Source organism: Micromonospora sp. DT178, assembly GCF_049841695.1.
Taxonomy (GTDB): Bacteria; Actinomycetota; Actinomycetes; order Mycobacteriales; family Micromonosporaceae; genus Micromonospora.
In genome coordinates this window covers 565,829-623,499 of sequence record NZ_JBNCKV010000001.1, presented here as the reverse complement: position 1 = coordinate 623,499, position 57,671 = coordinate 565,829, and the positions used below count along the sequence as shown (strand labels likewise).

At 72.3% G+C, this 57,671-nt stretch carries 48 protein-coding genes (2 of these 48 running past the window's edge); 12 read left to right on the top strand and 36 right to left on the bottom strand.

The window, feature by feature from the left end; genetic code table 11:
• Both ACLQ22_RS02900 and ACLQ22_RS02895 read right to left on the bottom strand, forming a co-directional pair.
• Positions 1–283: the beginning of an FAD-binding oxidoreductase gene (locus tag ACLQ22_RS02900; protein ID WP_425690922.1), read on the bottom strand. The gene continues 794 nt to the left of window position 1, outside the view; only the first 283 of its 1,077 coding nucleotides appear in the window; it begins with the start codon at positions 281–283; the stop codon falls past the left edge of the window.
• Entirely contained in the window at positions 280–573 is a 294-nt protein-coding gene (locus tag ACLQ22_RS02895; protein WP_425690921.1) for a hypothetical protein, read from the bottom strand. The genes ACLQ22_RS02900 and ACLQ22_RS02895 overlap by 4 nt, the downstream gene beginning before the upstream one ends.
• A 497-nt stretch (positions 574–1,070) precedes the next feature.
• Here ACLQ22_RS02895 and ACLQ22_RS02890 point away from each other — a divergent pair, with 497 nt between their 5' ends.
• The gene (locus ACLQ22_RS02890; protein WP_425690920.1) at positions 1,071–2,564 is read left to right on the top strand and encodes a hypothetical protein; all 1,494 of its coding nucleotides are present in this window, start codon (positions 1,071–1,073) and stop codon (positions 2,562–2,564) included.
• Positions 2,561–3,091: a GNAT family N-acetyltransferase gene (locus ACLQ22_RS02885; RefSeq protein WP_425690919.1), complete on the top strand. Its 531-nt coding sequence runs from the start codon at positions 2,561–2,563 to the stop codon at positions 3,089–3,091. The genes ACLQ22_RS02890 and ACLQ22_RS02885 overlap by 4 nt, the downstream gene beginning before the upstream one ends.
• 379 nt (positions 3,092–3,470) lie before the next feature.
• Here ACLQ22_RS02885 and ACLQ22_RS02880 read toward each other — a convergent pair whose 3' ends face one another.
• The 3 genes from ACLQ22_RS02880 to ACLQ22_RS02870 form a co-directional block, all read right to left on the bottom strand.
• Positions 3,471–3,995 (bottom strand): hypothetical protein, encoded by a 525-nt coding sequence (locus tag ACLQ22_RS02880; RefSeq protein WP_425690918.1) that lies wholly within the window; start codon positions 3,993–3,995, stop codon positions 3,471–3,473.
• 241 nt (positions 3,996–4,236) lie between these two features.
• Entirely contained in the window at positions 4,237–6,525 is a 2,289-nt protein-coding gene (locus tag ACLQ22_RS02875; RefSeq protein WP_425690917.1) for a hypothetical protein, read from the bottom strand.
• Between the two features lie 9 nt (positions 6,526–6,534).
• Positions 6,535–6,951 (bottom strand): hypothetical protein, encoded by a 417-nt coding sequence (locus tag ACLQ22_RS02870; RefSeq protein ID WP_425690916.1) that lies wholly within the window; start codon positions 6,949–6,951, stop codon positions 6,535–6,537.
• A gap of 348 nt (positions 6,952–7,299) precedes the next feature.
• Between ACLQ22_RS02870 and ACLQ22_RS02865 the strand changes: the two genes are divergently transcribed.
• Positions 7,300–10,374, top strand: coding sequence for a DUF3427 domain-containing protein (locus tag ACLQ22_RS02865; protein WP_425690915.1), 3,075 nt, complete (start codon positions 7,300–7,302; stop codon positions 10,372–10,374).
• Entirely contained in the window at positions 10,371–11,267 is an 897-nt protein-coding gene (locus tag ACLQ22_RS02860) for a phosphorothioated DNA-binding restriction endonuclease (RefSeq protein WP_425690914.1), read from the top strand. The genes ACLQ22_RS02865 and ACLQ22_RS02860 overlap by 4 nt, the downstream gene beginning before the upstream one ends.
• A 40-nt stretch (positions 11,268–11,307) precedes the next feature.
• Here ACLQ22_RS02860 and ACLQ22_RS02855 read toward each other — a convergent pair whose 3' ends face one another.
• The 3 genes from ACLQ22_RS02855 to ACLQ22_RS02845 all read right to left on the bottom strand — a co-directional run bounded on the left by ACLQ22_RS02855 (position 11,308) and on the right by ACLQ22_RS02845 (position 17,571).
• The gene (locus ACLQ22_RS02855; RefSeq protein WP_425690913.1) at positions 11,308–11,607 is read right to left on the bottom strand and encodes a helix-turn-helix domain-containing protein; all 300 of its coding nucleotides are present in this window, start codon (positions 11,605–11,607) and stop codon (positions 11,308–11,310) included.
• 2 nt (positions 11,608–11,609) lie between these two features.
• Entirely contained in the window at positions 11,610–11,957 is a 348-nt protein-coding gene (locus ACLQ22_RS02850; RefSeq protein ID WP_425690912.1) for a type II toxin-antitoxin system RelE/ParE family toxin, read from the bottom strand.
• A 70-nt stretch (positions 11,958–12,027) separates the two neighbouring features.
• Positions 12,028–17,571 carry an AAA domain-containing protein gene (locus tag ACLQ22_RS02845; protein ID WP_425690911.1) on the bottom strand — a complete coding sequence of 1,848 codons (5,544 nt, stop codon included), beginning with the start codon at positions 17,569–17,571 and terminating at the stop codon, positions 12,028–12,030.
• 444 nt (positions 17,572–18,015) lie between these two features.
• Between ACLQ22_RS02845 and ACLQ22_RS02840 the strand changes: the two genes are divergently transcribed.
• A complete protein-coding gene (locus ACLQ22_RS02840) occupies positions 18,016–18,468 on the top strand; it encodes a macro domain-containing protein (protein WP_425690910.1) in 453 nt (150 codons plus the stop codon).
• 23 nt (positions 18,469–18,491) lie between these two features.
• On the opposite strand, the gene ACLQ22_RS02835 is transcribed toward ACLQ22_RS02840, so the two are convergent.
• Positions 18,492–19,697, bottom strand: a complete 1,206-nt coding sequence (locus tag ACLQ22_RS02835; protein WP_425690909.1) for a phosphotransferase family protein — start codon at positions 19,695–19,697, stop codon at positions 18,492–18,494.
• Positions 19,698–19,737: 40 nt separating this feature from the next.
• Complete coding sequence (locus ACLQ22_RS02830) at positions 19,738–20,967, bottom strand: multidrug effflux MFS transporter (protein ID WP_425690908.1); 1,230 nt, start codon at positions 20,965–20,967, stop codon at positions 19,738–19,740.
• 79 nt (positions 20,968–21,046) lie between these two features.
• Between ACLQ22_RS02830 and ACLQ22_RS02825 the strand changes: the two genes are divergently transcribed.
• Both ACLQ22_RS02825 and ACLQ22_RS02820 read left to right on the top strand, forming a co-directional pair.
• The gene (locus tag ACLQ22_RS02825) at positions 21,047–21,490 is read left to right on the top strand and encodes a MarR family winged helix-turn-helix transcriptional regulator (RefSeq protein ID WP_425690907.1); all 444 of its coding nucleotides are present in this window, start codon (positions 21,047–21,049) and stop codon (positions 21,488–21,490) included.
• 82 nt (positions 21,491–21,572) lie between these two features.
• Positions 21,573–22,010, top strand: coding sequence for a VOC family protein (locus ACLQ22_RS02820; RefSeq protein ID WP_425690906.1), 438 nt, complete (start codon positions 21,573–21,575; stop codon positions 22,008–22,010).
• A gap of 4 nt (positions 22,011–22,014) precedes the next feature.
• Here the strand turns inward: ACLQ22_RS02820 and ACLQ22_RS02815 are convergent, their stop codons facing one another.
• Positions 22,015–22,503: a WapI family immunity protein gene (locus tag ACLQ22_RS02815; RefSeq protein ID WP_425690905.1), complete on the bottom strand. Its 489-nt coding sequence runs from the start codon at positions 22,501–22,503 to the stop codon at positions 22,015–22,017.
• Between the two features lie 92 nt (positions 22,504–22,595).
• Positions 22,596–23,033 (bottom strand): membrane protein insertion efficiency factor YidD, encoded by a 438-nt coding sequence (gene yidD / locus ACLQ22_RS02810; RefSeq protein WP_425690904.1) that lies wholly within the window; start codon positions 23,031–23,033, stop codon positions 22,596–22,598.
• 116 nt (positions 23,034–23,149) lie between these two features.
• Between yidD and ACLQ22_RS02805 the strand changes: the two genes are divergently transcribed.
• The gene (locus tag ACLQ22_RS02805) at positions 23,150–23,707 is read left to right on the top strand and encodes a hypothetical protein (RefSeq protein WP_425690903.1); all 558 of its coding nucleotides are present in this window, start codon (positions 23,150–23,152) and stop codon (positions 23,705–23,707) included.
• 123 nt (positions 23,708–23,830) lie between these two features.
• Here the strand turns inward: ACLQ22_RS02805 and ACLQ22_RS02800 are convergent, their stop codons facing one another.
• Entirely contained in the window at positions 23,831–24,973 is a 1,143-nt protein-coding gene (locus ACLQ22_RS02800) for a hypothetical protein (RefSeq protein WP_425690902.1), read from the bottom strand.
• A gap of 461 nt (positions 24,974–25,434) precedes the next feature.
• Positions 25,435–27,813 carry an acylase gene (locus ACLQ22_RS02795; protein WP_425690901.1) on the bottom strand — a complete coding sequence of 793 codons (2,379 nt, stop codon included), beginning with the start codon at positions 27,811–27,813 and terminating at the stop codon, positions 25,435–25,437.
• Between the two features lie 172 nt (positions 27,814–27,985).
• Between ACLQ22_RS02795 and ACLQ22_RS02790 the strand changes: the two genes are divergently transcribed.
• Positions 27,986–29,539: a gluconokinase gene (locus tag ACLQ22_RS02790; RefSeq protein ID WP_425690900.1), complete on the top strand. Its 1,554-nt coding sequence runs from the start codon at positions 27,986–27,988 to the stop codon at positions 29,537–29,539.
• Positions 29,540–29,625: 86 nt separating this feature from the next.
• Here the strand turns inward: ACLQ22_RS02790 and ACLQ22_RS02785 are convergent, their stop codons facing one another.
• From ACLQ22_RS02785 to ACLQ22_RS02735, 11 genes are all read right to left on the bottom strand, one after another.
• Positions 29,626–29,910, bottom strand: coding sequence for a putative quinol monooxygenase (locus ACLQ22_RS02785; protein WP_425690899.1), 285 nt, complete (start codon positions 29,908–29,910; stop codon positions 29,626–29,628).
• 25 nt (positions 29,911–29,935) lie between these two features.
• Positions 29,936–30,694 carry a MerR family transcriptional regulator gene (locus ACLQ22_RS02780; RefSeq protein WP_425690898.1) on the bottom strand — a complete coding sequence of 253 codons (759 nt, stop codon included), beginning with the start codon at positions 30,692–30,694 and terminating at the stop codon, positions 29,936–29,938.
• A 219-nt stretch (positions 30,695–30,913) separates the two neighbouring features.
• Positions 30,914–33,100, bottom strand: a complete 2,187-nt coding sequence (locus ACLQ22_RS02775; RefSeq protein ID WP_425690897.1) for a trypsin-like serine protease — start codon at positions 33,098–33,100, stop codon at positions 30,914–30,916.
• Between the two features lie 147 nt (positions 33,101–33,247).
• Positions 33,248–34,762: a hypothetical protein gene (locus tag ACLQ22_RS02770; RefSeq protein ID WP_425690896.1), complete on the bottom strand. Its 1,515-nt coding sequence runs from the start codon at positions 34,760–34,762 to the stop codon at positions 33,248–33,250.
• Between the two features lie 121 nt (positions 34,763–34,883).
• Positions 34,884–35,993, bottom strand: coding sequence for a hypothetical protein (locus ACLQ22_RS02765; protein WP_425690895.1), 1,110 nt, complete (start codon positions 35,991–35,993; stop codon positions 34,884–34,886).
• A 91-nt stretch (positions 35,994–36,084) separates the two neighbouring features.
• Positions 36,085–36,504, bottom strand: coding sequence for a hypothetical protein (locus ACLQ22_RS02760; RefSeq protein WP_425690894.1), 420 nt, complete (start codon positions 36,502–36,504; stop codon positions 36,085–36,087).
• Positions 36,505–36,804: 300 nt separating this feature from the next.
• Positions 36,805–37,059, bottom strand: coding sequence for a zinc-ribbon domain-containing protein (locus tag ACLQ22_RS02755; protein WP_425690893.1), 255 nt, complete (start codon positions 37,057–37,059; stop codon positions 36,805–36,807).
• A gap of 70 nt (positions 37,060–37,129) precedes the next feature.
• Entirely contained in the window at positions 37,130–38,008 is an 879-nt protein-coding gene (locus tag ACLQ22_RS02750) for an SRPBCC family protein (RefSeq protein WP_425690892.1), read from the bottom strand.
• Positions 38,001–38,558: a helix-turn-helix domain-containing protein gene (locus tag ACLQ22_RS02745; RefSeq protein WP_425690891.1), complete on the bottom strand. Its 558-nt coding sequence runs from the start codon at positions 38,556–38,558 to the stop codon at positions 38,001–38,003. The genes ACLQ22_RS02750 and ACLQ22_RS02745 overlap by 8 nt, the downstream gene beginning before the upstream one ends.
• Positions 38,559–38,645: 87 nt before the next feature.
• Positions 38,646–39,989: a class I SAM-dependent methyltransferase gene (locus ACLQ22_RS02740; protein ID WP_425690890.1), complete on the bottom strand. Its 1,344-nt coding sequence runs from the start codon at positions 39,987–39,989 to the stop codon at positions 38,646–38,648.
• Positions 39,986–41,386: an FAD-binding oxidoreductase gene (locus tag ACLQ22_RS02735; protein WP_425690889.1), complete on the bottom strand. Its 1,401-nt coding sequence runs from the start codon at positions 41,384–41,386 to the stop codon at positions 39,986–39,988. The genes ACLQ22_RS02740 and ACLQ22_RS02735 overlap by 4 nt, the downstream gene beginning before the upstream one ends.
• Positions 41,387–41,495: 109 nt before the next feature.
• On the opposite strand from ACLQ22_RS02735, the gene ACLQ22_RS02730 reads away from it, so the two are divergent.
• Positions 41,496–41,780 (top strand): DUF427 domain-containing protein, encoded by a 285-nt coding sequence (locus tag ACLQ22_RS02730; protein WP_425690888.1) that lies wholly within the window; start codon positions 41,496–41,498, stop codon positions 41,778–41,780.
• A 19-nt stretch (positions 41,781–41,799) separates the two neighbouring features.
• Here ACLQ22_RS02730 and ACLQ22_RS02725 read toward each other — a convergent pair whose 3' ends face one another.
• The 8 genes from ACLQ22_RS02725 to ACLQ22_RS02690 all read right to left on the bottom strand — a co-directional run bounded on the left by ACLQ22_RS02725 (position 41,800) and on the right by ACLQ22_RS02690 (position 50,923).
• Positions 41,800–42,264 carry a hypothetical protein gene (locus ACLQ22_RS02725; protein ID WP_425690887.1) on the bottom strand — a complete coding sequence of 155 codons (465 nt, stop codon included), beginning with the start codon at positions 42,262–42,264 and terminating at the stop codon, positions 41,800–41,802.
• A gap of 511 nt (positions 42,265–42,775) precedes the next feature.
• Positions 42,776–44,737 (bottom strand): VWA domain-containing protein, encoded by a 1,962-nt coding sequence (locus ACLQ22_RS02720; RefSeq protein WP_425690886.1) that lies wholly within the window; start codon positions 44,735–44,737, stop codon positions 42,776–42,778.
• Positions 44,738–44,739: 2 nt separating this feature from the next.
• The gene (locus ACLQ22_RS02715; protein WP_425690885.1) at positions 44,740–46,194 is read right to left on the bottom strand and encodes a magnesium chelatase; all 1,455 of its coding nucleotides are present in this window, start codon (positions 46,192–46,194) and stop codon (positions 44,740–44,742) included.
• Between the two features lie 71 nt (positions 46,195–46,265).
• Positions 46,266–47,342, bottom strand: a complete 1,077-nt coding sequence (locus ACLQ22_RS02710) for a hypothetical protein (RefSeq protein WP_425690884.1) — start codon at positions 47,340–47,342, stop codon at positions 46,266–46,268.
• 77 nt (positions 47,343–47,419) lie between these two features.
• Positions 47,420–48,088 (bottom strand): response regulator transcription factor, encoded by a 669-nt coding sequence (locus tag ACLQ22_RS02705; RefSeq protein WP_425690883.1) that lies wholly within the window; start codon positions 48,086–48,088, stop codon positions 47,420–47,422.
• Complete coding sequence (locus tag ACLQ22_RS02700; protein WP_425690882.1) at positions 48,085–49,329, bottom strand: sensor histidine kinase; 1,245 nt, start codon at positions 49,327–49,329, stop codon at positions 48,085–48,087. Before ACLQ22_RS02700 ends, ACLQ22_RS02705 begins: the two co-directional genes overlap by 4 nt.
• 123 nt (positions 49,330–49,452) lie before the next feature.
• The gene (locus tag ACLQ22_RS02695; RefSeq protein ID WP_425690881.1) at positions 49,453–49,950 is read right to left on the bottom strand and encodes a hemerythrin domain-containing protein; all 498 of its coding nucleotides are present in this window, start codon (positions 49,948–49,950) and stop codon (positions 49,453–49,455) included.
• Positions 49,951–49,954: 4 nt separating this feature from the next.
• The gene (locus tag ACLQ22_RS02690) at positions 49,955–50,923 is read right to left on the bottom strand and encodes an aldo/keto reductase (RefSeq protein ID WP_425690880.1); all 969 of its coding nucleotides are present in this window, start codon (positions 50,921–50,923) and stop codon (positions 49,955–49,957) included.
• Between the two features lie 83 nt (positions 50,924–51,006).
• On the opposite strand from ACLQ22_RS02690, the gene mgrA reads away from it, so the two are divergent.
• The gene (gene mgrA / locus ACLQ22_RS02685) at positions 51,007–51,996 is read left to right on the top strand and encodes an L-glyceraldehyde 3-phosphate reductase (RefSeq protein ID WP_366640668.1); all 990 of its coding nucleotides are present in this window, start codon (positions 51,007–51,009) and stop codon (positions 51,994–51,996) included.
• A 16-nt stretch (positions 51,997–52,012) separates the two neighbouring features.
• Here the strand turns inward: mgrA and ACLQ22_RS02680 are convergent, their stop codons facing one another.
• Positions 52,013–52,540, bottom strand: coding sequence for a GNAT family N-acetyltransferase (locus ACLQ22_RS02680; RefSeq protein WP_425691068.1), 528 nt, complete (start codon positions 52,538–52,540; stop codon positions 52,013–52,015).
• A 134-nt stretch (positions 52,541–52,674) separates the two neighbouring features.
• The gene (locus ACLQ22_RS02675) at positions 52,675–53,616 is read right to left on the bottom strand and encodes a phytanoyl-CoA dioxygenase family protein (protein ID WP_425690879.1); all 942 of its coding nucleotides are present in this window, start codon (positions 53,614–53,616) and stop codon (positions 52,675–52,677) included.
• Positions 53,617–54,153: 537 nt separating this feature from the next.
• Here ACLQ22_RS02675 and ACLQ22_RS02670 point away from each other — a divergent pair.
• Positions 54,154–57,396: a S8 family serine peptidase gene (locus ACLQ22_RS02670; protein ID WP_425690878.1), complete on the top strand. Its 3,243-nt coding sequence runs from the start codon at positions 54,154–54,156 to the stop codon at positions 57,394–57,396.
• Between the two features lie 49 nt (positions 57,397–57,445).
• Here the strand turns inward: ACLQ22_RS02670 and ACLQ22_RS02665 are convergent, their stop codons facing one another.
• Positions 57,446–57,671, bottom strand: partial view of an ATP-binding protein gene (locus ACLQ22_RS02665; RefSeq protein WP_425690877.1) — the end only. The gene runs 2,132 nt beyond the window's last position; 226 of the gene's 2,358 nt are visible here — the last part of the coding sequence; its start codon lies beyond the right edge, outside the window — the gene reads right to left on this strand; the stop codon is at positions 57,446–57,448.

Here is a 57,671-nt window from a genome sequence, read left to right as displayed (position 1 = left end):
GGGCGTGCCGGGCGACGGTGGCGAGCAGCGCGTCGCCGATCGTGGCGGCGTGCGGCAGCAGGCCATGCTGGCGGTACGCGCGGCCGAGCACCGCCAGCAGCGCCGCCCGCCCGGCGGGATCGTCGCCGCCGACCGTGAGGCGGCCGAGCCCGGCGAAGAGCAGCGGCGCGTCCCGCTCGGGGAGCAGGCCGGGGCGACGATCCTCCAGCGTGCACCAGAAGTCGTTAGCGCCCCTGTCGAGGCCCTTGTCGACGGCCGCCTCCCAGGCAGCGACGATGCTCACGCGCCCACCTCCCCGGCGAAGGCCCGGCGGGCGCGGGCGATCCGGTCGTCGGGCACGTCGAGCGCCCAGAGCACCCCCGCCAGGTAGTCGACGATGCGCCGGTGCTGCTCCTCCGACAGGCCGAACCCGCGCCACGGGTCCGTCGCCGGCTGGCCCTCGACGGCTGCGGCGAGGCCCGCCGCCAGGTGCGCGCCGAGCCGCTCCAGGTCGACCCCGATGAGGTACGGCGACAGCTCCGCGTCCGCCACCACGAGCCGCAGCCACTGCCCGACCACCTCCTGCGCGGTCACGCCCAGCCGCCCAGCTCGGCTCGGACTTCGGCTTCCTCTGCGGCGTTGGTCAGGACCGGGAAGGCATCCATCAGGATGGTCACGTTCTTTGCCCCTCGCGTTACGGCTGGTGGAGTGGCGCCGGGGCGGGCGGGAGCGGAGCTGTGTCGTTCGGGGACCGACGCAGTTCCGGAGCCAGCACCCGCCCCGGGCCATACGTTGACCTTCGGCTCGGGTCAGGGCTCCCGGTATGCCGCGATGATCGTGATGTCGATGCACGCTCCGCATCCGGTCGACCACTCTCCGCCCGAGGGTTCGGGTCGCTTGTCTCCTGCGCGTTCGGCCCTGTCGAGCTGCCCCGTCCATGAGGGCATGTTCTTTGCCCGGCGAGCGACGAGCGGCGTGGATGACCGCGCGAATATGCGCGCTGCGTATACCGGACCTCCACGGAGTGGCTTCAATGGATAGGCTCGACCAGGCGAGACGGACGGAGCCACCTGCGCATGGCGAGGTTGCCGGTGACACACGCGAACTGCCCCCGGTGCGGCGGACGACTGGCCCGCGACAACGACAGCGGGCGCTGCGCGCCCTGCCAGGCCGCCGAGCGCGACAGGCTGAGCGCGCCGCCGGTGGTGCCGGCGAGCTTCTGGGAGCACGAGCCGGTCCTGCGGGCGCTGGCGGAGCGCCACCTCGGGCGCGTCATCCGGGCGTACCGGTGCCATCCGTACCACGGGCGGGCCTCCTTACCGCAGACCGTGGTGGCGGGATGGCTGGGGATCACCCAGGCACAGCTCAGCCGGGTGGAAAACGGGCCGCCGCTGGTACACCTCGATCGCTTGACGCACTGGGCGCAGTTGCTCCGGGTCCCGCCCCACTTCCTGTGGTTCAGTCTCCCCGCCCGGTTGACCAAGGTGGCGGAGCGCGACCCCGTATCCGTGAAAGAAGCCGGACCGACAGACCCGCCGGCACAGCCTGATGCCTACATCGCGGCATCACCCCAAGGAGGTGGCACTACGGACCGCCGACAGTTCCATGCCCTCGCCGCGCTCGCGGGCATCGCCGCGACCGGCTCCCTCGACTTGCTCGCCGCACCCCACAACGCGGCCCGAAGCATCAGCATGGAGCAAGTCCGCGCCGTCGGATCGCTGGTGGACGAAATTCGCCGCACTGACGCGGCGGTCGGTGCCAACCAGCTCTGCGGCCTCGCTGTCCGGGTGCACGCCCAGTTGTCGGAGTGGGCGGCGAAGGCCACCTACAACCGGGACGTCGGCGAAGCCCTCCAGGCCACCCTCGCCGACCTGGCCATAGAAACAGCCTGGCTCACCATCGACGCGAATCGCCGCCCGGAAGCGAGGGCATACCTCAACGAGGCTATCGCCAGGGCCCGCTTCGCCGACGACCCGCGCATGGAGGTACGCGCATTCGCCTACATCGCGCTACTGACCTGTCGGGACCGTCCCGGTGAAGCGCTGCACGCCGCCGAAGCGGCACTCCGGTCCTCCGCTGGCTGGGGCACCCCGCGGCTGGCAACGCTGCTGCACCTGCGAGCTGCCAGCACGTACGCCACCCTGAACGACATGAGCGGCTTCCACCGTTCGATGTGCAGGGCTCAACGCGAGTTCGAACGCGGTACCAGCGAGGACGACATGTCATTCCTTCACTTCGTCACCGCGCAGGAGGTGAAGGGCATCGAGGGACTCGCCTACGTCGCACTGGGCAGGCCCGAGCGCGCCGCCGACGCCTTCCGAACCATCACGGAGAAACCCTCCCCCGTACTCCTGCGCAACCAGATCTACTACTCGGTTCAGCTCGCCGACGCCGCCTACCGGCAGGGCAACCTCGACGAGGCGGCCTACACGGCGATGGATCTGCTGCCCGAGGTCGGTCAGGTGAGTTCGGGACGGGTGAGTCTTCACCTCGCGCAGCTCCGGGCCAGCCTGGGGCAGCCTCAGCGGGCGACCGCCGCGACGCGGAAGTTCGTTGAGGCGTACGACCAGGCGGTGCACGCATGATCGAGGGCTTGGAGCTGCGACACCACACCGCCGAGCAGGCCGCCGGACTCATCGAGCAGCTCGTCGGGCTCTACCTGATGGTGTACGCGGACGGCGGCGAGTTCCACAGCGAGGACCGGTACCGCCGCCAGCTTGCCGGCCACGTGCAGCGCGACGGCTGGGACATCGTCACCGCCACGATCGATGGCGAGTTGGTGGGATACATCTACGGCTTCCCGCTGCCCGCCGAGACCAGGTGGTGGGGCGGCATCCACGAGCCCATCCCGGCCGGCTTCACCGACGAGGATGGCAAGCGAACCTTCGCCATCAGCGAATTGATGGTGGCCCCCGGCTGGCGCCGCCGAGGGATCGCCAAGTCGCTGCACGACGAGTTGCTCGCGGGACGGGCCGAGGAACGGGCCACTCTCCTGGCTGAGCCGGGCAACGCCCCCGCTCAGGCCGCGTATCGAAGCTGGGGCTGGCGAAAGATCACAACCCTTCGTCCTGGCTGGGAGCAGGCGTCCACATATGACGTCATGGTGAAGTAGATTTCGCCGAACCGTCGGCCTTCCGTTTGGTGCGACGAGGAGGCCGAAGAAACACGCGAACTACCTTCCGGTGGCGGGGGGCGGCCCGCGCCGATGAACAGTGGACGCTGCGCGCCGCGCCAGGCGCCGATCGGGACATGCTGAGCACACCGCCAGCGGCGCCGGCAACCTTCTGGGAGCACGAGCCTGTCCGGCGGGCGTTGGCGGAGCGGCACCTCGGAGGTTTCCAATCAGATCCTCAAGCCGATTTGAACGTCAGGCTAGAAAAACGATTTACAGATACCGGTCGCCACCAAAACCTAGTCACCATCGATCTGAGCTAAAACTCCGCTACAACGAGGCCCAGGAATACCGCATGCCGCCGCCGACTACCCATCGATCATCCTTCAAGCCGCGAATCATCCGCACTCCCATCGCCTGCCGCTGGCACGAGCATCAGAAGGTTGTTCAGCATCCCTGCCATAACTGACCTCTGACCAGGATCCTCAAGTCGATTCACGAACTCGACCAGTGCAGTCCCCGCTTCGTCTAGCCCGCCGGCCGGGTCTGCTGCCGCGACAGCAGAAGGATCCACTTCGACAGCTTTCTGTCCAGCGACGAAATTCTTGAATGCATCCTCTTCGAGTTCCTGTAAATGACCTGGCCGCTCAGTTATCCACCACAGCGCCGCTAGCCCTGGACGCTGCAGAATCGATTGCACACCTTCAAGGTAGGCATCGAGACTTGCGGCCTTGGCTTTACTCATCCTAGTCTCAGCCCAGTAGGACTCGGTAAGGCAAAGGCTGCCTCTATCAACATCCAACCACAAGTTTCGAAGCGAGAAGGATTGCGATAGCTGGCGCGAATGCAGCCCCGCTTGGACCGCCACACGTACAGCCATAGATGCGGTCTCAACTTCGGTCACTGGATACTCCTTCGCAGCCGAATTGATATCACGCATAAGTCGCAATAGGACGACATCAGCGGAACGACTATCATGCGACGCGCCCGACCGAAGCCAAAATTTAAGATGGGCCGTAAAGTAGGCACCGGGCACTACGCTCATGAGCCGGAACGTTCTTCTCTCATACACCCAGCCGCGGCCATTCGGACGCCCTCGCCATAACCACAAGGGATACCGGAAGGCAGGATACAAATAAGCCGACTTATCCATCTCCAGGCTGCTCCAATTGCTGCAAAACCGATCGACCATCAATCGCGCCAGAATGCTTACTAGTTGAAAGATCAGTGAAGATCGACTTCAAAATTGAGGATCGGATCCCCCCTGGCCTCCCGCCAACACTCAAGACCTTGTGCGTGACAGTCATTCGTAGCTGATCGGCCAGCAATGGCGTCAGCACACGAGCAACAACATCTGCACTTACAATTTCGTCATCTACGGCATTAAGCCAGACATTCACCAAGACAGAGGCGTCTTCAGCAGCATCCCGAGCAAGGACTACAAGAACTTCCGCCAAATCTCTTTCCAGGGTTGCGCTTGACTGTATGCAATCAAAGAATTTGTTAATCGTAAAAAACTTTACTTTCGTCGACGCAAGGGCTTGAATCGCCGCGATACCTGCCGCCTTGTACTCAGTTCTCGCTGCACTGCCGAGTCTTCCCCTGGGAAGCTTTCCTGTCAACCAGCCAAAAACAGATTCGACAACGCCGATCCTGAGTTCATCTTGCTCAAAGAGCCTGACCAGAGAGATCAGAGCGGGATCACGAAGCCTAGAGTCACTCCTAGAAAGAATCTTCGAAAGGCGGGTCATCGCCTGCTGTGTTCTTTCTGCCCCGAACCTGCCTCCACAAGAGGCAGCAGTCAAGCGCATCAAGCTAGGGTCATCGCTCGAAGCCCATTCGAGCAGACAGGAACGCACCTTGCCACCCACCACTGGATGCAGAACGGTCTCATCAATCATGCCGAGGGCCAGATCAAAGTACTTCCCATCGTTCGATTTGGCCAACTTCGCGACATAGGGCAGGAATCCGTGATTCCCATGGCGAATTGCTATTCCCGTCCCAACCGACGCAATTCTCTGCGGCGTGGCGATGACGTCTCGCTCGAGGATAATACCGAATAGCCAATCAATCAGCGACTGCCTTATTCCTGCATATTCATCCCAAACGTGATCGATCACCGCTTCCGCATAATGCGGCTTCCCTACTTCGATGTCGTAACCTGCTGGCGTCTGGATCGCCTCAATATTAAACATTTGTTGTGTTAATCCATCACCTGCCAGCTGGCAATCATCATGAGCAACATAACCGAGGTTACTCAACAACAAATCACTAGCACGTCGTATGAACATGGCTTCCGAAGGGCCCAGAACTGCGGCGGCAATCAGGCAGGTCCGCCTTTCCACCTGAGGGCTATCTTTAAACCATTTCAACAACGAGTTGTTCCATGAATCGAGAGCAGCTAGCGCAGTATCAAAATCTCTGCTCTCAACAATAATTCCCGCAATTCGGGCGGCCTCGCGAGGTAGAGTGAACTCTGTCAGGCGTGACGATATCCGCGGTTCAGCGAGCCATGCAATCCGCGGCTCCGTCGCCCGTGCCGATACTATGCGTTTTGCCACCTCGACAGCGCTGGGACGCCCTAAAGAAAACGAGAAATCGCGCGTTTCCTCTGCATATCCACTAAGCCACGACTCGTCCCTCATTAGGATGACCAGTGCGGCGCGTCGGCTGTACAGTCGTTGCGCAAGCGCTAGTAGACCGGAGGCGAATTCGCTACCTGTGGCCTTATCTTCACCAGGAACATCGGCAGGACTTTCGGACATATCCAGGACGTAACAGTGCATTCCCACAGCAGGAATCTGGTGCACCTCGGGGATGTCCCAGTCGGGGATCACCCGTTGATACTTGTACTCCCTACCTCCCTCTGGGCTCCTCTCGTCGGCATAGCCCCTTAGGAGCTTAATAGCAGAAGTAAACCGCCCCGACCCCTCAGGGCCAACGAGAACAACAAGTCCGCAGGAGACCAATTTTTGCAAGGCAGACGAAAAGACGCCTGGAGCTTCATCAGAACTCGGCGGAACGAATCTCTCTTCGATTAACGCTATCTCGGATGCGCGAATGTTTCTTGTACGAGCCAGGGCTGGATGATAGTGCGTTTCATTGATGTTACCGCCGGCATAGTACGCCTTCCCACCCCTATCGGCTATCACCGAAACATCCCTGCCGTCTTTACGGCTTTCAGGAGCAGTCAGCGCCACATCAATAAACTCATCATCTAGCCCATTAATCAATATTATCTCCTGTTCACCGTCAGCGGCGCTAAGGCTGACCGAGCCGTCAATCCCTCTTGTCGACGCTTCGTGCGTCAGTTCTTTATCCGCCCGATCACTTTGGACCGACGCCGATCCAATAACTCCCTCGGCCAGAGGTCTTACACTGCGCCTGTCATCGCTTACATCCTCCGAGAACCAGGAATTCCACGGCATCTTCATGCCACCACCTCAGTTCCCTGTGACGTTCACGTCCCCCGTGCCGGAGATGTAGTTCTTACCTCTCCGATCCGCCTTAGCCGTGATCCGCACAGACGCACCCGCGCCTTTGCCAGAGATCTGATTGCTGCTCACTATAAGCCGCTGAAGCTCAGGAGCAGCTTGCGGGAATTCCTCGAGAAAGTCTTCTAGTCGAGTCGACCATTGAAGGAGGAGATGGTTATTCATATCTTCGCCCGGACTATCTCCTGCTTCTCTGACATGCTCGCGATCAACTTCGAGCTTACGGTCAACTTTGTCCACTGCTGACGGATTGTACTTGCGCCATATAGCAATAAACGGCGCCTTCATGGCGTTCCACCCATCACTTGCCATGGCGCCCAGTAGTGCTTGCGCGACCCTCGGCCCAAGTTCGGCGATTTCTGGCATGTCAATCAATCTTTTAGCCTCCGATATTGTGATGACCAAGCATCAGGAATAGCCCCCAGGGCCTTCCGCATGGGCGATATTCGCAGGATATTACCCGCTCAATCTGACCGGCGGGACCCTCACGTGGCGCCCCTTCCCCACAAACGTATGCCCGTTTCGCCGACATGAGGACCTGGTGGGCAGGGCCCAAGATCGTCAAATACGAACGAGGAACCGACTTTTTGCTGGTCACTCAGCCGTAGCCGATGCGGCGCATATCCCATGGCACCAGCCTCCCGTCGCATTCGGGAAGGACGAATTGTCAAGGACCCGACACCATTCAGGGACAGGCACAGCTACCGTGCCCGGGTGACGGATCTTGATCAGGGCGTCTACGAGCACCTCATCACCCGCGAGCTGGCCGACCGCCTCCAGCACGTCGACCCCGCCCTCATCCAGCACCACAGGCTCGATCCCGCTGACGCCCCCGACGCCCTCGCCCGTCACATCGCCGCCCTGGCCCACCGCGCCCTGCACGCCGTCCCCAGCGGCGACGACAAGCTCCACCGCCAGATCGAACTCGCCAACCGCATCGCCGACGCCATCGCCGCCGAAAGCCCGCAGGCGTCGACGGCACAGGACCAGGTCACCGACGCCAAGCACCTCCTGCACGCCATCGCCGCCCCGCCCACCCCGCCCGCACAACCAGCCTTCCCGCAGCGCCCCACCACCCCGCTCTCCACCGGCGCGCTGCTGGTCAACGGCCGCCACCAGCCCCGCATCGGCCACGAGGTCACCCACGAGATGGCGTCGGCGGAGCAGGTCGACCTGCTCTGCGCGTTTATCAAGTGGTACGGCCTGCGCATCGTCGAGCCCGCCGTCCGCGAGCTGATCGCCCGGGGCGGGAAGCTGCGCGTCATCACCACGACCTACCTCGGCGCGACCGACCAGCGGGCCCTCGACCGGCTCGCCGAGTTAGGCGCCGAGATCAAGGTGTCCTACGAAACCAGGACCACGCGGCTGCACGCCAAGGCGTGGCTGTTCCGCCGGGGCAACGGCATGAGCACCGCGTACGTCGGATCGTCCAACCTGTCGAAGACCGCGCTGATCGACGGCGTGGAGTGGAACGTGCGCGTCTCCAACGTCGAGCAGCCGCACGTCATCGACACGTTCACCGCCACGTTCGAGGACTACTGGAACGACCCGGCGTTCGAGGACTACGACGCCAGCCGGGACGCCGAGCGGCTGCGGAACGCCCTCAGCGGGGAGCGGCGCGAGGACTCGCCGACGCAGATCGCCAACCTGGACGTGCGGCCGTACCCGTACCAGGCAGAGATCCTCGCCGATCTGAACGCCGAGCGGCAGGTGCACGGCCGGCACCGGAACCTGGTGGTGATGGCGACCGGCACCGGCAAGACGGTCGTCGCGGCGCTGGACTTCCGCCGCCTGCACCGCAACGGCCAGGTCGACTCGCTGCTCTTCGTCGCCCACCAGGAACAGATCCTCACCCAGAGCCTGGCGACGTTCCGGCAGGTGATGCTCGACGGCAGCTTCGGCGAGACGCTGGTCGGGGGCAAGACCCCGACCAGGTGGCGGCACGTCTTCGCCTCCATCCAGTCGCTGCACCGACGGGAGATCGACCCCGAGGCGTACAACATGGTGATCGTCGACGAGTTCCACCACGCGGAGGCACCGACGTACGCCCGGCTGTTGGAGCGGCTTCGGCCGCGCGTACTGCTGGGGCTGACGGCGACCCCCGACCGGGCCGACGGTCGTGATGTGCGGCGGTGGTTCGACGGCCGCGTGGCGGTGGAGCTGCACCTGTGGGAGGCGTTGGAGCGGCAGTTGCTCGCGCCGTTTCAGTATTTCGGGCTACACGACGACGTGGACCTGTCGCGCCTGCGCTGGAAGCGCGGCCAGGGGTACGACCTCGGCGAACTCGACGGCCTCTACACCGGCAACGACGCCCGGGCGCGGCTGGTGCTGAAGGCGGTACGCGACACGGTCGACGTGGACCGGATGCGGGCGCTTGGATTCTGCGTGAGCATCGCCCACGCCCGCTTCATGGCCGAGTGGTTCACCCGGCACGGCGTGCCGTCGGCGGCGGTGACCTCCCAGGTGGACCGGCCCGTGCAGCATGACCTGCTGCGGGAGTTCAAGGCCGGCAAGCTGCGGGTGCTCTTCACCGTCGACCTGTTCAACGAGGGTGTCGACCTGCCGATGGTCGACACGATCCTGATGCTGCGGCCCACCGAGAGCGCCACGATCTTCCTTCAGCAGCTCGGCCGTGGGTTGCGCCTGGACGACGACAAGCCCTGCCTGACGGTGCTCGACTTCATCGGCGGGCAGCACGCCAACTTCCGCTTCGACCTGCGCTGGCGCGCGCTGACCGGGGTCAGCCGCAGGGAGATCAGGGACGCCGTCGATCAGGGCTTCCCCTCGCTGCCCAGCGGTTGCCACATCCAGCTAGACCCGGTCGCCCGCGACAAGGTGCTCGACAACCTGCGCAACGTCATGCCGACGTCGAAGAACGGCCTGCTGGCGGAGCTGCGGCACCTCGGGGACGTCAGCCTCGCCGAGTTCCTGCGGGAGACCGGCGTGGAGATCGAGGACGTGTACCGGTCGGCGACCATCGGCGGGTGGACCGGGCTGCGCCGGCTCGCCGGGCTGGAGCCGTCGGCGCCGGGGCCGGACGACCGGGAGTTGGGCCGGGCCATCGGGCGGATGCTGCACCTCGACGACCCGGACCGCCTGGACCTGCTGGCCCGGGTGGCTGCGGGCCAGCGGCCGGACGCCGGGCGGCTGTGGGACATGCTGCACTTCGACCTGTGGGGGTCGAACGCGCCGCTTACCTCCCGCGAGGAGCGGCTGGCGCGGCTCTGGGCGGAGCCCGCCCGCTGCGCCGAGCTGCGGCAGGTGGCCGAGGTGCTGCGCGACCGGATCCACCGGGTCACGCCGCAGCCGCTGTCGGCGGAGGTGCCGCTGCGGGTGCACGCCCGCTACAGCCGCAACGAGGCGTGCGCCGCCTTCGGCATGCCGAACCCGGGTTCGCTGCGCGAGGGGGTGAAGTGGCTGCCCGACGCCCAGGCCGATCTCTTCTTCGTCACCCTGGTCAAGTCGGAGGCGCACTACTCCCCCACCACCATGTACGCCGACCGGGCCATCACCGACAGCCTGTTCCAGTGGGAGTCGCAGAGCACCACGTCGTCGGCCTCGGCGACCGGCCAGCGCTACATCCACCACGCCTCGCGCGGCTCGACGGTGCACCTCTTCGTGCGGGAGACCCGGATCGCAGACCGGGACCTGGGTGCGCCGGCCTACCTCTACGCCGGTCCGATGACCTACCGCGAGCACACCGGCGACCGGCCCATGCGCATCGTTTGGCGACTGGCGCATGCCCTTCCCGCCGACGTGTACGCCACCGCCCGAACCATCGCCGCATGAGCAGCCGCCAGGAGGTGTTGGACCGGCTGACCTCCCTGCGGCTGCATCAGCAGCGCGGCCGGCGTGCACCGCACAAGCCGCTGCTGGTGTTGCTGGCCCTCGGCCAGCTCGCCCGAGGCGGCTCCAGCGAGCTGCCGTGGTCGCAGGCGCAGGAGCGCCTCAGCGATCTGATCGCCGAGTTCGGCCCGGCATCGAAGACGGGGCGGGCGCAGAGCGCCGCGTACCCGTTCACCCGGCTCCGCAGCGACCGCGTATGGACGTTGAACCGGGACGTGCCGATGGATCTGGTCGGACCGCTGGCGGCGCACGGCGTGGTGGGCCGTCTCGACACCGCCACCGAGACGGCCCTGCGCCGTGATCCCGAGCTGGTGCGGCAGGTCGCCCGTGCTCTGGTGGAGCAGCACTTTCCGCCCACCATCGCGCCCGACGTGCTCACCGCTGCCGGCCTGGACCCCGACGACATCCTCCGGGCGCCGGGCGTCATGCCGGTTGCCGCGCGGCGGCGTGATGCCTCCTGGCGGGTGGCGGTGCTTCAGGCGTGGGACCGGCAGTGCGCGTTCTGCGGGTATGACGGTCAGCTCGGGCACGCCTCCGTCGGGGTGGAGGCGGCGCACGTGCGTTGGTGGGCCTTCGACGGCCCGGACAGCCCCGACAACGGCCTGGCTCTCTGCGTGCTGCACCACAAACTGTTCGACTTCGGCGCGCTGGGCCTCGACGGTGACCTGCGAATCGAGGTGTCGGCCGCCTTCACCGCTCGCACGCCGGCCGGTCGGTCGACCTATGACCTGCACGGCAGGATGCTGCGGCCCCGCCCCGGGACGCAGGTCCCCGCCGTCGCACACATCTCCTGGCACCGCCGCGAGGTGTTCAAGGGCGAGTCCCTGGCTGCGTAGTCACGGCCTCGGATCAAAACCGCGTCTCGGGAGGCTGCGCTCAGGCGGCGTCGGCGTTCGGAGCGAACCTGACGTCCAGTTTCATGTTGAGCGCCCGTGCGAGACGCTCCAGGACCGGCAGGGTTGGCACTGTGCCGCCCGCCTCGAACCGGGCAACGGCGGACTGCGTCATACCGGCAGACCTCGCCAACTGGCTCTGGCTCCATCCCTTGTGTTCCCGCAGATGCCGCACTTCCAGACCGAGCTCGAAGGCGATGCGCGTCGCCTCGTACGCCTCGGCAGCTCCGGGCTCCGCCATCCGGCGGTCACGCAGGTTGTTCCAGTCGACGCGATCACTCATCGCTACGCCCCCTCGTTCACCGTGTGCCGCTCCGCCACGCATCGCTCGAGCGCCCGGCGGGCTCGTTCCACCTCCCGGTCCTCCCGCATCCGCGTCTTGCGAAACACGGTCAGCAGGATGATCCGCCGATCGGAGGCTATCCAGTACGTCACCCGGACCGCATCGCGCTCCAGGTAGAAACGCAGCTCCCGCAGCTTGCCGTCGAGCTGCCGGGAGTGCGGCTCGCCGAGCAGAACTCCCTGACTCCCAAGTAGGTCGATATAGAACGCCGCTCGCGCGAAGTCGGCGCTCGGCAGCCCCTCCAGCCAGTCTCGAATCTCTGGTTCCAGCTCCACGCTACCCCAGGCCATAGCATCGATGCTATGGCATCGTGATAACTCCCCTGGGCATTGCGCCCCGCATGTCGTTACGAACTGCTTTTCAGGACGCGTGTGCCGAGGCGTCCACCACTCGGTTGCTGGCGATGGCCAACTCCTCGTCGGTGAACAGCGGACGGAAGCGTGGCCGGATCACCACCGCCTCGGCGGTCAGGTCCACCCGCCCCCGCTCCCAGAGCGCCGTGAACCCGTCGGAGACCAGCGGGTGGTGCAGGAGCTGCCGGGCCGTGGCGAGGCCGCCCTTCTCCGTCACCATCCGCAGCAGCAGGCTGGCGTGGTAGTTCGCCTCGTCCCGCGCCCGCTCGTACGTACGCACCATCGCCTCGTGGAACGCGGCTTCGAGCGCCCGCCGGTCGGCCGAGGCCTCGGCCGGCTCGTCCGCCGGCTCGGCCTCTTTCTCGTACGCCTGCACCATCGCCTGGTGCAGCGTCTCCTCCAGTTCCCGCCGGGCGGACGTCCCCTCCCCCGCCGGTGCGGGCCGCGACTCCCCCGGACCGCGCGGCTCGGGCGCGGGCCGGACCGGCGGCGCGGCCTGGCGAGCGTCGCGGCTCTCGCCGCCCGACAGCCGCATGAGCCGGGTGACGCTGCGGAAGCGTACGGCGGCGGGGCTGGCGGCCGGGAAGTACTGAACCAGGCCCGCGTGCCGGCCTCGACTGTCCTCCACCGGCATGTCGCGCTTCATCGACGCCGCAGCGACTACTGCCTTCGCCTCGTGCGGGCGCACCCAGCAGACCAGTCGCGCGCCGTTCGGGTGTGCCCGCTCGACGCGGACGTTCGCCCGGTACTTGCGTGCCTCGGCGGAGGCGCTGTCGTAGTAGCGGGCCCACCCCAGCACCTTGCCCTCGTGCCGCACCGGCACGTCGCGGCAGTGCTGGTAGCTGTCCAGGGCGGCCACCGCCTCGTACGGCCGCAGCCAGGCCACGCTCCGGTAGCCGGCGGGCACGGGCACCGTGCCGTCGTCCGAGGTCCCCGCCGACTCGTCGGCCGGCGGTGCGGTCGCGGCCGGCGTGGGCCGCACCGGGGGTACTGCCGGCACGCGCGGCTCCTTGTCGCCGTTGCCCCCCGGTTCGGTGCGGGCAGCCGGCGCCGGACGGACGGGCTCGACCTCGACTGGCTCGGTCTCCACCGACGGCGGTTCGGTGCTGACGGGACCATCGCTGCCGGTCGTCCCCGCCAGCGGCAGAACGTCGTCGACCGGCTCGGCGGGCACCGGGGCCGGCGCAGCGAAGGACGTCGCGCGGGCTGCCTCCGTGCTGACCGGCGCCGCCTCGACGACCTCCGCGTCGACGACCGGGGCGGCCATCGGGGACGACACCTCGATGCCCAGCTCGGCGATGCGCTCCCACAGCGGCTCCAGCGCCGCCTCCGGGTCCCGGCTGAACACACTCCCCCGGATGCGGACGAAGACGCAGTTGCCGACCCGTTCCAGCACCGCCTGCCGGCGCATGTCGCTCTCCCACTGGTCCGGCCCGTGGTAGGCGTCGCCGTCACACTCGATGGCGAGCCGCCGACCGTCGGGTGCGGGGAGCACGAAGTCGATGCGGTATCCGCCGATGCGGAACTGCGGCAGCGGCCGGTATCCCCGGCTCAGGACGCGGCGCAGCACCGCGCGCTCGAAGTCGCTGTCGCAGCGCTTCTCCAGGTCGTCGTACGCCTCGTCGGCGGCGGTGACGTTCTGGCAGTAGGTGAGCAGCAGCCCTCGGGCGTCGTCCTCGCGCAGGTCGGCGGGCTGCACGGAGTGGAAGACCCAGAGCTGGTCGCGGGCGCGGGAGGCGGCGACGTTGACCCGCCGGTGGTGGTCACGCTTGGTGAAGGCGGAGACGATGCCGTTGTGCGGGGAGACGACCGTGGAGACGAGCACGATGTCGCGCTCGTCGCCCTGGAAGGTGTACGAGTCGCCGACGCGCAGCCGGCGTCGTTCCAGCTCCTCCTCGCCCACCACCTCGCGCAGGCGGGTGAGCAGGTAGAGGGCCTGCCCGCTGGTGCTGAGCAGGCTCACCACGCCGATCGTGCGCCCCTCGTACGCGGGGTCGGCGACGATCGCGGCGACCCGTTCGACGAGGGCCTCGGCCTCGGCGACGTTGACGTTGCCGTAGGCGGGAAGGTCCTGGCGGATGCCCTCGGGGACGTGCACGGCGACGACGGGATCGCCGATGCCGGCGGGCCGGTCGGTGCGCAGCGGCTCGATCTCGCCGCCGTAGTACGTCTGGCTGGAGAAGCCGATGATCGCCGGTACGGAGCGGAAGTGCTCGGTCAGCAGGATGCGCTCGGGCGAGCGGCGTACGGCGTGGTCGTAGAGGCTGCTCTCCGGGTCGAAGTGCTCGGCGGAGGGCACGTCGACCAGGTGCGAGTTGATCAGGCCGGTGACCGTGCCGACGAACGACAGCTGCGGGCCGATCTGCTGGTCGTCGCCGACGACGACGGCCCGTTCGGCGAGGCTGAGGATCGGCAGGGAGAACATGTCCGCCTGCGACGCCTCGTCGACGATCACGACGTCGAAGTGGGCGCCGCCGGCGAACTGCTCGATGGCCCGGTCGACGGACATGACCCAGACGGGCACGGCGTCGACGGCGGAGTTCATCGCCCGCTGGGCGTGCGCCTGCCACTGGGCGGCGTTCTTGCCCGTACCCTTGCCGATCTTGCGCAGGGCGGTGGTCCAGTCGGCGAGCGCGGCCCGGCGCCGGTCGTCGAGCGCCTTGGAGACCTCCAGCCAGGAGGATGCGACGACGAGTTCCTGGGTCAGCCGGCGGATCCGCTCCCGCGTCTGCTCGATCCGGCGGCCGACGGCGACGGGGTCGACGCTGCCGACGACGGCGTCGAACCAGGTCTGCGCGCGGCGCCACTGCCAGCGGTGCGGGCAGTCGGCCCCGGTGCCGCCGAGCGCGACGGCGGTGCCGTCCTCGATCTGGGCGGTCCAGCCGGGCGCGACCGGCCGCAGCCGCTCGGTGAGCTGCGCGAAGCGCTGCGCGTCGGGGCGCAGCGCGGCGAGCCGTCGCACCTCGTCGAGGATGCCGTCCCACCCTTCGAGGTCGGCGCGCTGGCGGCTCTGGTCGAGCAGCCGCCACAGCTCGCTGGCGTCCGTGCTCGACGTGCCCTCCTGGAGCACCGTGCCGAGGGCCCGCTCGTCGGCGACGAGCCGGTCGTGGTCGAACACGGTCGCGCACCGGGAGACCAGCTCGGTGAGGGCGGTCAGCCGGCGTACGTCGACCGCCTGCTCGGCCCGGGGGACCAGGCGGCGGACGGTGGCGTGCAGGGTGGGCCAGCGACGGCGGTCCCAGTCGAGGGCGGTGGCGGCGTCGGTGAGCAGCCGGCCGACCCACAGGTCCGGCTGGTCGCCGAGGTCGTCGGAGAGGTTGAGCAGTTGCCGCCACTCGGCCCACCGGGTGTTCAGCTCGTGGCGCAGCCGCTGCCGGGTGACGTACGCGACGACGATGTCGACGTCCTCGGTGGTGCGCAGGGGCTCGCTGTCGATGCGGCATTCGGCGGCGAGCCGGGCAAGGGTGCCCTGGAAGAGCCGGTTGACGCCCTTGCCGGTCGCGAACCGCTGCCGCAGCTCGCCGAGCTGGCCCAGGAGGCGGCGCGGCTCGGCGAGCTGCGCCTCGGGGACGCTCACCTGGTGGCCGGCCAGCGTCCGGGCCGCCGCGGTCAGCTCGGCGAGCGCGCGCTGGCAGGCCGCGACGTGGTCCTGCCACATGGTCTGCCAGTTCGGGTCGGCCTGCAGCAGCATGGCCAGCCGGTCGGTCCACGCGCCCTCGCGGCCGGCGAGCAGGGTCAGCGCCTGACGCAGCTGGCCGACGAGGTCGTCGAGCGCCGGCCGGCCGAATGCCCGTACCTCCGGCAGCACGACCCCGGCGGCGGCGAGCCGGTCGAGTTCCTCGCGGGCGGCGGCGAGCTCGCGCCGCCCGTGCAGGACGGCGGCCGCCGCGGGCAGCTCGGCCGCCGTGGGCAGGTGCCGCAGCGCCTGGGTGCGGTCCTGCCGGACGGTACGCCGGGCGATGTCGAGCAGTTCGGTGAACTCGTCCACGGCCAGCGGCGCGACCAGGTCCGGCGCCACGGCGTCGGGGATGTCGCCGTAGCGGTCGGCCCGTTCGCGCAGCCAGTTGCCGACGTCGCTCGGCGACAGCCGGATGCCGTCGATCTCGTAGTGCGCGGACTCGTTCTCGGCCATCGTGCGCAGGCCGCCGAGGGCCTGGCCGAGGTCCCGTTCGGCCTCCTCCAGCTGGCGTCGCAGCCGGTCGACGCGCTGCTGCTCGCCCCGCTTGTCGAGGGTCGCCCCACGGTCGGAGAGTTCGCGGGCGGCCAGTTGCAGCTGCACGAGCTGGTCGGTGGAGCGGCCCAGCACCGCCAGGCACAGCGACTGGATCTCCTGGGGCAGGCCATCGCGCAGGACCCGCAGCGGGTCCTCCTTCTGCGCCACGACGAGCACCCGCTTGCCGTGCGCCATGAGGTGGCAGATCAGGTTGCGGATGGTGTGGGTCTTGCCGGTGCCGGGCGGGCCCTGCACGGCGACGTTGCGGTGCTGCGCGAGCCGGCGCGCGATGGACTCCTGCGCCTCGTTGGTCGGCAGCGGCATGAGCAGCCGCTCCCCCAGCGGCGCCCACCGCGCCGGCTGGTCCTGCGGCATCTCCAGCCGGCTCGGCTCGTGCGCCAGGATCGCGGCCAGCGAGCCGATGCTCGCGGTGTCACCGGCGAGCAGCCGGGCGCGCAGTTCCTCCAGGAAGCGGCGCAGCATCCGCTGCCGGGGCCGGACGAAGAGCACGCCCGTGTCGTGGACGTGCGGGCCGGCCGGGGCCGCCGCACCGCTGTTTCGGACGACGGCGTCGTGCCCGAGCCGGCGCAGCGCCCGCTCGAAGAACTCGACCCGGTCGAGGTCGTGCCAGACGTCGAGGTCGAGCTGACCGCCGGAGCCGGCCAGCGCGAGCAGTTGGCCGAGGTAACGCTCGTCGAGGCCGGTCAGCGGATCGGTCTGGAGCCGGGGCGCGCCCTGCGGCACCACCGTGACCATCGACCGGTCGGCGTCGAACTCGATGGCGACCGGCGTCACCACCAGCGGGTACTGCACCCGGTGCCCGGCGACGTCGGTGCGGATGACGCCGTGGCCCCACACCAGCTCGTGGGTGGCGGCGTCCATGTCGACGCGGTGCTTCAGGTCGAACAGGCTGCGGTGCAGCTGCCGCGTCGACTCCGTACGCCGGGTCTGGTCGGCCCAGGGGCGCCACTCCCGCTCCCGCCACTGCGCGAACCGCTCCTGGAGCCTCTCGATCGTCTCCTCGTCGCCGACGAGCCGGGGTTCCACGGCGTACGACGGCGCACCGGCCAGGTACGGCGTGAACTCCGCGGGCGTCCTGATCGGTCTCGTGGCGGCGGGCAGGCCGACCCGCAGCCAGCTGGCGCCGTCGGTCGAGACGCCCACCTCGCAGGCGGCGTGCGCGGGGAAGTCGTGCTGCCAGAAGGCGTCGGCGGTGGGCACCGTCCGGGCCGGCTTCTCCATCTGCGCCCGCACGGCCATCAGGTACTCGACCAGCGAGGTGGCCCGGTCCCGGATCAGGGCGGGCGATTCCGTCGAGGACGTGGAGCGGGAAAGCATGCGGCACCTTTGGTTCTGGGTGAATGGACCTGCCAGGACAAGGTCGGATCGACCTGTCGTCAGGAGGTCGGCCGGCGGGCTCGTCGCGCGAGCAATCGGTCCCATCCGCGTTGACGCACGGCTCCCACCTCCCCACTGGCGGTCCCCGGACCCTACCCGCAAGAGTCCTACCAGCGGGACCCTCGATGTTCCACCGATCGGCCGACATCGGCTCATCTGTTCCCGCCGTCAATTACCTGCGAAGTCGATATTGCCCACGGGCAACTAGCTGCCGGTGATGCCACATCCGCCCTGCTCAGTAGGGACAGCCGGTCCGAGGCTGAGACTCTGCGTGACATCCGTCCCGACCGAGCTGGAGCACGTTGACGTAACGGCACTGTCAGAGACGCGACAGCGGCACCGAGCGGAGTCCCGCTGTCACAACCCTCTGGTAACCAGGTTGCCGTGATCACCCTCCGGCACGGCGACCTGCTCGACGCGGACGTCGAGGCCCTCGTCAATCCAGTCAACACCGTCGGCGTGATGGGCAGGGGCCTCGCCCTGGCCTTCAAGCGGGCCCACCCCGCGAACTTCGCCGCCTATCGCGCCGCGTGCGCCGCCGGCACCGTCCGCCTCGGGCGGATGTTCGTGTACGACTTCGGCGTGCCGGGCCGGCACCGCTACGTCATCAACTTCCCGACCAAGGGTCACTGGCGCTCGTCGTCGCGCCTCGCCGACATCGAGGCCGGGCTGCCCGATCTGGTACGCGTCCTGCGCGACGACCACATCGCCTCGGTGGCGGTGCCGGCGCTCGGCTGCGGCAACGGCGGCCTCGACTGGGCCGAGGTCCGCCCCCTGATCGAGGCCGCTCTCGCTGATCTGCCGGGCGTGCAGGTGTGTCTGTACGAACCCGCGTAACGCACGCCCGCCCGGGACGAGGCCTACCTGAGGGCGTACCCGTCGCCGGAGGTCGCCGGCCCGAGTTGCGCGAGCGCCTGCTCGATGTAGGTGTCGACGTCGGTCGCGTGGTAGACCCGCTCGCTCGCCTCGATGCCGTCGAGGAACATCGCGTACACCGCAGCCAGCCGTAGCGCCGCGACCGGCCGCAGCAGCTCCACGGCCCGCTCCGGCTCGCACCCCGGCACGTCGACCCGCCACCGCGCACACCACTGGGAGAGCACCGGCGAGGCGGCGTCGGCCGGCAGCCCCTCGGCCAGCCGCAGCGCGTCGAACGCCGGGTGCCCGACGAACGCGTCGCCCCAGTCGATGACCACGTGCCGGCCGGCGTCGGCGCGCACGTTGCCGGGGTGCAGGTCCCCGTGCACCAGCGTCTCCGGCAGCCCGCACCCGCGCACCTCGTCGAGCCGCGCCTCCAGGCCCGCCAGCAGCGACGCCACGGAGGAGGTGTCGTAGCCGGCCAGCCGGTCGCGGATCCAGGTTGGCAGGGCGTGCGCGCGCAGGTCCGGTACGCCCGCCGCGACCAGCTCCGCCGCGTCCGGAACCGACCGCAGCTGCACCGGGTGGAAGTCGGCCGCCATCGCCAGCCGCTCCTCGACGGGCGCGCCGTAGCGGTCCTCGCCGGGCACGTGCTCGATCAGCATCCGGCCGTCGCCGTCGTCGGCGAGCAGCGTCGACGTCTTCCCGGGCACGGCCCGGCCGAGCCAGCGCAGCACCGCGGCCTCGTGCCGGAAGAACACCGGCACCTGCTTCAGCCAGGCCGTCCCGCCCGGGCCGTCGAGCCGCCAGACCGCCGAGAGGTTCCAGGTGCGCTGCTGGGCGACGGTCTGCGCCGGGCGGCCGAGCCGCCGCAGCTGCGCCGTCGCCCAGGCGAGGCTGCGCGCCGGTCCGCCGGGCTCCGCGTAGGGGGCGCGCAGCGGGTCCGCCGACAGGTCGAGCTTCGCCGGTACGAGCGGCGTGGCGGGCGGCGCGTCGACCTGTCCGAGGTACGTGACCGTGCCGCCCATCGGCTGCGGCGCGTCGCCGGTCAGCAGGCGGAGCACGGCCACCTCGACGCCGTACCGCCGGCGGGCCTCGGCCACGACGGGGCCCACCTCCTGCCACCAGGGCGACGGGACGTCGAACGGCGGCAGGGCGCCCAGCGGCGCGCCGGCGGCATCGACCAGGACGAGGGTCACGGTTCGGGACACGCCGGCACGCTACCGCCGGCCGCCGGACCCCGGTGACGGGTTAACGGCGGTTGCGGGCGAGGGTGCCGACGACGGCGAGGGAGGCGACCGCCGCCCCCGCGACCACCACGGCCATTGGGACGGCGCTGCCCTCGCCGCCGAGCCCGACCAGCGGCGCGGCCATCGCTCCCACCAGGGACTGGATGGTGCCGAGCAGGGCGGCGGCCGTCCCGGCGTGGGCGGGGTGCCGGTCCAGGGCGAGCGCGGTGCCGTTCGGCATCACCATGCCGAGCGAGCCGACGAAGACGAAGAGCGCCACCGCCACCAGCGGCAGGCTGCCGAGCAGCGCGCCCACGAGCAGGACGGCGGCGGCCAGCAGACCCACGCCCAGGGGGCGTACCAGCAGCGTGCGGGGCTCGAAGCGGTCCAGCAGGCGGGCGTTGAGCTGGCCGGCGGCGACGAGGGCGAGCGCGTTGACGCCGAAGATGAGGCTGAACGCGCCGGCCGAGACGCCGAAGACGTCCTGGAAGACGAAGGACGACCCGGAGATGTAGGCGAAGAGCGCGGCGAAGGCGAGGCCCTGCGCCAGCGCGTACCCGAGGAAGATCCGGTCGGTGAAGAGCGAGCGGCCGGCGGCGGCCGTGGCGGCGAGGCCGCCGGTGCTGCGCCGCGCGGCGGGCAGCGTCTCCGGCAGCCGCCACGCGACGGCGGCGGCGAGCAGCGCGCCGATCACCGCGAGGGCGACGAAGACGGTACGCCAGTCGCCGAAGCGCAGCACCAGGCTGCCGAAGGCGGGCGCGGCCATCGGGGCGATGCCGAAGACCAGGGTGAGGCGGGAGAAGTACCTCGCGGCCTCGCGGCCGGAGTAGAGGTCGCGGACGACGGCGCGGGCGACGACCACGCCCATGCCGCCGGCGAAGCCCTGCGCGAGCCGCGCGGCGGCCAGCGTCTCGGCCGACGGCACGGCCGCGCAGACCAGCGACAGCAGGGTGTACGCGGCGACGCCCACCAGCACGGGTCGGCGCCGCCCGAAGCGGTCGCTGAGCGGGCCGGTGACGAGCTGGCCGAGGGCCATGCCGATCAGACAGGTGGTGAGCGAGAGCTGGATCTGCGCCTGGCTGGCGGACAGGTCGCGGGTCATCTCCGGGAACGCCGGCAGGTAGGTGTCCAGGGAGAGCGGCCCGAACGCGGTGAGCGTGCCGAGCAGCGCCAGCAGCACGACGGCGGCCCGCCCGGTGGGCGCGGCGACGCGCTCGTCCGGGCGGACGGGCGGTGCGGTGGCGTGCGGCATGGCGGTCCCCTCACTGACGGCTCGGCCCGGATAAGGTAGCTCTGACTACAGAGCTATTGCACCGACGGAGGGCCCGACTGTGACGGACGAGACGGTCGACCAGTTCGCCGGGGCGCTCGGCGACCTGCACCGGGTGCTGCGCCGGGCGGCCACCCAACGGGCCGGCCGCACCGCCCTGCCGGACGCCCAGGTGGAGGTGCTGCGGCTGGTGCAGCGGTGGCCGGGAATCGGCGTCCGCGAGGCCGCCGAGCGGCTGGGCACCGCCCCCAACACGATCAGCACCCTCGTCGGCGAGCTGACCGCCGCCGGCCTGCTGCACCGGGAGCGGGACCCGGCCGACCGGCGCACCGCCCGGCTGGAGCTGACCGACGCGGCCCGGGAGCGGATGTCCGCGTACGGGCGGCACCGGCGCGACCTGCTCGGCGCCGCGCTGGCCGACCTGGACGGCCCGGACCGCGAGGCGCTGCTCGCCGCCGCCCCGGCACTGCGCCGCCTCGCCGACCGGATGACGGGACGGAGCTGAGCCACCGGCGCCGGGCCGGCCCGCGGCGTCGGCGCTACGGTGACGGTGGACGGTGCGGCTCGCGCGTGGAGGTCGTCGGGTGATGGAGCAGCGGATCAGCCTCGTCACGCTCGGCGTCGCCGACGTGACCCGGGCGCGCGCCTTCTACGAGCGGCTCGGCTGGCGCGGCCAGGAGGTCGAGGAGACCGTCTTCTTCCAGGCCGGCGGCCTGGCCCTGGTGCTGTGGGGCCGGGAGAAGCTGGCCGCCGACGCGGGCGTGCCCGACCGGGGCGCGGGCGGGTTCGGCGGGATGACGCTGGCGCAGAACGTCCGCACCCGGGGCGAGGTCGACGACCTGCTGGCGGCGGCGGCCGACGCGGGAGCGCAGGTGACCGTGCCGGCACGGGAGACCTTCTACGGCGGCTACGCCGGCTGCTTCGCCGACCCTGACGGGCACGTCTGGGAGATCGCCTGGAACCCGGGCTTCCCGCTCGGCCCGGACGGCTCGCTCACCGTCCCCGACCTCACCCCACCGGGCTGAGCCGTCAGGAGGCGACCCGGCGGGGGTACCCGTCGGCCTCCCGCGCCCACTGCTCCGCGGCCACGGAGAGGGCGTCGGCGGAGACGGTGAGCGTCAGCGGGTAGACCGCGCCCGGCGGCTGCCGCCGCATCCACGGCGGCAGGGACTCGTACGCGAACTCGACGGTCAGCGCCAGCCGGCGGCGCCGCAGCACCCGGGTGCGGAAGGCCAGGTTCGGCTCGGTGAAGCGGGCCACCGCCGAGGGCTCCGCCGGGTCGCCGGTCGTCTCGGCCTGCTGCCGCAGCCAGCCCGCCAGCACGTACGCCTCGGCCACCGTCAGGCAGGGTTCGAGGTGCGACCAGGCCTGCCCGTCGGCGGTGCGGGCGTCCGTCTCGACGAGCAGCCAGTCGTCCCAGTCCGCCGCCTCGCCCGGGTCGTCCGGCGGCTCGACCCCGGGCTGGTAGCCCACGGGCCGGATCCTGACCCGGGCGCCGTCGTCGGAGCGGATCTCCATGCTGCCATCATGACCGATCCCGGAGGGTGCTGATGAGGCATCCACGCAGGTCAGGGCACCCTGCGGGCAGCGCACCGGGAGGCGGGTGCCGGTCAGCGCACCGGGTCGTGGGTGCCCCTCGGCACGTCGGGCCGGCAGCGGCGGAGCCGATCGGCGGCCATCCGCCCGCCGACGGCCAGCCCGTACCGCTCCACGGCGGCCAGCCCGTACGCGCTGCACGTCGGGGTGAAGCGGCACTGCCCGGGCCAGCGGTGCGACAGCCAGCGCCGGTAGCCCAGGATCGCGGCCCGCCCGGCCCGGTCCACCAGCGGCGCCCGCCCGGCGGCAGCGGTCGGCGTCGTCGACGCCCGGCCGGGCGCCACGAGCCGGGCGAGCAGCGCCCCGAGGGTGAGCAGGAACGAGAAGAGCCCCAGGTCGCAGCAGGGCACGTCGCAGCTGGGCATGTTGCAGTTGCACGCGTCGCAGTTGTCGAACCAGTCCTTCTTCTTCTTGCGACGCCGGTCGCCCCTCAGGTTGATCACAGGGAACATGATGCGCCGGCCGCGCCACCCACGATCCCTCGGCCTGCGCTCGGGGTGCTCAGGTCGGGGGCCGGTACGGGAAGTCCCGGATGGAGCACGGTCCGTCACGCGACGATGCTGGACGGATGACCGACACCGATGCGCGGACGTCAGCGAGACTCGTGCCGGCGGCTGCCGTCGGCGGCCCGGCGCTCCTGCTGCTCTACGGCCTGCTCCGCCTGGTCGACGGCCTCGACGGCGACCGGGGCGACGGCTGGGCCTGGAACGTCGGCCACACCTTCTTCCTCGTCGGGATCCTGCTCTTCGGCGTGCTGGTCGTCGGCCTGCGCCGACGGTTGCTCGCCGCCGCGCCACGGCGACGGGTGCTCACCGAGGCCGCAGCCGTGCTGGGCCTGCTCGGGGTGGCCGCCTTCGTCTGGGTCATCCTCGGCGACCTCTTCCCCGGCCTCACCGACGCCGCGCCGCTGCCCGACCCGGCCATGGTGCTGGGGCCGCTGCTGTTCCAGGTCGGCATCCTCGTCCTGCTGGTGCAGGCGGGGACCACCCGGCCCCGACTGCTGCCGCCGTGGGTGCCCGTACCGGTCCTGCTCGGCTTCCTGGGAATCGCCGTGAACCTGGACCTGCTGCCGCTGGCCGCCGCGCTGATCCTCGCCGGCCTGCTCCCCCTGCAACGCCTCCGCTGAGCACCCGCCCGCACCACCGAGCCGCCGCAACACCGGGCCGCCGCACCACCGGCCCGCCGGGCCACCGGGCGACCCGGGCCCCCGGCGGGGTGGGACATCCGGGGCGGGCGGGCTGAGGGACGATCAGCGCCAGACCGTGCGGTGCACCCCGTCGTGCGCGGCGCAGGCGTCGCGTCGCCCGCCGGTGAGGCTGACCGAGCCGTCGCGGCACTGCACCAGGTAGCCCCGGCCCGCCCAGAACTCGGGCGCGCAGTCGAACCAGTCGCAGATCTCGATCGTCGGCCGGCGGATGCGGTCGCCGCCGCAGAAGTCGTACCCCATTGGGTTGGCGGGGGCGCCGCAGAGCCGCTCGCGGGCGGGTGTCGGCGAGGGCGAGACGGTGCGTCGCGGCTTCGACGCGGCCGGCGGCGCCTTCGCCGGCGCGGTCGGCAGGGCGACCGGCGGGACGGCGGCGTCCGGCGCGGGAGTGGCGGCGACAGCGACCTCGGAGCCGGTCGGATCGGCGGGATCGGTGTCCAGCAGCGCGGCCGGCACCAGCAGGGCGATGCCGGCGGCGACGGCCACGGTGCGCCGGCCGCCGGGCACGAACGCGAACGGCTGGGCCTGCGCAGGGGTGGCGATCAGCGGCCGGAACGGCTTGAGCTGCGCGTGCTCGGCGATCGCCTCGTCGAGCTGGTCGAGCACCGCGCCGCGCTGCTCGATGGCGTCGGCGAAGGCCAGGGTCAGCTTGAACCGGAAGTCGGCGGCGACGTCGGCCGGGAGCATCAGACCGGAGGTGCGCCGCCGGTCCAGCACCTGCATGAGGGTAACCGGCGCATGCGGGTCGTGGGCGAGGCCGGTCATCTTCCCGTACGCCCAGTCGCGCCGGCCGCGACCGCCGAGCAGCACCAGCCGGCGGTTGGTGATCACCGCCATGCCGGCGTCGGCGACCCGGACGCCGTCCGGCCTGCGGGGGCGCGGCGGCGCGGCCGCCGGAGCGACCGTCAGGTCGGGCGCGGGCAGCACGGTGGTGTGTCGTACCTCCACCAGCTGCGCGGCCGGCAGCACCCAGAACACCACCTCGTCGGGCGCGAGTTCGAGGGCCAGGCCGGCGCCCGCCGCGGCCGAGCCCTGGAACTCCTCGGCGAGGGTACGCAGGCGGCGCAGTTCGTCGTCGCGTCGTCGCCATGCCTTGTCGGCGCTGCGGAACTCCCGCCGCCGCCGTTCGTTCTGCCGGTGCACCCACCGGTACCGCCACGTGGAACCCGTCGAATCAGTCCTTGCCACGCCGACTCCTTCGCCGCGCAGGCCACCAACCGGGGTGTCACAGCTGTCAACTGTGACAACGGCCGCCAGGGACACGCCGCAACGGGCAAAATGACCGAACGATGGGTGAAAACGGGCGATAGGTGGATTTCGCCGAGCCGATTCGCATCAGTCGGGCGTGTCCGTCGGCGGACCCCACCGCACCGAACAGCCGCCACCCGGCCCGCCCGGTAGTCGGTGGCCGCCGGCGGAGATCTTGGTACGAGAGGGCCCCTGGAGGGGCCGTTTCTCGCCAAGATCTGAAAGGAGGCCAGCGCGCGGACGCGAGAGTGGGCACCGACGGGGGTGTGGCCCGCCACGCACCACCCCGAGGCGCACCACACCCGAACCGCGCACCCGTGAACGCGGTCGCGCCCGCCCGGTCGCGGTGACCGGACGGGCGCGACGGACAGGCGCGACGGACAGGCGCGACGGACGGCGGGTCAGTGGCGGCGGCCCTCCCCCACCCGGTAGGTGCGCAGGTTCGGGTCGGCCTTGATCTGCGCCTCCGTGTACTTGATGGTGTCCCAGCCCTTGCCCGAGTAGAGCCGGGTCTGGTCGCCGTACCAGGGCGAGTTCGGGTTGGCCGACTGGGAGTAGGTGAGGATCTGCCGCCCCGAGGGGCCGTCGCGGCCCAGCTCGACGGCCATCACGAAGGACGAGCCGTGCACCACCTTCGGGTAGCCGACGCCGGGCACCAGCGGACTGACGATCATGTTGAACACGCCGGCCTCGGCGCGTCCGCCGTGGATCGGGATGCGCCGGTCGCCGCGCGGCTCGGTCTGAACGTCGCCCAGCCGCGCGTCGAGCGGGATGCCGGCGAGCTTGCGGACCGCGTCGGCGAGCGCGGTGAGCACGCGCGGGTCGGCGGTGTTCAGCCGGCCCGGGGTGCGCACCGGGTCGGCGGCGTCGAACGCGTCGGCGAACCGGATGCCGCCCGACAGGGCGAACTCCGTGAACAGGTGCGCGCCCCGGCTGTCCAGGTCGACGCGCAGGTCCCAGCCCTTCAGCGCCGCGCAGGCCCCGCGCAGGTCGACGGTCGTCCCGTCCGAGGCGGTCGCGGTGGGATGCGCGGCGCACAGCGCCACCAGGTCGTCGCGGAGCAGTTCGCCGCCGTACGCGCGGTTGCCGAAGACCGTCTGCCAGAGCCGGGACGTGGTGTAGCCGCGCCCGGGCAGCCCGTCGGTGCCGGCGAGGCGCTCCCGCACCTGCTCCACGCCGAGCCGGGTACGCAGGCTGCGCTCGGTGCGCTCGTTGCCGATGATGCGCGGGTAGCCCTCCAGCGGCGCCTCCGGGTTGGCCAGCCAGTGGCTGTCGTTGGAGTTGGTCACGTAGTCGGCGCGGAACCGGATCGGCAGGTTGGCCGGGCCGAGGATGCCGGGCACCGCCGCGTCGCGGTCGCGGCCCAGCGCGCAGGCCGACCGGGAGCCGTCGAGGACGGCTTGGCCGCTGGAGGCGTAGAGCGGCTGGAAGGGCGCGGGAATGCAGGCGGCGGCCAGCTCGTCGGTGACCCGGGGCACCACCGAGTGGTCGGCGTAGAGCGCCTCGCCACGGGCGTCGGCGGCGATCACGTTCACCCAGGGCAGGAACTGGTGCCGGTCGAGGACCTGCTTCAGCTCGCGGACCGTCTTCGCCCGGCCCATCTGGAGCCAGCCGTCGAAGGCCCGGTTGTTTGTCGCGTTGACGTCGGTGATCGCGTACGCGGCGGTGGTGGTCCAGTCGAAGGTGCCGGGGACGACGACCACCGGACCGAAGTGGGTGTCGTGGAAGGTGCGGCTGACCGGCACGGTGCCGCCACCCGGGGCGGGCACCCGGACGGTGACCGTGCGGGTGCTCATCTTGCGGGCCCGGCCGTCCACGTAGTACGAGGTGGGGTCGCCGGGGACCAGCGCGAGCCGGTGCCAGACGAAGCGCCGGGCGGTGGAGACGGTGTGGCTCCAGGCGAGCGTGCGGTTGTGCCCGATCTCGATGATCGGGTCGCCGACCAGCGCCGCGCCCTCCACGTCGTAGCGGCCCGGGACCTTCAGGTGCATCCGGTAGAAGCGTTCCGCGCCCTCCCACGGGAAGTGCGGGTTGGCCAGCACCATCCCGCCGCCGTGCGTGGTGGCCCGCGCGCCCAGCCCGTACGCGTTACTGCCGACTCCGGCGGGCGCACCGTCGCGGGCGGCGAGGACCGCAGCGGCGCCCGGCGCGTCGAGGGCGGCGGCCGGGCCGGTGGCCGTGGGCGGGGCGGCGGCGACGATCCCGTCGAGCACCGCCCGCGAGCCGGCCCGGACCATGCTGGCCCAGCTCGCGCGCCACATGTCCAGTTCGGTCAGCGGACGCACCCACGGCTTGCCCCGGCAGGCCGGGTCCGTGAGATTCGCCGCGCCGGTGCGGCGCAGATAGCTGTTGTAGCCGGCGACGAAGCCCCGGATCTGGTCCCGGACCTCGTCGGACGGGGAGTGCACGCCGTCGCGGGGCCCCTGCAGCAGCCGCTCCGCCGTGCCGTCGTCGATCGCCTTGCGGTGGAACAGGTCGCTGCGGACGTTCGCGTCCGTGGGGCTCGCCGCTCCGAAGTAGCGGGACCGCTCGGCGTTGACCGTGACGACCTTCTCCGCGATGACGCAGATGTTGTCCTCGGCCTGGACGTGGCCGACGCCGAAACCGAGGCTGGCGAAGGTGCGGGCGGTGATGTGCGGGACGCCGTACGACGCCCGGCGGATCTCCGCCGAGTAGCCGCCGTCACGGTGCCGCGCGGCGGCCGGCGGAACGCCGGCGACCGCGGTGGTGGCGACCGTGGCGAGGGCGGTGACCAGTGCGCAGAGCGGCCTTGGCCTCATCGGGACTTCCTCCCGTCCGGTGGACGTGTGAGAAGTTCACACGACCGGCATTCTCGCCGGGCGCGGGCGTGCCGAGGAAGACCTGACCGGGAAACCGGGTTGTTCCCCCTACGGACCACCCGGACGCTGGGTAACGTCGGCGGCACCCGGGGTCGACGAGGGGGTGGGACAGGTGGGCGAACCGTTCCGCCCGGTGGTGATCGGCGTCGACATCGGCACCACCAGCGCCAAGGCGGTCGCGTACGACGTGGACGGTGCCCAGCTCGCCCACCACTCGGTCGGCTACCCGCTCGACGAGCCGCACCCCGGCTACGCGGAGCAGGACGCGCGGCGCATCCACGCGGCGGTGCTGGAGTCGGTGCGCACGGTCGTGGCGGAGCTGGACCGGCCGGTCGCCGGGCTCTCCTTCGGCACGGCGATGCACAGCCTGATCGGCCTGGACGCGGACGGCCACCCGCTCACCCCGTCGGTCACCTGGGCCGACTCGCGAGCCAGCCGGCAGGCCGAGCGGCTGCGCGCGGTCCCGTCCGGGCTGGCGCTGCACCGCCGCACCGGCACCCCGGTCCATCCGATGGCGCCGCTGCCCAAGCTGCTCTGGTTCGCCGAGCAGGAGCCGGTGCTGTTCGGGCGGGTGGCGTACTGGGTGGGCATCAAGGACTGGGTGCTGCTGCGGCTGTGCGACGCGCTGGTGACCGACCACTCGGTCGCCTCCGCCACCGGGCTGATGGACCTGCACCAGCTCTCCTGGGACGAGGAGGCGCTCGGGATCGCCGGGATCAGCGCCGAGCAGTTGCCGGAGCTGGTCCCCACCACCACCGTGCTGCCCGGCCTCACCGCCGAGGCCGCCGCGGCGACCGGGCTGCCCCGGGACACGAGGGTGGTCGTCGGCGCCGGGGACGGCCCGCTGGCCAACCTGGGGCTCGGCGCGGTCGCCCCGGGCGTGATGGCCTGCACGATCGGCACCAGCGGCGCCATGCGGGTGATGGTGGAACGTCCCGGCGTCGACCCGCTCGGCGGGGTTTTCTGCTACGCGCTGACCGAGCACCGCTGGGTGGTCGGCGGGGCGATCAACAACGGCGGCGTCGTGCTGGAATGGACCGGCGAGGCGCTTGCCCCGGAGCTGGGCGAGGACGCCGAGGAGGAGCTGCTGGCGCAGGCCGCGCGGGCGCCGGTCGGCTCCGGCGGTCTGATCATGCTGCCGTACCTGCTCAGCGAGCGCGCCCCGCACTGGAGCGCGCTGCCGCGCGGCGCGTACGTGGGGCTGACCAACGGGCACCGCCGGGCGCACCTGGTGCGGGCCGCGCTGGAGGGCGTCTGCCAGCAGTTGGCGCTGGTGCTGGCCTCGGTGCGGGCCGCCGGCAACGAGGTCCGGGAGATCCGCGCGAGCGGCGGCTTCGCGCGCAGCCCGCTGTGGCGGCAGATGCTGGCCGACGTGCTCGGCATGCCGGTGCACTTCCCCGCCACGCGTGAGGGCTCCGGCTTCGGCGCGGCGCTGCTCGGCATGGAGGCGCTGGGGCTGATCCCCTCCATCGAGGTCGCCGCCCACCTGGTGCGCATCGAGGAGACGGCACGCCCGGATCCGGCCGCCGCCGCCACGTACGCCGCCCTGCTGCCGCTCTTCGCCGGGCTCTACGACGCGCTGATCCCCACGTTCACCTCGCTGCGCCGCCTCGCCCCCGGCCTGCCGCCGACACCGGCACCGGCACCGGCGCCACCGACGCGGTAGGGCGCCGACACCGGCCCGGGCGTCGCCGGCACCGGTGACCCCGGGGCCCGGGGCTTGCCGGACACTGTGCCGCCCGGCGGGCGGCGTCAGGGGGCCTCGACCCCGGAGATGAGGTAGCGGTGCACCTCCGCGCCGCGGATCGCCACCGCCTGCTCCTCGGCGGGGCCGGAGCCCCGGAAGTCGAGCAGCTGCTCCTCGGACTCCCAGCGCTCGTAGACGTTGATCCGGCCCGACTCGACGAGGTCCGCGCCGATCGCGAAGTCGACGCAGCCCGGCGCGGACCGCGCCTGCCGGACGACCTCCACGCAGTCGGCCAGGTAGGCGTCCCGCTGGTCCGGGTCGACGTAGAGACTGCCGGCGACGATGAGCACTGCTGACCTCCGGGGGCGGCGCGCCTCAGGCGCGGGTGATGGCGTTGGCGTGGATGGCCTCGCCCAGGTACGCGGCCATCCCCGGCCTGATCCTCTCGAAGTACGCGGTGAACCGCTCGTCCGCCACGTACATGTCGGCCAGTCCGGTGTGGATCTCGTACGAGCACTCGTAGAACCAGCGGCTGATCAACTGCCGGTGCTCCTCGGCCAGGTCCATCGCCGCCGGGCTGTCGGCCGGCGCGCCGGCGGACATCACCTCGGCGAACCGCCGCCCCCAGTCCTCGTTCTCCGCCCTGTTCCGTAGCCAGTCGTCCTTCGTGTAGCGCGACACGCGCCGGTTCGACTCCCGGTACGCCTCGCTGCCGCCCCAGCGCCGCTCGGCCTCCTCGGCGTGCGCGTCCGGGTCGAAGTCGCCGAAGACCTCGAACCGCTCCTGCGGGGTGAGTCCGATGTTCAACCTGCTCGCCTCCATCGCGAACTCGATCGCCGTGACCATCTCCTGGAGCCGCCTGATGCGTACGGTCAGCAGCTCGTGCTGGCGGCGCAGGTGCGCCGCCGGGTCACTCGCCGGGTCGTCGAGGATCGCGGCGATCTCCTCCAGCGGGAACCCCAGCTCCCGGTAGTAGCGGATGTGCTGCAACCGCTCCAGGTCGGCGTCGTCGTAGCGCCGGTAGCCCGCGCCGCTGCGCCCGCCGGGCGAGAGCAGTCCGATCTCGTCGTAGTGGTGCAGCGTCCGCACGGTCACGCCGGCCGCCTTCGCCACCTGTCCCACCGTGTGTGCCATGGTTCCCTCCCTTCCGCCACCGAGGCTCCCGCCTGCCGTTACGTGAGGGTCAAGCCCGATTCTGCGCCGCCGGCCGTGCCGCCGGCCGGCGCTTCCGGGGACCGGCCCTCCCTGCCCCGGGGCCGGGGCGGTCCGCCGGGTGTCGCCCCCGGGAACGACCGTGCGGGCCGCCCGAGGATGGGCGGCCCGCACGGTCACTGCGGCAGGGTGGTCAGGCGGTCACCAGCGGCGGCCGTCCGGCCAGGAGTCGTACGGGCGGGCCGACAGGATCGGGTCCCAGCCCGTGCTGGCCGGGGCGTCGGGCAGGTGGGGCTTGATGTCCGCGCCGCTGCCGTCGAACGGGCTGGCGTCGAGGTAGGTGAGGACCTGCCCCGAGGAGAGCCGCCGGTGGTAGAGACCGCCGCCTGGGCTGAAGAGTGACGTCGTGTCGCCCCAGCCGGTCGCGGCCAGCTCCTCCGGGGTCCACACGCCGGCGGCGTCGATGACGTACGCCAGCAGCTTGCCGTTGCTGGTCGTGCCGAGGATCCGTCCGGGGCCGGGAGCGGCCAGGGCGGTCAGCGTGAAGTTACCGGTGATCGACTTCGGGTTGACGATGTCGGCGTAGGCCGGCTTCGGCTTGGTCACCGTGTAGCGGCGCAGCGCCGCGCCCGCGTTGATGCCGTAGAGCGAGCCGTGCCCGTCATAGGCCAGCCGGTCCTGCGTCCAACCCCCGGACAGGGATTCGGTCCGGGTGAAGGTCAGCGGGTCGGTGCCGGTGACGTCCACCCGGTAGAGCTGACCAGCCGTGCTGGTCACCAGGACCGTGTCGGCGTTGAGGGCGGCCATCGCCTTCGGGGTGAAGCCGAGCGTCCCCGCCGAGACCACCGTCCGCCGGGCGCCGGTCACCGGGTCGACCGTCGTGTGCGACAACCGCCCGTCCGGCCCCGTGCCGAAGACGGACACGACGCCGGTCCAGGGCCGCGCGGAGATCAGCCGGTGCGAGCTCCACGCGCCGTCCGTGACGCGGGGGGCGCCCTCGAAGGCGAGGTCGGCGCCACTGCCGTCGAACGGGTTGGCGTCGCGGTAGCGCTGGAGTCCCCCGACGGGGTGCAGGGCGTAGTAGACACCGCCACCGGGCGAGGTCAGGAGGGTGGGCTGGTCCCAGCCGGTCGTCTTCAGGTCGGAACGCGACCAGGCGTTCGGGCCACTGCCAGTGATCCGGTAGGAGAGCAGGGAGCCGGCGGTCGTGGTGCCGAGGATCCGGCCGGGGCCGGGCGAGGCGAGCGTCTTCAGCCCGAAGCCGCTGCCGATCGTGGTGTAGGTGCCGATGTCGGCCGCCGTCGGCTTCGCGCTGGTCACCGTGTAGCGCCGCAACGACGAGCCGGAGAAGATGCCGTACAGCGAGCCGTGCCCGTCGTAGACGAGCCTGTCGTGGCCCCAGCCGTCGCCGAGCGGCGTCGTCGTGTAGGTCAGGTCGACCGCGTCCGCGACGTCCACCCGGTGGAGATTGCCGACCTGGTCGGTCATCAGGATGGTGTTCGCGTTGAGCGTGGCCATCGCCTTGGGCTGGAAGGGCAGCGCCGCGGCGGCGGTGCGGGTGGCCCGCACCGTGTCGACGGCCGTGTCGAGCGCGTGCGAGACCAGCCGGAAGGCGGTGCCGTCCTGCACGATGGCGAAGAGGTGGACGTCGCCGGTCTGCCAGCGGATCCACTGTCCGAGGTCGTCGACCCGGGTGGCGGTGGCGCCGTCGCGGGTCTCGGTCTCGGCCAGGCAGCCCTTCTGCCACGAGGTGCTGACGATCGCAACCAACTCGGCGGACCCGTCGCGGAACGCCGGGCCGCCCGCGTCGCCCTTGCAGAGCGTCGCGCCGGCCGACGCGCCGAGCAGGCCGACCGACGTGGCGTTGACGTCCTGCACCGTGAACGAGCCCTGGTGCAGGCGATCCGGCACCCACTCGGTGGCCGTCCGGCCGTAGCCGGTGACCTTGAGCGTCTCGGCGGCCGACGGCGGCGTGCTGGCGAGCGTCACCGGCGGCACGTCGGTCACCGGGGCGGCGAGGCGGACCAGGGCGACGTTGCGGTCCGGGTGCGGGGCGACCGCCGCCACCGCACGTTGGTGGCCGGCGGTGCCGGTGAGGTCCGCGCGACCCACCAGCACCGTGGTCGGCCGGCTGGGCGCGCCGGCGACGACCGGTGCACTGCCCTCGGCGAAGCAGCTCTTCGCCGTCAGGACCCAGTCCTGGTCGACGAGCGCACCCGAGCAGGCGCGGAGATCACCGAAGGTGACCTTGGCGCTGAACCGGTAGGTGCCGTCCGGGACCGGCTGGGCACCCGTGACGGCCTGGGCGGAAGCGCCGCCCAGCAGGCCTGCTGTGACCGTGGCGGCGAACAGGGCGGCGCCCCATCGACGCGTTCGGTGAACTGACAATGCATCCCCCGTGAGTTGAGCAGCTTCTTGCCCGAACCGACCGGAGCCGGTTCGATCTCGGTGGATGCTATCGGGGCTGCCACGGCGGGGAGACCCGTGCGCGCATAGGCGTCCGAGACGGGACAAGAGGGCGGCGGGTGCGGGTCGTCAGTGCCCCTCCGACGCGGGATCGTCGTCCGCGTTCCCGGCCTCGTCGCTGGCCGCGACCGGCGGTCCGCCGTGCGTCCAGGGCGTCTCATCGACCGCCGGGAACGCCCCCGCCGGCATGAACGCGTCCGACAGGGTCGTGTAGCAGAGCCGCTCCCCCACCTCGGGCACGCTGCCCGGCGGCGCGGTCAGCCCCCGGCCCATCCCCCCGGAGAGTTCCAGCACGACCTCGGTCTTGCCGTCCGCCGCCGGGGTGACGAAGACCACCCGGGCCTTCTGCGCCGGCCGGGCCGGCGAGTACAGCGTCGCGCCGACCGGCACGAGCACCGGCTCGGTGGTGACCAGCTGGATCCGGGGGCGCAGCACCGGCCGCTTGCCGGTGTCGTCCACCCGCTTCGGGTCCGCCAGGGTCACCTCGCCGACGAACGCCTCACCGGTCAGCCGGTGCTCCGCCATCACCAGCGGGTCGTCGTAGGCGCGCTGCACCGCGTAGGAGGTCAGGGCCCGTTCCAGCCGGTGCAGCCGCTGGGCGGCGGCGACCGCCCCGTCGCGGCGGGGCTGCGGCGCGCCGCCGGAGTCGACGTGTTCGGCGTAGCCGGTGAAGGCGTCCTTGTCGCCGTCCCACCGGCCGGCCACCCGGGCCCCTGGGGGCAGGCCACGCAGCAGCCCCACGCCGCGCCACATCAGCTCCCAGGTGGGCGCGAGCTGGTCGCGCAGCAGCCCCTCCAGCTCCGCGTACGCCCCGGCGCGCGCGACCGGGTCGTCCTCGGCGTCGGTGTACGCGGCGATGGCCGGGGCGAGCCACCGGTTGTCGAAGTCCGGGTCGGTGGCCGGGCCGGCGGGCGGGCAGGTCGCCGGGTCCTCGGCCCGGGCCGCCGCCTCGGCGCCGGTGAGCCCTGCGGGCGGGTCGATCCAGCCGAGCAGCGCCGGCAGGTGCAGGTCCTCCACCACGCTCTGCCCGGTGGCCCAGTGCAGGGCCAGCGCGTCGGTCATCGCCAGCAGCGCCGACGAGCCGGGATGCTCGGCCCGCTCGGCGAAGAAGGTCAGCCAGCGCCCGAGCACCGGCACCGACGGGTGCACCGGGTACTCCCCGTCGGGGCGGCGGAAGCGGGTGGAGCGGCCGAGCAGCCGCAGGAAGGTGATCCCGGCGGGGTTCGGCACCAGCAGCTGCGGGGCGTCGACGTGGCGGTAGCGCACGTCCCGGCCCCGGTCGACCGGCACCGCCTCGGAGACACCCCGGAACCCGTCCAGGTAGGGCAGCACGATCCCGGCCAGCTCGGCGGCGAACGCGAACCGCTGGTCGCGGTTGCGGGGCTGCGCCACGATCAGCAGCCGCGCCGCGTCCGGGGCGTCCCCGACCAGCGCCGCCAGCGGAGCGTTCGCCTCGCCGGCCATCGCCAGGGGCACCAGCACCAGCGGTCGCTCGGCCAGGTGCAGGTGCCGGACGGTGGCCACCGGCTGGGCCACCCCGGCGGCGAGCGCCTGGGCCCGGGCGAACGCGCGCAATGTGCTCACGCCGACCTGCCCGCACGGCCGGCGGCGGATGGTGGCCGCGCCGCTCGCCCCGGCCTCGCGAGTGAACCGGCGCGGGGCGGCGAGGGATCGGCCGGATGGTGGCGACGGGCGGCCGGCGTACTCATGCGGGGGTCCCGGTGAGGGCGTCGGCGCGCAGCCGGGCGGCGGCCCGCAGCAGCGCGGCGGCCTCCTCCTGCCCGGGCTCCGGCGTGCGCTCGCCGGCGGCCAGGGCCAGCACCTCGTCGACCTCCGCGACCCCGCCGAGCGCCTCCCGGACCGGCCGGCCCAGCGCCCCGGTGTGCCCACGCGCCTCGGTGCGGCAGAAGTACGCCAGCTCGCAGGCCGCCAGGCACTCGGGCGCGTAGCGGGCCGCCACCCCCGACAGCGCGGCGAGCAGCGCCGCGGGCTCGGCCGTCACGTCGGCGGTGAAATCCTCGGGCACGGCGGCCAGCAGCGCGTCGACCCGGGCCATCCGGTCGAGCTGGCGGCGCAGCACCAGCAGTTGCTTGCGCACGTCGACCAGGCTGGCCACCGGCTGGTTGGCGAAGTCGCGCGGGCAGACCAGCACCGCGTCGTGCGACACCAGCTCCGGGTCGTGGCCGGCGGCGGCGAGCAGCTCGCGCAGGGCCAGCACGTAGACGGCGGCCTGGATCGCGGCGGCGGACACCTTGGCCGGGTCGGCCTGGCCGTCGACCACCGGGAACGACTTGATCTCGACGACGTGGAACCGGCCGGCGAGCCGGGCGGCGACCAGGTCCGGCTCCAGGTGCACCCGGCGGCCGGCGACGTCCAGACCCAGCAGCGGGTGGTCGAACAGCGCGGCGCCATCGTCCGGCCCGCCGGGGGTCGCGCCGGTCAGCAGCGCGGCGGAGCGGCGGTGCCGGGCGGCCGTGTCGTCCTCGACGCCGTCGCCGAGGTCCGTCCAGCTCGCCGCCGCCGGCACCGGTACGCCCAGCCGCTCGGCGACCAGCCGCAGCAGCTCGGCCCCGCCGTCGGCCTTGACCTGCGCCTCGAACGCGTTGCCCCGGGTGATGGCGAACCGGGACTGCCCGAACCGGGCGGGAAATCCGATGCGCTCGGCCAGCTTCGGCTTGTCCACCCCCGCGCCGTCCAGCACGGCCCGCCGGGTGCAGCCCGGGTTGCCGGTCAGTGCGGCGATGGTGCGCGCGTTGTGCCGCCTCGGTGGCACGCCGCCGCGGATCGCGGCCAGTCGTTCCTCGGTGCTCGTCACGATCCGCCACGATAGGCGGTCGCCGCCGCCCGCGCCGGGTGCCGCCCCGGCCGGTGGCACCCGACGCGGGGCCGGGCCGGGCGGAACCGGCTCAGAGCAGGGTGGTGAACGGCCCCAGGACACCGCAGCAGATCAGCCCGAACACGCCCAACGTGAGCAGCGCGATGCTGTAGTTCGACCAGAGCCCGAACTTCGTCACGTCGGTGCCGTACCCGTCGTAGGCGCGGTTGCGCCAGCCACCGAAGCGGAACGACAGGTGGTAGGCGACGCCGGGATGGGCGACCAGTGCGGTGGTGATCAGCGGCAGGCCCATGAAGTCGGTGTACCGGACGTCGTGCGAGCCGGGAGGGATCACCACGTACCAGGTGCCCTCGCCGGGGATCGGCACCGTCTGGCCGCTGACCTTGAACTTGCTCGTGGTGGGGGCGGGCACGATGTACGGGCCACGGTTCACCGAGACGGCGAGCACCGCGTAGCCGGGCGGTGGCGCGATCGGGTGGGGGTACACCATCGGTGTCACGGGGCCGGGCATGTGCGGGTACGACGCATGAGGGGGGTACGACACCGCCACATCCTGGCACGGCCCCACCAGTCCGCCGAGGCTCGGCGGATCACGGACCGGTCAGCGCCCGGCGGAGCGGTTCCAGGGCGAACGGGGCAGGGCGGTGCCGGCCAGCGGTCGGCGGTCGCGGCGACGGCGGCGGCGTCCGGGGGTGCACGGCGGCCGGGAGACGGTGTGCACCGGGGCCGGCGCGGGCACGGCGGGCTGCCGGCCGATCAGCCAGCAGAGGAAACGGGCCATCGGTGGGGTTCAGCCGACCGGGAGGCGCTCGGCCTCGGACCGGGAAATCTCGTACTGGGCGCCGCAGAAGGTGCACTGCTGCACGTAGCGGGTGCGGATCGGGATGATCGGCACGAAGAACAGGCTGAACTTCGTCGATCGGCGCGTGATCACCTGCGCGGCGTGGTTGTGGCAGTTGCGGCAGACCTGCTGCACCACGCCGGACTGGGTGACCTTGGTCCGGAGCCCGAAGATGAAGAACATCGCCCCCCAGTACCCACCCATCGCCCGTCTATCACCTGCGACTTCCGACGGCCTCGGGCGCGCTCCGGTCGGAGCGCGCCCGGGGCGTACGTCAGCTCGTCGCCTTCGCGGGCGCGGGTTCCAGGCCCGGCACCTCCGCGGGGAGCCAGATCGGCTGCCAGTCCGCCATCTCGTGGAAGCGGCGCAGCTCGAACAGCCCCGAGAGCGACCCCGCCCAGGCCCCGTACGGGGGGTTCTGCTCGTCGAAGCCGGACTGCACGAAGGTCAGCTTCGTCTTCCCCTGCGACTCGGCCAGCTCCCAGGTGCTGACGCCGGTCGGCCCCCAGTCCACCGACAACTTCCGGCCGGGCTCCAGGTCGACGACCTTGGCCGCGTAGCCGTGCTCGAAGCCGCCCATGGCGTAGCGGCCGCCGACCCAGGGCTCGATGCCGATCGGGTAGCCGAACCAGGCGCTGGCCTGCTCGGAGTCGGTCAGCGACTCGAACACCTTCGCCGCCGGCGCGTCGATCAGCAGCTCGCCGCGCAGCTCGGCGGAGGTGAAGTCGACCTTCGGCAGCAGCGGCTGGCCCTCCAGGTGGGCGGCCAGGTTGGCGATCGACAGGCTCCAGAAGGTCTGGAGCACGCCCCGGATGGTGCTGCCGCTCATCGCCTCGGCGAAGTCGAAGTGGCTCTGGGTCAGCGTCAGCACGGTGGTGTCGGGGCCCTCCGCGCGCAGGGCGAACTCGGTGGTGGTCTCGACGCCGTCGAGCAGCCAGGTGAAGCGCAGCGTGTCGTCGTCGGCGTGCAACAACCGCTGGTGCGGCGCGTCGCCTTCCGGGGTGTACCGGCCCCAGAACTCGTACCGCCGCGGCAGCTCGACCTCGACGTGCTCGGCGAGCCAGCGGCGCAGCTCGGCCGGGTCGGTCAGGGCGCGGCGGACAGTCGCGACGGGCGCGGCGAGGCGTACGGGCAGCTTCATCGGTTCACTCACGGTCTTTCCCCTTCGGATAGCAGGCCACGGCGAGCTTGAAGGCGTCGCCCTCGGCGCCCCCGTAGCGCGTGAACAGGTCCTGCAGAGCGGTCTGCAGGTCGTGCAGGAACTGCTGGCGTTGTTCCGCCGGCACCCGGATCTCGCCGGCGACCCCGATCGAGGGGAGCTCGGGGGCGGCGCGGTCCAGCCCGGCGATGTCCTCCTGGACCTCCTCCATCAGGTCCAGCAGGTAGCCGAGGCTCAGCTCGTCGCGGGCGCGGCGCAGGCCGATCCGCCCGACCAGGCGGGGGGACAGCCAGTAGGAGCGGGCGGCGGCCTGGTAGATGCCCTCCGTGATGCCCCGGACCTTGCGCTCGTTGACCAGCTCGACCAGGCCGGCGGCGACGAGCTGCTTGACGTGGTAGTAGACGCGCTGCGGCGTCTGCTCCAGCCGGGTGGCGACCTCGGTGCAGGTGCGGGGCTCGGCCAGTTGCCGCAGCACCTCGACGCGCTGCGGCTTGAGCAGGACCTCGGCCTGCTCGATCTGTTCCAGGTACAGGACGTCTCTCATGGCAAAATCAGTTTGTACGTACAAAATTTGTTTGTCAATGGCTTCGCCGGAAGCCGCGCCGACGGGCGGCGCGGCTGTCGGCGCGGGTCAGGGCAGCCAGTCGGGGCGCAGCGGGTAGCCGCTCGCCCCCTCCGGGCCGTTGCGGGTGGCCAGCACCTGGTGCAGCTGGATGCCGTTGCGCTCGAACGCCAACCGGGACCCGGCCATGTAGAGGCCCCACACCCGGGCCGTGCCCGGCCCCACCTCCGAGACGCAGGAGTCCCAGTGCGTCACGAGGTTGCGGCACCAGGCGGCCAGGGTCAGCGCGTAGTGCAGCCGCAGGTTCTCCTCGTGCTGCACCTCCAGCCCGACGTCGTGGATCTCGCCGACCACGCGCCCCGGGCCGGCCAGCTCCCCGTCGGGGAAGACGTAGCGGTCGATGAACGCGCCCGAGCGGTGCGGCGCGCGGTTGTCGGCGCGCGTGATGCAGTGGTTGAGCAGCCGACCGTCCGGCCGCAGCCGGTCGGACAGGGCGCCGAAGTAGGCCGGATAGTTGCGTACCCCGATGTGCTCGGTCAGGCCGATCGAGGAGACCGCGTCGAACTGCTCGCGCGGCGCGTCCCGGTAGTCGAGGTGGCGCACCTCGGCCAGGCCGGTCAGCCCCTCCCGCTCGATCGCCGCCCGGGCCCACTCGGCCTGCGCCCGGGACAGGGTCACCCCCAGCGCCTTCACGCCGTACTCGCGGGCCGCGTGCCGGACCATGCCGCCCCACCCGCAGCCCACGTCGAGCAGCCGCATCCCCGCCTTGAGCGCCAGCTTCTGCGCCACCAGGTCGTACTTGGCCGCCTGCGCCTGCTCCAGCGTGTCGTCGGGCGAGCGGAAGACCGCGCAGGTGTACGTCATCGACGGGCCGAGCACCTTCTCGTAGAAGGCGTTCGAGACGTCGTAGTGGTGGGAGATCGCGGTGCTGTCCCGGGTGCGGGAGTGCCGCAGCCCGTTCACCAGGCGCTTCCAGCGCGGCAGCGCCTCCTGCGGCGGGGGCGGCGGCGGCATCAGCCGCTCCCAGCCCAGCCCGCGCACGAGGGCCAGCCCTTCGGCCAGCGACGGCGTACGCAGCCGCAGCTCGTCCTTGAGCACCCGCAACGCCTCGTACGGGTCGCCGGGGTGCACCCCCTGCAACGCCAGGTCGCCGCCGACGTACGCCCGGGCCATGCCCAGGTCGCCCGGGGCGGTGAGCAGGTACGTCAGGCCCCGCTCGGAACGGATCGACAGGGTGATCCCGGCGTCGGCCGGGCCCACCGCGCTGCCGTCGTACCCGGTGACCCGCACCGGCAGGGCACCGGTGGTCAACGCGCGGACGACGTCCGCCACGGTCGGACCCGGGCGCCGGCTCCCCGCCGGCGGGCTGGCGGGAGCGCTCGCCGCCCCCTGGTCTCGATCGGTCAGGCTCATGCTCGTGCTACCGCCTTCTCGTACAGTCCGGTGAGCCGGTGGTCCGGGTCGTAGCGGTCCCTGACCGCGCGCCACGTCGCGCCGCCGTAGAGCCGGTCGAACGATTCCCGGTCGTAGTACGCGTCGGAGTAGAGCGACTTGTGGCCGCCCGACTCCGACACCATGCGCTCGATCGCGCGGTTGACGTCGCCGTCGGCGGCGCCCTCCGCGATCGGCACGCTGCCCCAGAAGCCGACGTTGACGTAGTTCTGCCCGGCCCGGAGCGGATAGAGCGGCCAGGCCCGGGCCGATCCCGGACCGGAGGGCTCACGAAGCCGCAAAGGGCAGAGCCAGACCGGGGTCATCCCGACGGTGCGGGCGAACCAGCGCAGGAACTCGGCCATCCGCTCCAGCGGGATCTCCACGTCCTGCACCACCCGCTCGCGCGCCGGTTGGCCGCGCAGGCGGTCGATCCGGGCGGCCACGCCGTGACGGTGCTCCAACCGGACCAGCCGGTGGTAGACGTCGCTGCGCCGCCACCGCGCCGGCCACACCCGCCGCAGCACCGGGTGCTGCACGCCGAACGCCGCCGAGCACCAGAACCAGTCGGTGTCCCAGCGCCAGAGATAGTCGTACGTGGTCAGTGCGTCGTGCGTGCGCCGGCGCAGCGAGCGGTAGTAGATGTCCTGGCCCGTGTAGTCGCTGGCCGGCGGCGCGTCGTCGGTGAAGGTGCCGAGCACCAGGTACGCCTCGCCGGGGCTGAACATCACCCCGTCCATCGCGTCCACCGCTTCCCCCGCCCAGGACCGGGTCGCCGTGACCTCGGCGAGCGCGTCGGCGAGCGCCTCCAGCCGGGTGAACCGGACGTTGCGCAGGGCCACGAAGCGGCGTACCGGCTGGAGCTCGATGCGCAGCCGGGTGGCGTAGCCCAGGCTGCCCAGCGAGTTGGGGAACGCCGCGAAGAGGTCGGCGTGCTCCCCCTCCGGACGGGCGGTGACGATCCCGCCGGACCCGGTGAGCACGTCCATCTCGACCACCGACTCGTGCGGCAGTCCGTTGCGGAACGACGTCGACTCGATGCCGAGCCCGGTCACGGCCCCGCCGAGGGTGATGGTGCGCAACTGCGGCACCACCAGCGGCATCAGCCCGTGCGGCAGGGTCGCGTCGACCAGGTCCTCGTAGGTGCACATGCCCTGCACGTCGGCCGTGCGGGCGACCGGGTCCACGGCGAGCACGCCCGTGAGCCCGCTGACGTCCAGGCCCGGTGCGCGCGGGGCGGACCGGGGACGGAACAGGTTGGAGGTGCGCTTGGCCAGCCGCACCGGTTCGCCCGCGGGCACCGCCGCGTACGACTGTCGCAACCGGGCCACCGCACCGTCGTGGTCGACCGGATGATGATCCACACGGACCGCACACATGCGATCACTGTACGCGCCAGGAAGCCCACAGCGGGGGACGTCCACCGGCGTGCTCTCGGCCCCGTCGATCGACTGGCCGTCGCCGATCCGCCGGCATAGCGTGGGAGCCATGCCGAGAGCCGTCTGGAACGACCTGGTCGTGGCCGAGAGCGACGACACCGTGCTGGTCGAGGGGAACCACTACTTCCCGCGCGCCGCCCTGCGCGCCGACCTGATCCGCGAGTCCGACACGCACACCGTCTGCCCGTGGAAGGGCACCGCGTCCTACTACAACCTGGAACACGACGGCCGGACCAGCGCCGACGCGGTCTGGTACTACCCGGAGCCGAAGCCGGAGGCGGAGATGGTCCGCGACCGGGTCGCCTTCTGGAAGGACGTCCGGGTCGTCGACTGACGCGCCCCCGGCGCGCCCCTCAGCCGGCGCGCAGCATGCGCAGCTGGGCCAGGTGCTTCGGCAGGTGGACGCGGGCGTGCAGGTCGAGGGTGCGGCCCCAGGGCAACGGCTCGTCGACGACGAGGTCGAAGCCCTCCCGCAGGTGGGTGTCGACCGGGGTCTGCGCCGCCGCACCGAGCCGCTCGGTCAGCGCGCAGAGCTTCTGGCTGGTGGCCCGCAGCAGGGTGGCCAGCCCGGCCAGCCCGCCGCACTCGACGACCAGCGCGTCCACCTGCGGGCGGTGGATGGTCTCCAGGTCGTAGTACGCGAACGGCGCGCCGGCGATGACCGCCTCGGTCGCCTCCGTCATCAGCTCGTCGTTGGCGGCGAGGTGCGCGACGATCTGCTCGGCGCTCAGCTGCCCGGTCGGCGGTGGCCCGAACCCGCCCGCGTCGACCTCCGCGAGCACCTCCGCGTACGCCCCCCGCAAAGCCCCGCTGTCCATGTCCCCAGTCAATCCCGGCCCGCGCCGTCCGACCCGGCGTTCCCGCGGACGGTTCACCCGGAAGGGACCGGCCGGACACGCATGCGGGACGCCACCGGCCGGAGGGGCTGAGCGGACGCTGTCGAGCTGCCCCGTCGATAGGACCACGAGCGGCGGGCCGGAAGAACTCGGCAGGCGACGCGCGTCGGCGCTCCTCGTTCGACTCGCGGGTCTCGCCGGACCGATCCGTTGCTTCGGACGAGGTCCCAGGTCGGCACGGCCTCCCGCCCCGGACGAAGCCTCTGGCCGGCACAGCCCCCGAGGCACGCCCGCATCGGCACGATCGGCCCCGAACGGGTCCGCGGCATCGGCAGGGGCCGTGGTCTCACCAATGGGGCAGCTCGACAGCGTCCAAGGCGCAACGCCCCAAGGCCGGACGCACCCAAGGTCCCGGCACGCCCCAAGGCCCGGCACGCTTCAAGGCACGACAGCGCCCGAAGCCCGAGGACACCCAAAGCACGAATCCGCCAGTTCAGCGCCGGCGCGGCTGCCGGGTGCGCAGGTAGTCGGAGACCACGTACTCGCCGAGGTCCTCCAGGTCCGGGGTGAACATGCGGCCCTTCGAGCGGCGGGCCACGGCGTCGACGAACCGGCGCAGGCCGGGATCGTCGCCGAGCATGAACAGGTTGAGCGTGGCGCCGTAGCGGGTGAGCCGGTCCACCTCGCGTACGGTCGCCTCGATCGTCTCCGGCAGCGGCGGCCAGTGGAACAGCGCCTCCCCGTCGTCCGGGTCCAGGTGGGCGGTCGGCTCCCCGTCGGTGACCACCAGCACCACCGGCTCGGCGTCCGGGTGCCGCCGCAGGTGCCGGGCGGCCAGCCGCAACGCGTGCTGGAGGTTCGTGCCCTGCCGCAGGTCGGGCTCGACGGCGGCCAGCTCTAGCTGGGTCAGCGGCAGCGCCTCCAGGCCGAAGCCGACGATCTGCAACGCGTCCTGGGGAAACCGGGTGGCCATCAGGTGCGCCAGCGCCAGCGCCGTCTGCTTCATCGGGCCCCACCGGCCCTGGGAGATCATCGAGTAGGAGAGGTCGACGCAGAGCACCACCGCCGCCGAGGCCCGCCGCTCGGTCTCCACCACCTCGAAGTCCTCGACGGCCAACCGCACCGGCACGCCGGAGCCGGCGCGGCGGACCGCCCGGGTCAGCGTCCGCACCACGTCGAGGGGCTGCTCGTCGCCGTACTCCCACGGCCGGGAGCCGCCGCTGACCTCGCCGGCGGCGCCCGCCGAGCGCAGGTCGTGCTGGCCGCGCGGCCCGGCCGTCAGGTCGGCGAAGACGCGCCGCAGCGCCGTGCCGCCGAGCCGGCGCAGCGCCTTCGGGCTCAGGGTCAGCCCGTCGGCGTCCCGGCTCACCCAACCCTGCCGGCGCAGCTCCCGCTCCAGCTCCCGCAGCCGGCGTACGTCGTCGGCGGCGTCGCGGCCCAGCGTCCGGGCCACCGCGTCGACGTCGACGTCGTCCAGGGTGGCCCCCGGATGCTCCTGGTCGAGCTGGTCCAGCAGCTCGTCCAGCTCGGCGATCTCGCCGAGCGCCCCGGCGGCCTCGCCGTAGCCGAGGGGCCGTTCGCCGCGCACCCGCTCGCCCGGGCCCCGGTGCAGGTCGGGGCGGAGGGCGCGGAGGTTGGCGTCCAGCGCGGACAGCTCCCCGGCGAGCCGGTCGCCGAGCGACTGCCGCATCAGGTCGGCCAGCTCCTCGCGCTGGCGGTCGGACAGCGAGCGCATCAGCCGCTCGCCGGCGGCGGACCGCCGGGCCAGCACGTCGACCAGTTCGTCGACGTCGGCCGGCTGCTCGGGGAAGAACGCGCCGTGCCGGCGCATGAACTCGGCGAAGGCGTCGGTGGTGTCCTCCGACCGGGCGTGCCGGGCCAGCAGGTCGTTGAGGTCGCGCATCATCTCGGCCAGCCGCTGCTGCGCGGCCGGGTCCGCCGAGGCGCGCACCGCGTCGCGCAGCCCGGCGAAGCGCTGGCCGAGCACGTCGTCGCGCAGCCCGTCGAGGATCCGCTGGTACGTCCGGCGGGCCTCGTCGCTGGTCCAGCGATAACCGGTCAGCTCCGCCACGGCGCGGGCCGTCGAGCGGGGCAGGTTGTCCAGCACCGCCTCGGCGAACCGCGCGTCGTCGTCGTCGCGCCCGCGCAGCTCGTCCCGCTCGGCGGCGAGCGCCTGGTCGAGCAGGGCCCGGGCCCGGGTGACCGCCCCGTCCAGGTCGCCCCGGCGCAACGCCTCCCGACGCAGCCGCCTGGCTCGGGCGGCGAGGTCGTCGAGGCCGCCGCGCCCCTGGGGCTGGGGCCCCTGCCGCAGCAGGCCCCGCAGCGCCTCCCGGAGGCTGCCGCCGGCGAGCACCTCGGCACCGACGGCGTCCACCGCCCCCCGCACGTCGTACGGGGGCGCGAGCGGGTCGGGGCCGCCCCGCCACTGCCCGTACCGGAACCGGTCGCCGGCCATGCTCAGGCCCGGCCGCCGTAGCGGGTCCGGCCGGAGTCGGTGACGTCCTTGCCGAGCCGGCGGGTCAGGTGCAGCCCCTCCAGGACGAACTCCACGCCGGCCGCGACCTGCTCCGGGGTGGGCGCGTCGCCCAGCCCGAGCCGGTCCAGCGCCTTGGCCAGGCCGGGAACGGTGCCCACCTGGCGCAGCAACTCGGCGGAGCCGACCAGCTCCCCGGTCTCGATCACCGCGTCGTCGTCGACCAGCGCGGTGAAGCCGGAGAGGTCCAGCCCGGCCAGCCGGGACCGGAACGTGTCGGCGGTCGCGGTCCGCAGCAGGTGGCCGAGGATCTCGACCTCCCGGCCCTCCTCGCCGCTCTCGAACTCGACCTTGCCGCGCAGGGTCGACGTCACCGGCACCGCGTCGCCGACCCGGGCGACCGGCGCCTCCGGGCGCACCCCCTCGGCGGGCTCCACCGCGGCGAGCAGGCCGGCGCGGCGCAGCGCGGCGGCGGCAACCGTCTCGGCGGCGGCGATGGCGAACCGGGCGGAGACCCCGGAGCGCGGGTCCACCGACGGCGACTCGCGCACCGCGCGGGCGAACCGCGCGAGGACCTCCAGCACGTGCTCCGGCACCTCGGCGACCAGGTCGGCCTCCTGCCGGATCAGGGCCAGCTCCAGGTCGAGGTCGACCGGGTAGTGGGTGCGGACCTCGGCGCCGAAGCGGTCCTTCAGCGGGGTGATGATCCGGCCCCGGTTGGTGTAGTCCTCCGGGTTGGCGCTGGCCACCAGGAACAGGTCCAGCGGCAGCCGCAGCTGGTAGCCGCGGACCTGGATGTCCCGCTCCTCCAGCACGTTGAGCAGCGCCACCTGGATCCGCTCGGCCAGGTCGGGCAGCTCGTTGACGGCGAAGATGCCCCGGTTGGTGCGCGGGACCAGGCCGAAGTGGATGGTCTCCGGGTCGCCGAGGGTGCGTCCCTGGGCGATGCGGATCGGGTCGACGTCGCCGATCAGGTCGCCGACGCTGGTGTCGGGGGTGGCCAGCTTCTCGCCGTAGCGCATCGAGCGGTGCAGCCACGCCACCGGCAGGTCGTCGCCGGCCTCGGCGACCAGCGCCCGCGTGCCCGGCGTGAGCGGGTGCAGCGGATGCTCGTTGAGCACCGAGCCGACGATCACCGGGGTCCACTCGTCGAGCAGGCCGACGAGGGAGCGGATGAGCCGGGTCTTGCCCTGGCCCCGCTCGCCCAGCAGCACCATGTCGTGCCCGGCGAGCAGGGCCCGCTCGACCTCGGGCAGCACCGTGTCGTCGTAGCCGACGATGCCGGGAAAGCGGTCGGCGCCGGAACGCATCCGGGCCAGGAGGTTGTCGCGGAGTTCCTGCTTGACCGTGCGGTACGCGTGGCCGGCCGCCCGCAGCTCGCCGAGCGTGCCAGGCAGGTCGGCCGGTGGGGCCGGGGTAACCGGGGAAGGCGCAGTCACCCGACCAACGCTAGCTCACGAAAGCGGGGGCGCCCGGTCCGTCGACCGGGCACCCCCGCCGGGGGTACGGCTCAGCCGCGCCCGCAGCGCCGGCAGGCGCCCCGGCGGCGCAGGTGGTACGCGTACGTGGCGGCGCCGAGCGCGACGCCCCAGACCGGCCAGAGCAGCATCGGCGCGGTGGCCAGGCTGAGCCCGGCGGAGAAGTCCCAGAAGTCGGGGGCGGCGAGCAGGCCGAGGCTCGCCGCGGTGACCGCCACCGCGACCAGCGTCGCCGGGACGACGGCCAGCCCGACCGGCACCGGCCGCCCGGCCAGGCCCACCATCCAGCGCGGGAACCGTTCCCCCCACCGCTGCACCAGCCCGAGGGTGAGGACGGCGCCCACCAGGGCGAAGCCGCCCAGCCCGGCGCCCGCCCAGACCAGCCCGGACTCGCGCATCTCGTCGAGGAACGACCGTTCGATGCCGAGCGGGACGCCGACCGCCCAGGCGAGCCGGGTGACCGCGTACAGGGCGGGGATGGTGGCCGCGGTCCAGGCCGCCACGCGCCCCCAGCGGGCCGCCGAGGTGGGCGTGGTCCGGCCCTGGTCGGTGCCGTCGCGCCCGCACGCCGGGCAGGCGTCGGCGGTGCGCCGCTGCCAGCGCAGCACCGCCCCGGCCAGCAGCACCCCGCCGACCACGGCCGCGAACCGGGCGAACAACGCCCAGGTGAACACGTCGGCGTAGTCCACCGGCGGCCAGCCGAACGGCGCGCCGACGATCAGGATCGGGGTGTAGCCGAGGATGGTCAGCACCCCCACGTCCGGCACGACGACGGCGAGCAGGAAGACGACCGTCCAGGCGTACGCCAGCAGCAGGGTGCGCAGCGGTCGGGCCGGGCGGCGGGCCGGCCCGGTCATGGCGAGCGCGGCCACCGCGGCGCCGAGCAGCAGCACGGCGAACAGGGGTGGCCCGACGTCGGTCGGGACCAGCCGGAGCAGGTTGGCCTCGCCGCCGCGCGGATCGTTCGCCCCGAACGGGTAGCCGGCGCCGGTGACGCCGCAGAGCAGGGCGAGCAGGCCCCAGAGGCCGAGCCAGCCGGCGGCCAGCGGGGCGAGCCGGTCCGGCCGGCCCGGGGCCGGGCGGTGGGTGGGAGCGGTGGTCGTCGTCATGCTTCCCAGCCTCGGCCGACGGGCCGCGTACGCCCTCCCGTGCGGCGGTGAACCGGCTCCCCCTCGGGAGGGAACGCTCAGCCCGACGGGGTGACGAACCCCGACTCGTACGCTGCGATCACCGCCTGGGTGCGGTCGCGTACGCCGAGCTTGGCCAGCACGTTGCCGACGTGGGTCTTCACGGTCTCCACCCCGACCACGAGGTGCGCGGCGATCTCCGGGTTGGACAGTCCGGTGGTCATCAGCCGGAGCACCTCGGCCTCCCGGTCGGTGAGCCGGGCGGCCGCCAGCCGGTCGGCGCCCCGCCCCCCGTACGCCCCGGCGAGGCGGCGGATGGCGGCGGGGAAGAGCAGCGACTCGCCCCGCGCGACCACCCGGACCGCCTCCACCACCTCGGTGGGCCGGGCCCGCTTGAGCAGGAACCCGCTGGCCCCGGCGCGGAGCGCGTCGTAGACGTACTCGTCGTTCTCGAAGGTGGTGACCACCAGCACCCGGGGCGGGTCGGCGGAGGTGGCGAGCAGCCGCCGGGTGGCCTGGATGCCGTCGATGCCGGGCATCCGCACGTCCATCAGCACCACCCGGGGGCGCAGCCGGGCGACCAGCGGCGGCACCTCCGCGCCGTCGGTGGCCTCGCCGAGCACCCGCAGGTCGGGCTGGGCGTCGAGGATGGCCCGCAGCCCGACCCGGATCAGCTCGTCGTCGTCGACGATCAGCACGCCCGTGGTCGTCGCGGTTCCGGTCGTCATGGGGTCCTCTCGAACGGCAGTCGCACCCGGATGCGCCAGTGGTCGCCGTCCGGCCCGACGGTCAGCCGGCCGCCGAGCAGCAGCACCCGCTCCCGCATCCCGTCCAGGCCCCGGCCGCCCCGCCCCGGGTCGGCGCGGCGGCGCCGGCCCACCGCGTTCTCCAGCTCCAGCTCCAGCGCGTCGGCGTGCACGTCGAGGCGCAGCGCGACCGGTCCGCGACCGTACCGGGCCGCGTTGGTCAGCCCCTCCTGGACGATCCGGTAGCCCTCCCGGGAGACCGCCGCCGGCAGGTCGGCCGGGTCGCCGGTGCGCCGGGCGTCGACCGGCAGGCCCGCCGCGCGGGTGTCGGCCACCAGCCGGTCCAGGTCGGCGAGCGTACGCTGCGGCGCCGGCGCGGCCCGCCGGCCGTCGGGCTCGCGGAGCAGGCCCAGCACGTGGTCCAGGTCGTCCATGGCGGTCCGCCCGGCCTCCTCGATCGCGCCCAGCGCGCGCCGGACGAACTCCGGGTCCCGGTCGAGCAGCTCGCGGGCGGCCCCGGCCTGGAGGGTGGCGACGGTGAGGGCGTGGCCCACCGAGTCGTGCAGCTCCCGGGCCAGCCGGTTGCGTTCGGCGAGCCGGGTGGTGCGCGCCTCCAGGGCCGCGATCCGTTCCGCCTGGGCCGGGCCGAGCAGCACCGGGGCCATCGACACCGCCAGCGCGCCCAGCCCGGCCACGGCGTAACCGAGCGCCACCAGCACGACGACGCCGGCGAGGGTCAGCCAGCCGGTGTCCCGCCCGTCGAACGGCCCGAGCCGGTCGCCGCCGGTCATTCCGGTGTCCAGCCCGAACTGCTGCCCGATGAAGGCCAGCGCCATCGGCACGGCGCTGAACAGGGCGGCCACCACCAGTCCGCCGCTGACCAGGTGCAGCCCGATCCAGAGCGCCGAGCGCAGCCGGGTCTCCCGGTCGACGGCGTGCCCGGGCGCCGGGTCCGGCAGGTCGACGCCGAGCAGGGCCCGCGCGGCGGCGATCTCCAACGCGCGGGGGCCGTCGAGGAAGACCGGCACCGCCGCGATGGTCGCCGCGACGCCGAGCAGGGCCAGCACCAGCGGCCGGGGCACGTCCGACCGGGTCAGCATCTGGGCAAAGGCCACCGCGAGCAGCACGTACGGCAGCACGAGCACCCCGCCGAGCAGCAGGAACACGCCGCGCCGCCAGGTGCTGCCGGCCGTCAGCGGGGCGAGGACCGTGCGGGGCTTCACCCGCCCATTCTGTCCCGGTCACGCCCCGCGCCGACTCCCCCGCGTCGGGGAGATCGGCGGCCCGGCCGGTCCGCACCACGGCGGGTCGGTTCGTTCACGACCGCCGTCCGACCGGTCGGGAAGTCAGCGGTGCTCGTCGACGTAGCGCTGCGGGTCCTTGTCGGCGAAGGCCAGGTCGCGGCCGGACTTGTGCTCGCCGTGGAAGGTCAGCCAGCGGCGGCCCAGCTCGGCCCGCAGCTCGACGCTCGCGTGCCGGCGGAAGTCGGGCAGCGCGTCGTCCTCCTCCTCGGCGAGGTGCTCGCTGTTCTCCCGGCGGGCGGTACGCACCGCCGCCCACCACTCGTCGGAGCCCACCGGGTGCAGCTTGGACTCGGCGACGGCGTCGCGGATCTTGTTGTGGTCGCCGATCGCGTCGACGGTCTCGGCCTCGCCGTCGTCGCCGTGGCGCACCAGGTGCGGGTAGAGGATCGCCTCCTCCGCCTCGGCGTGCACGTCCAGGTGCAGGGCGAGCGCGTCCCAGATCGCCAGCAGCTCGTGCTCGTCGCGGGCGTCGTCGAGGCGGGCGAAGCCCCGTCGGAAGGCCGCGTGGTCGTCGAGGATCAGTGCGGTGATGTCGTCCATCGGCTCACTTTCCGGTGCGGGCCCGGAGCAGGCGGGGCGCCGCCGCGAGCCCGGTGATCGGGCGGAACTCCCTGGCCGCCCGGGCGAGCGCGGCGTGCTCGTCGTCGGCCAGGTCGATGTCGGCGGCCGCCGCGTTGCGCTCGACCTGTTCCACGCCGGACGCGCCGGGGATGGCCAGCACGTTCGGGTGGCGCAGCAGGTAGGCGAGGGCGATCTGGCTGGGGGTGGCGTCGTGCGCGTCGGCCACCTGCCGCAGGGTCTCGATCAGCGTCGCGCCGCGCTCCAGGTTCACCGGCAGGAAGTACGGGTTGGCCCGGCGCACCGCCCCGCTCGGCGGGTTCTTCGCGTCGTACCGGCCGGAGAGGAAGCCCTGGGCCAGCGGGCTGTACGCGATGACCAGGCGGCCGGCCTGCTTCGCGTACGGCAGCAGGTCGTGCTCGGGCCCGCGGTCGACCATGCTGTAGCGGACCTGGTTGCTCAGCACCCGCCGGCCGAGCGCCGCCTCGGCAACCTGCCAGCGGCGCAGGCCGTAGTTGCTGACGCCGACCTCGCCGACCAGCCCGACGTCCTGCAACGCGCGCATGCCGCGCATGGTGGTGTGGTCGGCGACCAGCGGGTTGGCCTGGTGCACCTGGTAGAGGTCGAGGTGGGTGACGCCGAGCCGGGCGGCCGAGGCGACCGCCCGCTGCTGCACCACCGGGGCGACCGGCAGGATCGGCAGGATCTTGGTGGCGAGCACGACCTTCGGCCGGTCGTCGCCGAGCGCCTCGCCGAGGATCCGCTCGCTGCGGCCGAAGCCGTACAGCTCGGCGGTGTCGAAGACGGTGATGCCGAGGTCGACGGCGCGCCGGACGATGTCGGCGGCCCGGCGCTCATACTCGGGGCCGTAGCCCCACTCCCGGGACCCGAACTGCCAGGTGCCGAGGCCGATCTTGGACAGGGGCTTGGGGGTGTCGAGCGGGACGAAACGCATGGTCCCGAAACTACCCCGGCGTCCGTTGTCGCAGGCCCGTTCGCCGCGCAAGCCCGCGACCGACGGGGATAGGCTCGGTCACCGTGACCTATCTCGCCGCGGATGAGCGCTACGACCAGATGACCTACCGGCGCAGCGGGCGCAGCGGACTGCGGCTGCCCGCCATCTCGCTCGGGCTGTGGCACAACTTCGGCCCGGACCGGCCGTACGAGCGGCAGCGGGACGTCGTCCGCCGCGCCTTCGACCTCGGCGTGACCCACTTCGACCTGGCCAACAACTACGGGCCGCCGCCGGGCGCCGCCGAGGAGAACTTCGGCCGGATGCTCGCCACCGACCTGAGGCCGTACCGGGACGAACTCGTCGTCTCCACCAAGGCCGGTCACCTGATGTGGCCCGGCCCGTACGGCGAGTGGGGCTCCCGCAAGTACCTGGTCTCCTCGCTGGACCAGTCGCTGCGCCGCCTCGGGCTGGACCACGTCGACATCTTCTACTCGCACCGCTTCGACCCGGACACCCCGCTGGAGGAGACGATGGGCGCCCTCGACGCCGTCGTCCGGGCCGGCAAGGCGCTCTACGTCGGCGTCTCCAACTACGACTCCGCGCAGACCGAGCGGGCCGCCGCGATCCTGCGCGACCTGGGTACGCCGCTGCTGATCAACCAGCCGTCGTACTCGATGCTCAACCGCTGGACGGAGGACGACGGCCTACTGGACACGCTGGAGCGCGTCGGCGCGGGCTGCATCGCGTACAGCCCGCTCGCCCAGGGCCTGCTCACCGACCGCTACCTGGGTGGCATTCCTGCGGACTCCCGGGTGCGCACCAGCGTCTTCCTCAGCGAGAGCGACCTCGGCGAGGAGAAGATGGCCACCATCCGGGCGCTCGGCGCGGTCGCCGAGCGGCGCGGCCAGTCGCTGGCCCAGCTCGCGCTCGCCTGGGCGCTGCGCGACCCGCGGATGACCAGCCTGATCATCGGGGCGAGCAGCGTGCCGCAGTTGGAGGCGAACGTCGCCGCCCTGGACAACCTCGACCTCAGCGCCGAGGAGCTGACCGAGATCGAGCGCCACCTCGGCTGACGCCACCGGGGCGGGGTCAGCCGGCCGGAGCCAGCAACTGGTAGAGGATGTGGTCCTGCCACTCGCCCGCGATCTTGAGGTACTGCGGCGCGATGCCGTACGGGACGAAGCCGTTGCGGGTCAGCACCCGCTGGGACGCGGTGTTGTGGATGAGTGTCTCGGCCTGGAGGCGGTGCAGTCCCAGCTCGCCGAAGGCCAGCTCCGCGACCTCCGCCACCGCGGCCGTCGCGACGCCCCGCCCGTTGTGCGACCGGCTCACCCAGTAGCCGATCGCCGCCGACTGGAACGCGCCCCGGGTGATGCCGTTGACGTTGAGCCGGCCGATCAGCCGGTCCTCGGCGTCCACGACGGCCAGCGGCACCATCGTGCCCCGGGCGTGCGCCTCCAGCGCCTGGGCGATCGCGTCGCGCTGGGCGTCGAGGGTGAAGAAGGCGTCGTCGCGTACGGGGTCCCAGGGGGCGAGGAAGGCACGGTTCTCCCGCAGCCGCTCCGTCAGCGTGGCCGCGTCGTCGGGCGAGATGAGGCGGGTGTGCCGCACGTTCATGATCTCCTCCCACGCGTCGGGCAGGTCACCGTACGGCAGCCGGGCGGGCGCCGGCACGAGGGGCCGCCGGACGTCAAGGGTTGCGCACCCCTACCCGACGCGGTTCCCTGGCTGCCGCGTCGCACCGTCTCCCGTCAGTAGATGTCGGCGTACGGCGACGCCCGGGAGAATGCCCTGAGCGCGTCGAGGTCGTAGCCCTCCTCGAAGTTCGTCAGCTCCGTCAGCAGGTCCTCCGGCTCGTACCGGTACCGGCCGGCCCACGTCTCGAACGACTCGACCTGCGCCGGGTCGGCGCCGCTGAAGCAGCGGTAGCCGCGCGGCGAGTTCCGGATCACCTCGTCGACCGCGGGGGCGAACCGGATGTCGATGTTCCACCGGATGCGGTCCGACACATTTTGCGTCGAGCGGTGCAGCGTGGTGTCCGTGAAGATCACCGCGTCGCCGGGCTCCATCCGGGCGGTGCTCACCGGGCCGTCCCCGACGGCCGCGTCCGACGTGCCGTACTCGCCGTTCGGCAGGCGGTCGCGGGGAATCCAGCCCCGGGTGTGCGAGCCGGTGACGAACTGGAGGCAGGCCGTGTCCTCGTCGACAGGCACCAGCGGGATCCACACCGACAGCAGCGGCCCGACCGAGGCGTCCCAACCCTTGTAGTAGTAGGCGTCCTGGTGCCAGGCGACCTGCTGGGTGCGCCCGTGGGGGTCGCGCGGCCGGGCGTTCCAGACGCCGTGCGCGTAGACCTCGTCACCGATCAGGCTGCGCACCGGGCCGAGCAGTTCGGGGGTGCGCCACAGGTCGTACACCGGGCGTCCCACCAGGATCCGCCGCCAGGCGGCCGGTACGCGGACCTGACTGGACTCGATCAGCCGCAGGTAGCGCTGGTCGTACGGCAGGTCGGCGAAGGTCTCGGTGATCACCCCCCGCTGCTGCCACTGCCGGGCGAGGTGGTCGACGACGCGGCTGAACGAGCCGTGCAGCGCGTCCAGCGTCCCGGCCGGGAGCACGCCCCGCAGGATCAGGTGCCCGTCGCGCCGGAACTGCTCCGACTGCTCGGCTGTCAACGCGTGGGGGTGGTCCACCATCGGCTCCTTCGCTGGCCGCACGGGATTGAGCCCCACCACCGGACGGGGAAGGGCCTCCAGTGCGGCGATCGTGGCAGAAGGCCCGGTGTGCGACAACGCCTCATTTGTGCGACAGGCCCCCTATTCCCGGGAGGCCGTCGCCGACCGGCGGCACGGGGCACCCGGCAAACCTGCGCGGATCGGGTGCGTTGTCACCCCAACTGGCGCAGGTCATCGGTCAACTCTGCCACCTGCTCCGCCGGTGGGTGGCCAGCCATCCGGCGGCGGCAGTCCGTTCGGCGCCGGCAGAACGACAGGCAGAAGCACCTGCGGAAGGCGCGCTCCCAGGGATGGTGAATGTCACAGGCGACTGTCGACCGCATCGAGTTGACCTGCGGATACGTCGAGGCTTCCGGCGACCGCCGCCACTGGCGAAACCATTGCGGCACGCTGCCGCCGCCGCTACGAAACGTGCGGGTGGCGTCATTCCGATTGCCCCCGCACCCGATCGAGCGACCGTGCCGATCAATACCCCGAAGTGGAGACGACCCACCCATGCGACAACGCCGTTTCCTGGCGTACGGCGCGCTCGGCGCCACGCTGGCGACTCTGCTGGTCGGAGTCACACCCGCCGCCGCCCAACCCGCGGCGGCACCACCGGCTCCGGCAGCCTCCTCGGCTGGTGAGCCAGAGCCCACGCGGAGCCTGACCCTGCTCACCGGCGACCAGGTCACCGTACGCGGCAAGCAGGTGAGCGTCACGCCGCGCAAGGGCGTCCACTTCGTGCGCCTCCAGCGGAACAAGGCCGACTACGTCATCCCGTCCGACGCCATCCCCCTGCTCAAGGCTGACCGGCTGGACGAGCGGCTGTTCAACGTCACCGCGCTGCTCGAATTCGGCTTCGACGAGCTGTCGTACCTGCCGTTGGTGGTCTCCGACGCCACCGCCGTGCGGGGCCTGGCCACCGGCCGCGAGCTGGAGGCGGTCGACGGCTTCGCCACCAAGGTGCCTCGCGCCGACCTGGCGAAGACCTGGCAGACCACCCGGACGTCGCTGACCAGCGGCAAGATCTGGGCCGACGGTGTCCGCGAGTCCAAGCTGGACACCAGCGTGCCGATGATCGGCGCCCCGGCCGCCTGGGGTGCTGGATACGACGGCACCGGCGTGAAGGTCGCGGTGCTCGACAGCGGCATCGACGACAGCCACCCCGACCTCACCGGCAAGGTGGTCGGGCGGCGCAACTTCGTCCCCGAGAGGGAGACCGGCGTCGACCTCAACGGGCACGGCACCCACGTGTCGTCGACGATCGCCGGCAGTGGCGCCGCCTCGGGTGGCAAGTACAAGGGCGTGGCTCCCGGCGCGACCCTGCTCGACGGCAAGGTGTGCTGGAATGTCGGGGGCCAGGGCAGCTGCTCCGACTCGGCGATCCTCGCCGGCATGCAGTGGGCGGCCGAGTCCGGCGCGACCATCGTCAACATGAGCCTGGGCGGCCAGGACGCCGCCGGTGTCGACCCGCTGGAGCAGGCGGTCAACGACCTGACCGCCGAGTACGGCACCCTCTTCGTCGTCGCCGCGGGCAACTACAACGGCTGGCAGATGCAGGTCGGGTCGCCGTCCACGGCGGACGCGGCGCTGTCGGTGGCGAACTTCGACAAGGCCGGCGAGCTGAACTGGTCGTCGCTGCGCGGTCCCCGGCTCGGTGACTTCGGCATCAAGCCGGACATCGGCGGGCCCGGCACCGAGATCACCGCCGCCCGGTCGCCGAGCGCGCTCGGCCACCTGCCCGTGGGGCCGTACTTCGCCGCCACCGGCACCTCGATGGCCACCCCGCACGTGGCCGGCGCCGCCGCGCTGCTGATCCAGGCCAACCCGGGCTGGAAGGCGGCGCAGCTCAAGGAGGCCCTGATGGCCTCGGCCCTGCCGAACCCGGCGTACGACGTCTTCGCCCAGGGCGCCGGTCTCGTCAACGTGGGCAGGGCGTTGGCCCAGCCGCTGACCGTCACCCCGCCGTCGCTCAGCCTCGGCATCCTCGAATGGCCGCACACCGAGGCGCCGACCGCGCGGACCATGACCTACCACAACCGCGGCGACCAGCCGCTGACGCTCGACCTGGCGCTGGCCGGCGACGCTCCGGCGGGCCTGTTGGCGCTGAGCGCCCGCACCCTGACCGTGCCCGCCGGCGGTGACGCGACCGTGCAGGTCACCGTGGACGAGCGGGCGAGCACCTCGTACGGCCTGTTCAAGGGGCACCTGGTGGCAACCGCCGGTGACCTCAAGCTCCAGACCCCGTTCAGCGTCTACCACGAGGAGCCGGCGGCCGGCCTGAAGATCAACGCCATCGGCCGGGACGGCGCCGCCGCCGACACGGTGCTGATCGAGCTGTTCAACCCCGATCCGAAGAACTACGCCAACTACACCTTCTACACGTCGAGCACGTCGCTGCGGGTGCCGCTGAACAGCTCCTGGCGGCTGTCCGCGTACATCGAGGAGGACGACGGCACGGTCTCCCTGCTGACCAACAACCGGATCATCGCCGACAGCAACCAGGAGGTGGTGCTCGACGCGCGCCGGGCGCGACCGCTCGACATCACCGTTCCGGACGACCGGGCGCAGGCGCGGGACGCCGGGGTCATGGTGCTGCGCAGCGGCGACCCGCTGCGGACCTACGCCGGTGTCAGCGGCGAGCTGGACAAGATCCACACCGCCGACGTCGGCCCGACCGACCTGCCCGGCGTGACCACCCAGGTGCACGCGGTCTTCGAGGGGCCGGCCCGCAGGGACCAGGCGCCGGACGTCTACCAGCTCGGTTGGCGGATCCGGGGATCCTTCATCAACGGCTTCGTCAAGCACGTCTCGCGGCGTGACCTGGCGACCGTCGAGGCACAGTACGCGCAGAACGCGACCGGTGTGGCGGTGGACCGCACCAACGGCAGCCCCGACCCCGAACTCCCGGGCGGCGGGATCGTGCTGACCAGCGTCCTGCCGGCGGTGCCGACGCCGGCACGCCGCACCGAGTACTACGGCGGCGACGGGCCCTGGCAGGCCGACGTCCAGGAGAAGACCGTCGACGGCGGCCTGTTGATCCTCAACCTGGCGCAGCAGGATGCGGTCACCTACCGGCCCGGCGGCCGCTACGTCGAACGCTGGGGCGGCGCGGCGCTCAACACCACCCTGATCCCGGTGTACGCCGACTCGCCGGCCGTCTCGCGGGACGGCAACACGGTACGGGCCACCTTCAGCGGTTACACCGACGGCGCCGGCCACGTGGGTCTGCCGTACGCGATGCACAACCACCAGCTCACCCTGCACCAGGGCGACACGCTGCTCAAAGAGTTCGACTACCTGTACGGATCGTGGGAGGTGGCCGCCGAGCCAACCTCATACCGGATGCGGTACGCGTTCGACCTGCCCGATCCGTACCGGCTGTCGCGGCGCCTGGAGACGGAGTGGACCTTCACCACCTCCGCCGACAAGGCCGGGGCGCTGCCGCTCACCTCGATCGGGTTCCAGCCGGCGCTGGCGCTGGACAACAGCGTCCGGGCCGGCAGCTCGCTGACCATCCCGCTGACGTTCGCCCAGCAGGCGACCGCGGGCCGGGTGACGTCGGCGAAGGTGTCGGTGTCGTTCGACGACGGCCGGACCTGGACGGCGGCCCGGACGGCCGAGAAGAACGGGGAGTACACGGCCACCGTGCGGCACCCCAAGACTCCGGGCTTCGCGTCGTTGCGCGCCACCGCCGTCGACAGCGACGGGAACACCGTCACCACCACCGTCTACCGGGCCTACCAGGTCAGGTAACCGGTGTGGGACCCGCGGGGCCGGGCATGATCTGCCCGGCCCCGCGGTCTCAGGAGACCCGACGATCGGCGGGCGGCCCGAGCTCGGCGAGCCGGCCGAGGGCCTGGTCCACCAGATCCGCCGGGCCGACGTGCCGGGCGATGCGGACCGCCCGCCGCAGCTCGCCGCGCGCCTCGTCCACCCGGCCGAGCCGGGCGAGCGCGCTGCCCAGCCCGTACCGGCAGCGGGCCTCGCTCTGCCGCACCCCGGACCGTTGCAGCAGCGGCAACGCCACC

Bases quoted from the DNA above. Each gene is read 5' to 3' on its own strand.
- ACLQ22_RS02815 (WP_425690905.1), bottom strand. From the start codon at position 22,503: ATGGAGATCCGCTCCGACGACGGCGCCCGGGTCAGGATCCGGCCCGTG.
- ACLQ22_RS02745 (WP_425690891.1), bottom strand. From the start codon at position 38,558: ATGAGAGACGTCCTGTACCTGGAACAGATCGAGCAGGCCGAGGTCCTG.
- ACLQ22_RS02755 (WP_425690893.1), bottom strand. From the start codon at position 37,059: ATGGGTGGGTACTGGGGGGCGATGTTCTTCATCTTCGGGCTCCGGACC.
- ACLQ22_RS02680 (WP_425691068.1), bottom strand. From the start codon at position 52,540: ATGAACGTGCGGCACACCCGCCTCATCTCGCCCGACGACGCGGCCACG.
- ACLQ22_RS02710 (WP_425690884.1), bottom strand. From the start codon at position 47,342: ATGACGACGACCACCGCTCCCACCCACCGCCCGGCCCCGGGCCGGCCG.
- ACLQ22_RS02725 (WP_425690887.1), bottom strand. From the start codon at position 42,264: ATGGACAGCGGGGCTTTGCGGGGGGCGTACGCGGAGGTGCTCGCGGAG.
- ACLQ22_RS02805 (WP_425690903.1), top strand. From the start codon at position 23,150: ATGACCGACACCGATGCGCGGACGTCAGCGAGACTCGTGCCGGCGGCT.
- ACLQ22_RS02875 (WP_425690917.1), bottom strand. From the start codon at position 6,525: ATGAAGATGCCGTGGAATTCCTGGTTCTCGGAGGATGTAAGCGATGAC.
- yidD (WP_425690904.1), bottom strand. From the start codon at position 23,033: ATGTTCCCTGTGATCAACCTGAGGGGCGACCGGCGTCGCAAGAAGAAG.
- ACLQ22_RS02885 (WP_425690919.1), top strand. From the start codon at position 2,561: ATGATCGAGGGCTTGGAGCTGCGACACCACACCGCCGAGCAGGCCGCC.
- ACLQ22_RS02850 (WP_425690912.1), bottom strand. From the start codon at position 11,957: ATGGCCTGGGGTAGCGTGGAGCTGGAACCAGAGATTCGAGACTGGCTG.
- ACLQ22_RS02720 (WP_425690886.1), bottom strand. From the start codon at position 44,737: ATGGCCGGCGACCGGTTCCGGTACGGGCAGTGGCGGGGCGGCCCCGAC.
- ACLQ22_RS02820 (WP_425690906.1), top strand. From the start codon at position 21,573: ATGGAGCAGCGGATCAGCCTCGTCACGCTCGGCGTCGCCGACGTGACC.
- ACLQ22_RS02845 (WP_425690911.1), bottom strand. From the start codon at position 17,571: ATGCTTTCCCGCTCCACGTCCTCGACGGAATCGCCCGCCCTGATCCGG.
- ACLQ22_RS02735 (WP_425690889.1), bottom strand. From the start codon at position 41,386: ATGTGTGCGGTCCGTGTGGATCATCATCCGGTCGACCACGACGGTGCG.
- ACLQ22_RS02855 (WP_425690913.1), bottom strand. From the start codon at position 11,607: ATGAGTGATCGCGTCGACTGGAACAACCTGCGTGACCGCCGGATGGCG.
- ACLQ22_RS02690 (WP_425690880.1), bottom strand. From the start codon at position 50,923: ATGCGTTTCGTCCCGCTCGACACCCCCAAGCCCCTGTCCAAGATCGGC.
- ACLQ22_RS02695 (WP_425690881.1), bottom strand. From the start codon at position 49,950: ATGGACGACATCACCGCACTGATCCTCGACGACCACGCGGCCTTCCGA.
- ACLQ22_RS02705 (WP_425690883.1), bottom strand. From the start codon at position 48,088: ATGACGACCGGAACCGCGACGACCACGGGCGTGCTGATCGTCGACGAC.
- ACLQ22_RS02830 (WP_425690908.1), bottom strand. From the start codon at position 20,967: ATGCCGCACGCCACCGCACCGCCCGTCCGCCCGGACGAGCGCGTCGCC.
- ACLQ22_RS02670 (WP_425690878.1), top strand. From the start codon at position 54,154: ATGCGACAACGCCGTTTCCTGGCGTACGGCGCGCTCGGCGCCACGCTG.
- ACLQ22_RS02870 (WP_425690916.1), bottom strand. From the start codon at position 6,951: ATGCCAGAAATCGCCGAACTTGGGCCGAGGGTCGCGCAAGCACTACTG.
- ACLQ22_RS02795 (WP_425690901.1), bottom strand. From the start codon at position 27,813: ATGAGGCCAAGGCCGCTCTGCGCACTGGTCACCGCCCTCGCCACGGTC.
- ACLQ22_RS02860 (WP_425690914.1), top strand. From the start codon at position 10,371: ATGAGCAGCCGCCAGGAGGTGTTGGACCGGCTGACCTCCCTGCGGCTG.
- ACLQ22_RS02760 (WP_425690894.1), bottom strand. From the start codon at position 36,504: ATGGTGTACCCCCACCCGATCGCGCCACCGCCCGGCTACGCGGTGCTC.
- ACLQ22_RS02730 (WP_425690888.1), top strand. From the start codon at position 41,496: ATGCCGAGAGCCGTCTGGAACGACCTGGTCGTGGCCGAGAGCGACGAC.
- ACLQ22_RS02780 (WP_425690898.1), bottom strand. From the start codon at position 30,694: ATGGCACACACGGTGGGACAGGTGGCGAAGGCGGCCGGCGTGACCGTG.
- ACLQ22_RS02740 (WP_425690890.1), bottom strand. From the start codon at position 39,989: ATGAGCCTGACCGATCGAGACCAGGGGGCGGCGAGCGCTCCCGCCAGC.